Below are 57062 nucleotides of genomic sequence, written 5' to 3'. Positions count from 1 at the left end.
CCGCTGGGCGTGTCGGTGCAATTGTACGTGGTTTCGATCACCAGGCCGGAACCGGTGCGCTCGGCGCCGAAGTCCATCACGGCCCAGCCGCCGCGGCCCAGGCTGAGGAAGTCCCCGCCCTGCTCCTTCACGCCCTCGACATTGTCACGGCCGGTATCGACGTCGCCGTTGTTTTCCCAGGTGACGGCCGTCGGTGCGACGTACGCGGCGTGAGCGGCGCCCGACAGACCGACCATCAGCGCGGTTCCGGCAGCGATGGCGCTCATGCGTTCGAAAAACTTCATGATCATTCTCCCAAGGTGCTGGCCCACGCGGTCGTGCCCCCAACGCGACGGACCCACGGTTTTCGGTTCAAAGGGTGCGTGCATGGCTCTGGAGTGATTTGGCTGAGGCCGCCCTCAGCCTGCGACCGGCACATGACCTGTTGGGTCAGAATGTATGCCGAACTTTATAGGCGTTAAAATCCACCCCATGGTTGGCCCCTCCATACGGTGGAGTTTGCACCGATAAACGAGCAGTTATCGGATAACTCTCGCATTGCGATCCACCAAATGGAGGGGGGAGGCGCTCCAATCGGCGGGGATTGGGGCGTCTGCCGCAAACGGCCGTCTTGCCATCCCCCGCATGGCCGGATAGAAGGCAAGTATGTCCCTGATTCAAACGTCCGAAGACCTGTCGGCTTTTCGCGACCGCCTGCGCGGTGCGCGCTTTGTCGCGGTGGACACCGAGTTCATGCGCGAGAAGACGTACTGGCCGCAGCTTTGTCTTGTGCAAGTCGCCGGCCCGGACGAGGCGTGGTGTATCGATCCGCTGGCGCCCGGCATTGACCTTGAGCCTCTTAAGGACCTGATGCGGGATACCAGCGTGCTGAAGGTGTTCCACGCCGCGCGCCAGGATCTCGAAATTTTCCATCAGATGCTCGGCGACCTGCCGCGCCCCCTGTTCGACACCCAGGTGGCGGCCATGGTGTGTGGCTTCGGCGAGCAGGTCGGCTATGAGACACTCGCGAACAAGCTGGCCAAGGCGCGCATCGACAAGACGATGCGGTTCACCGACTGGTCGCGCCGGCCGCTGTCGCAGAAGCACCTGACCTACGCGCTGTCGGACGTCACGCACCTGCGGGTCGTCTACGAGCAGTTGGCGGCCATGCTGAAGGCCAACGGCCGCGTCGGCTGGCTCGACCAGGAGATGGCCGCGCTGACCAACCCCGCCGCCTATGAGACCGATCCGCAGGAGGCCTGGCGCCGCCTGAAGGTGCGCGGCAAGTCGCAGCGCTATCTGGCGGGCGTCATTGAACTGGCGGCGTGGCGGGAGCACGAGGCTCAGGCCCGCGACCTGCCGCGCCAGCGCGTGCTGCGCGACGAGGCGCTGCTGGACGTCGTGGCCCAGAACCCCGACACGGTGGAGGCGCTGGCGCAGGTCCGCTCCATGTCGCGGGGCATGGCGGAGGGGCGCCACGGCCGCGATATCCTGGACGCGCTCGACCGTGCCCGCGCCCGGCCGCTCGGCACCCTGCCCCGCCCGCCGGCGCGCGAGGATCTGCCGCACGGCCTGGGCCCCATCATCGACCTGTTGAAGGTCCTGCTGAAAATGAAGTGCGAGGCCGCCGGCGTCGCCCAGAAGCTGGTCGCCTCAACCGCCGATCTGGAGCGCATCGCGGCGGACGACCACGCCGGGGTGGCGGCTCTGGACGGCTGGCGGCGGGAGCTGTTCGGTGCCGCCGCGCTGGACCTTAAGCACGGGCGCCTTGCCCTCGCGGTCTCCGAGGACGGCAAGCGGGTCGAGACCCTGACTGTCGAGGTCGGGGACGATGCCGACGCGGCTGCGGAGGTCGAGGCCGGCGAGGGCGCCGCCTGACGCCTCGGTGCCTTCGAGCCCACCGGCCGGAGACCGAAGCGGCCGGCGGCGATCCCGACAGCGACCTGCGGGAAAGGCACGAGCCGGCGACTCATCGCATCGCCCTGGTGATCGACGCGGCGCTGGACCCCCAGATCCGTCCCGCCCCTCAAGGCGAGCGCGCCCAGGTGATGGCGCGTTCGAATGGGGCGCGCTCAAATTACTCGCATTCCGATTAAATAGCGCCTGTGCGGACGCCCGGTTCCTAACGGTTCGGTAACGAGCGTGGCGATACGATAGCGCCGCCCGGTGTCGGCCCTCCGCTCGCCCTTCGCCTCCGCCCGTGCGCGCGGGAAGCCTCCGCGTGTCCGCCGCCGACGGGACTGCCGGGCTTCGGGCCGGGCCCTCATGCCGTCCCGCGACGGGTCGCGCGGTGACGCCGCCCCGAGTTCGGCAGAAGCGAACAGGCTTTCCATGGATGATCGCGGGACCCAATCCCTGTCCGCCGCCGACCTTTCCTCTTCCGCCAGGACGGGCGGTCGGTCCGCGCCCCTCGGCCCCGGGGGCCGGGTCTTTCGCGGGCTGCGGCCGGCCTGGAGCCTGTTTGTCCCGCTTGTTGTGATCGCCCTCCTCAGCGGCGGGATCGTCGGTGTCTTGACGCACGCCAGTGAACGGACCGCGATGGTCACCGCTCAGACCCATCTGGTCGGCGTTGCCGCGCAGAAGCTGAACGTGACGATCGAGGCGGCGATGCACCAGCTGGCGGGTGTGACCCGGGAGATCGACGTGCAGCGCGCCCTCGAGGCGCCGGACACGCACCTCAGCCTTCTCAAACGGTCCTTCGCGACTCTTCTGATGCGCAATCCGACCTATGTTCAGGCGCGGTGGATCGGGCCCGATGGCGTGGAGCGCGCCCGCGTCAACAAAGTGGGACCGTTTGCCGTCGCGGTTCCGGCCTGGGCGAATCAGGATAAAAGCGATACGTCGTATTTCCGGGATACGATGAACCTGGACGCCAAGGCCTTTTATATCTCAGACATCAACCTGAACCGAGAGAATGGAAAAATAGAGCGTCCCCTGACGCCGACCATCCGTGTGGCCCTTCGCTTGAGCGAGACGGGACCGGATGATAATGGACTTTTAATCATCAACATCTCTGTTGAGTCTGTCCTGAAGAGGATACGATCATTATTCGGCGAAACAAACAATATTCGAATCCTGACCCGTACGGGGACGTGGGCCATCCACGACGATCCGGGCCAGGCTTGGGCCTTGGACTTCGGTCGTCCGGTGTTCCTGGGCAACACCGAACCGCGGGTGTGGGAGGGCATTCAGAACGCCGTCGCCGGCACGGTTGACACCGCTTCCGGCCTGTGGGTGTGGACCCGCACCCCGCCGCGCGGGCCCGTCAACCACCCGGTCGAAGAGCGCGGCGGCTGGACCCTGGTCTCCGTGATCCCGAGCGCCACCCTGGCCGCGCTCGCCCGGTCGATCTGGATCACCGTCGGGGGCGCGACCCTGGGGGCCGTCCTGCTTGCCTACGGCCTGAGTGTCCTGTTCCAGCGCCAGTTGTCGGCGCGCGGGGCGCAGGCGGCCGAACTGATCCGCATCAAGGCGCGGACCGAGAACCTGAGCCAACTGACCCAGGCCAAACAGGTCTTCCAGAATGTCGTCGAGGTGTCCCCGAACGGAATCCTGGTTGCCGACGACGCGGGCGACATCGTCATCACCAACCCCAGCCTCGAGCGCATGTTCGGCTATGCGCCGGGGGCCTTGATCGGCGTCAGCGTCGATTGTCTTCTCCCCGACGACCTGCGGGTGAATCACGCGGGGCTGCGGACCGGGTTCATGGCCTCCAACGTGGATCGTTTGACGGTTGCACGTGACCTGCAGGCGCGCCGCCAGGACGGGACATCGTTTCCCGTCAATCTCAGCCTTGGCCGGCTGGTCACGGATGGGCGGCGGATGGTCGTGGCGAGCGTCGTCGATCTCTCCCACCGGCAACGGCTGGAGGACGAGAAGGACATCTATGCGGCCCTGATCCGGCGCAGCAATGACCTGATCGTCGTCTGCGACGGCGCCGGCACCATCGCCCTGTGCAACGAGGCGGCCGCCCGGATCTTCGGCGTCGAGTCGGTCCAGGACCTGATCGGCCGGTCGATCCTCAAACATCTGGCCGACGCGGGCCCTGTCGGGGGCCCGCTCACCCGGTTTCAGGACCTTCTGGACCAGGGGGACGAGCTGCGGCGCCGCCACGTCCGGGTGCGGGCCGACGATCCGGCCCTTGAGACCCGCCTCATCCTGACCGTCTATCCCATCCCCAGCCGCGCCGGCACGGCGCCACGCTATGCGGTCGTGGGCCTGGACGATACGGACCGCTACCGCATGTCGGCGGCGTTGGCGGTGGGCCAGGAGCGCTGGCGCATGCTGGCGGAGTCGATGCCCCATCTGGTCTGGACCTGCGACGGGGACGGCTTGTGCGATTATCTGAGCAAGCAGTGGGTGGAGTATACGGGCGTTCCGGAGGCGGACCAACTCGGCTTCGGCTGGTTGGCGTGCGTGCACGAGGACGACAAAGAGCGTTTGTTCGCGGCCTGGCAGGGCTGCGTCGCCACCCTGACGGAGCTGGACGTGGACTTCCGGATCCGGCGGCACGATGGCCAGTACCGCTGGTTTGCGACCCGCGCCGTGCCGATCCTGGGGGCCGAGGGCCAGATCGTGAAATGGTACGGGTCGAACACGGACATCGAGGACGTGAAGCGCTCCGAGGTCCGCGCTCGCGAGGAATACGAGCGGGTGCAGGCCCTGCTGGCGACCGCGCCCGTGACGCTGCTGGAGGTGGACGCCAAAGCCGCGCTGACCGAGTGGACGCACGGGCGGATCGGGGATCAGGCCATCCGCCGGTCGATCGACACCCTGGACCCTCGGCACAGGGCCCAGCTTCTCGATGCCATGACGATCGCCAGCCAAGGGGGCCCCACGGCCCTGGTGGCGGCCCACATCCCGGATGCCACCACGTTGCGCGACGTGTTTCCCGATCTGGAGAGCCAGGAGGCCGTGCTCCGTCTCGTCCTCGGGCTCACCGAGACGGGGGACGTTCGCGTCGCCACCGGCCAAACGCAGATCACCGCGCCGGACGGGCAGCGGTCCGACATTTTGCTGTCGGCGTCCATGGCCACCGGCGGCATGCTTACGGGGCGCCTGTTCCTGGCGTTCCAGGACGTGTCCGAGCTGCTGCGGGTGCGCCGCGAACTGGAGCAGTACAAGGACCGGCTCGAACGTCTTGTCGAGGAGCGCACGCACCAGCTCGCCAATTCCAACCGTCTTCTGGAAACCATCGCGGACGCGATTCCGTCCACCGTCGCCTATTGGCGGCCGGACGACACCTGTACGTTCGCGAACATCGCCTTCGGGACCTGGGCCGGTGTTCCGAAGGAGGCGTGCATCGGGGCCGCGCTGCGCGACCTCGTGGACCCCCGGCACTTCGAGGAGAACTATCCGCGCTTTTGCGAGGCCATGGCGGGGCAGATGCAGGTCTTCGAACAGGAGCGGGTGTCGCCGGCGGGCGACGACGTGTTCGTCATCGCCAACTACATCCCGGATATCGCCGACGATACCGTCCAGGGCGTCGTGATGATCGTTTCCGATATCTCCGAGTTCAAGCGGGCGCAATTCCGCCTTGAAGCCATGAACGCGGAACTGGAGCACCGGACTGTGCAGGCGGAGGAAGCCAGCCGCGCCAAGAGCGAATTCGTGGCCAATATGAGCCACGAGGTGCGCACGCCGTTGAACGCGATTCTCGGTCTGTCCCAGATGTTGCGCAAAACGAATCTGAACGACCAGCAGATCGATTTTCTCGACAAGATCCTGGGATCATCGCGGGCTCTTATGGGTATTCTCAACGATATTCTCGACTATTCTAAAATGGAGGCGCGCAAGCTCACGTTCGAGGCCGAGCACTTTAATCTCGACGATATCATGAACGATATCTTTGATATGTTCGTCTTTACGGCCTCGCGCAAAGACATTGAGCTGCTGGCCGACCTTCCGCCCGACGTTCCGACCTTTTTGGTGGGCGACGCCCTCAAGCTGACCCAGATCCTGACCAATCTCGTCAGCAACGCCCTCAAGTTCACCGAACGTGGTTCGGTTCGTATCGCCGTTCGTGCGGAGGGCGGGTCTCCCAGGGCGTGCACGTTGCGGTTTTCGGTTACCGACACGGGCATCGGCATGACCGAGGACCAGAAGGCGATCATCTTCTCGCCATTCTCTCAGGCGGACACCTCCACCACCCGGCGCTTCGGCGGTACCGGCCTTGGGCTGGCGATCTGCCGGCATCTGGTCTCCGCCATGGGGGGCGAGATCGGTGTGACCAGCACCCTTGGCGGCGGCAGTTCGTTCTGGTTCCGGTTGCCCTTCGATCGGCAGGACGCACCGACCCTGGATGAGCCCGTGCATGCGGCGAAACGCATGCTGCTGCTGGGCGGGACGCCGGACAGTCAGGACATCGTGGTCCGCTACCTGTGGGAATGGGGGATCGAAAGCGCCTGTGCGGTGGACAGCCGCGCGGCCCTGGCGCTGTGCGAACCCGCGGCCGGGGAGGCCCCGGAGTTCGCGGCTATTCTCGTGGATTGCTCGCAGGACGCGGATCCCATGCGCGATGCGGCTCTTGTGGTGGAGAGGCTCCGCGACCGCACCGCATCGGCGGCGGTTCCTCTGGTGGGCATCGTTGATCCCGGCGCGGAGGGGCGGACGTCTCCCCTGACGCGCGAGGATGTGCCCTGGGCCCTGCTGCCGAAACCGGTAACCGCCTCCAAACTGTTCGATGCGCTGTCCCAGGTTCTGGAACCCGCCGCGCATCCGCCCGTTCCGGCCCCACGGGCCCCGGCGACCGGGTCCGAGGCCTCGGCGGTCACGCGGGTGCATGGGGCGCAGATTCTTCTGGCGGAGGACAATGTGGTCAACCAGGAGGTGGCGTACCATCTTCTGACCAGCATGGGCGCCGCGCTGGATATCGTGGGCAACGGGGAGGAGGCCGTCCACGCCCTGAGGGCGAAGGACTACGACCTGGTGCTGATGGACGTGCATATGCCGACCATGGACGGGCTCCAGGCCACGCAGGCTATCCGGGCGCTGGAGGGACCCGTGGGCGGCATTCCGATCATTGGCATGACCGCCGCCGCGTTCAACGAGGACCGGATCGCGGCTCTGCGGGCCGGCATGAACGCCTATCTGACCAAACCGATCGACAGCGCCCTTCTGGAGCGGACGCTCATCGAATGGCTCCCGGCCGAGGCGCCGCCGAACCCAGAGTCCGCGCCGACGCCGGGCCCTGCGTTCGTGGCCGGCGCCGCTCCGCGCGCGGGGCGGGCGACTCCGCTCGACGCCCTGGCGGGATTCGACCTTCCCGCCGTGCTGGACCGGCTGTCCGGGGATTCGGCCCTGCTGGTGCGGCTGTTCGGCGCCTTCCTGGCGGACAACGAGTCGTGGATCGCGGCCTTTGACGCGGCGCAGGCGCGGGGCGACTCCGCGACGCGGCAGCGGTTGGTCCACACCCTCAAGGGGGCCGCGGCCAACATCGGCGCGATGGAGGTCCACGACGCGGCGCTGGCGCTGGAAATCGACACCCGGGCGGGGCGCCCCAACGACGGCCGCCCGGTCAAGATCGCCCTGGACCGCGCCCTGTCGCAGATCCGAACCGTCGTGCCGGAGCCCGCCGCTCTCGCCCCCGATACCCCCTTGGACCGGGAGGCCGCGATCGGTGCGCTGGAGGAAATCATAGCGCTGCTGAACACACATCGTTTGGCGCCGGACCCGCTTGTTGATACCGTGAGGCGATATCTGGGCGCCCACTATTCGGAGGCGTTCGAGGGGATGCGCCAGAAAATCGAGGCGTTTGATCTGAAGGGCGCAGCACGCGCCGCTTCCCAGTTGAAACAGACGTTGATCGATCATGGCCGGCACTGACGTTCGACCCACTGTGCTGATCGTCGAGGATGACCCGAGCACGCTCCGGCTGTTGTCGTCGATCTTCCGGGACAGCTACGATCTCGTCGTCGCGACCGAGGGGCGGGAGGCCTACGCTGTCGCACGGGCGGAACAGCCCGATCTGATGCTTCTGGACCTGAACCTGCCGGACATCGACGGCCTTCAGGTCTGTCGGACGTTCAAGGCGGAGCCCGACCTGCAGCACATTCCCATCATTTTCCTGACGGGGGACCAAAACCCGGCGACGGAAGAAAAGGGAATCACGTTGGGGGCGATGGATTTCGTCACCAAACCGTTCACCGCCGCGGTGCTGCAGGCGCGGGTCCGGACGCATATCGACCTGCGGCGCAAGACCATGGCGTTGGAAACGCTGGCCGGAACGGACGCCCTGACCGGCGTGCCCAACCGTCGCTCGTTCGACGAGGTCGCGGAGCGGGAATGGCGGCGCATGGCGCGCGAACGGTCCCCATTATCCCTTGTCATGGTTGACATCGACCACTTCAAGGGGCTCAACGACACCTTCGGCCATCCGTTCGGAGACCACGTCCTGCGCCGGGTCGCCGCCGCCGTCCGCGAGCAGCTCAGACGACCAGGCGATTATCTGGCGCGGTTCGGTGGGGAGGAATTCGTCCTCGTGCTGCCCGCGACCGACCGGAACGGCGCCGGCACCGTTGCCGAAAACGTTCGTCTGGCCATCGGTGCCCTTCGGTTCGACGATCACCCCGGGGCCGCGGACCTGCGAGTCACCGCGAGTCTGGGGTGCAGCACCGACGGCGAGCCCAAGAGGGACGTGGACGGCATCGCGGCGCTGTTGAGTGCGGCCGACCAAAACCTATACCGGGCCAAGAGGAGTGGCCGCAATCGGGTGGAGAACAGCCCGGCGGCGGCGGTCTCGGATGAGACATCGGCCCGATAAACCCCGTGCGGCGCGGCGGCCATACGCGCGACCGCCGTCGAACGGAGCGGCTCAGGGCTCCTGCGGAGACGTTGAGATGCGTGACCCGACCTCGAAACGGACCCTTGGCCATCCGCTTATCCTGGTGGTGGACGATGATCCCGTCAGCCTTCGCACCCTGCTGGAGGCCTTGCGCCAAGACTACGACATCACAGTCGCGACCAACGCGGAGGACGCCTGGGGTGTGTTGAACACGCAGGACATCCCGGATCTGATCCTGCTGGATATCCTGATGCCGGGCACGGATGGCTTCAGTTTCTGCGAGAAAATAAAGCGGACCGAACGCACACAGGATATTCCCGTCGTCTTCATGACCGCCTTGACGGACGAGGCGTCGGAGGCGCGTGGCTTCAGCGCGGGTGCCGTGGACTATATTCACAAGCCGTTCAAGATCCCGCTGGTCCGGGCGCGGGTGCGCACGCACATGACCACCCGCGGGCTGATGGACGCCCTGCTGGCCGATAATCAAATCCTCTGCGAGCAGATCGACGATCTTGAAAAGATCTCCGGCCCGTTTTCGCCGGAACAGGGTCCATCCCATGCGCCCCACAAGCACCATACGCTGATTGAGGAGCTTCTGGACAAGACCAGCGAGGGCGTCATCGTGTGCGACCCCTCCGGCCGGATCGTTCGGATCAATCCCGCGTTCACCCGCATTTCCGGGTATCGGATGGCTGAGGCGGTCGGGCGCAACGTCGTCGACCTGAAATTCACCGCGGGCTATGCCGGCTCGGGTGCGGATGTCTGGGTCCGGCTGACGGAAACGGGATCGTGGCACGGCGAGCTTCGCAGTCGGCGCAAGAACGGTGAGTCCTACCCCGAATATTTGAGCGCAACCGCGATTCGGAACGCGGCCGGGATTACGACGCACTACGTCATCATGTTTGAGGATGCCTCGGCGGCCCTCCGGACCCAGGAAAAAATCGACAAGCTGACCTGGTACGACGCCTTGACCGGGTTGCCCAACCGGCTTCTCTATTTCGATCGTCTTGAGTTGACGCTGCGCTACTGCCAGACGGCGGGTTATTATTCGGCGGTGATCGCCCTGGACGTCGATGCGTTCCGCGCGATCAACGAATCCCAGGGGCTGGCTGTCGGGGATCTCGTCCTGAAGGAGATCGCCAAGCGAGTCGCCACGGAACTCGGGGACGACGGCACCGTGGCCCGTCTGGCCGGCGACGAATACGCCATCGTCCTCACCCCCACCGCCCGGAGCCGGCCGGAAGCCGCCGAGCAGGCGCTGGTGATGACCGAGCGTCTCCAGACCGCCCTGGCGGTGACGTTCGCCGTGAACGCCTTCAATGTCTCGCTGTCGTGCAGTTATGGCATCAGCATCTTTCCCAAGAACGGCCGAGACGCGGCGGACACCATTTTGCAGCGCGCCCATACGGCGCGACACCGGGCGACCGGGCACAGCGGCAATTCGGTCGTGTTCTTCGACGAGTCCATGGGCCGGCAGGCGCAGGAGAAGTTCGCGCTGATCCATGACATGAAGGGCGCGATGGAGGCCGGGCAGTTCGCGCTGGTGCTGCAAACCCAGGTCAGCCAGACCGACACCATTGTGGGCGCCGAGGCCCTGCTGCGCTGGAATCATCCGAAGTTCGGCATGGTGCCGCCGGACACCTTCGTGCCGATCGCCGAGGAAACGGGTCTGATCGTCAACATGGACCGCTGGGTGCTGGACCAGGCCATCGCGATCATTCGGCGCGCCGAGGCGCAAAACAAACGGCTGCGGATTTCCGTCAACATCAGTCCGTTCCACTTCGCGGTGCCGTCGTTCGTCACTCATATACGCCAGGCCGTCGCGGCCGCCGGGATCCGGCCGGAGCACCTGGTTCTGGAAGTCACGGAAGGCCTGATCCTGCACGATGTGCACAGTGTCATCGAAACCATGCGCCGGCTCGGGGACTTCGGCATCCGGTTCTCCCTGGATGACTTCGGATCCGGGTATTCCAGCCTGTCCCACCTCAAGCGGCTTCCCATCCACGAGGTGAAGATCGACAAGGGGCTGGTCCTGGACGCGCCCAGGGATGAGAACGACGCCCGGATCATCGACGTAATTCTGGGGATCGGGGCCATCCTGGGCATCGAGGTCGTGGCCGAAGGCGTGGAGACCGAGGAACACGTCCGCCTGCTGCGGAAACACCGCAACGTCATCCTGCAAGGGTATCATTTCGGCCGGCCGGAGCCGGTCGAGCAATGGCTGGAGGCCAATCTCGATCGGCTGCAAGAGCGGCCCCGGTCCGGGGGGGCATCATCGCCTTGCACCGCGTCCCCGCCGGGATTAGGTAGGATGTGAGACGCGCCCGCTGGCGCACCCGTTCTGTTCCTCCGACCGCCCCGCCCCGAAAGACACCCTTCGTGAAAAAGCACCCGACCACGTTGCCGCCCGAAACGCCGCAGGGCATTCGGGGCGACTGGCGCGTGCTGCGGCGTCTGATTCCCCATCTGTGGCCGCGCGACAACCCGCGCCTGCGCGCGCGCATGGTCTTGGCGCTGGGCCTGCTGGTGCTGGCCAAGATCGCCACCGTCTACGTGCCGCTGTACTACAAGGACGCGGTCGACGCCTTGACGGTGCCGGACGTGGTGGTGGCGGTGCCGCTGCTGGCGATCCTGTCCTACGGGCTCGCGCGGGTCGGCGTGGTGCTGTTCAACGAGCTGCGCGATCTGGTGTTCGCCCGCGTGGTTGAGCGCGCCATGCACGTCGTCGGGCTGGATACGTTCCGCCACCTGCACGCCATGAGCCTGCGTTTCCACATGGACCGCCAGACCGGCGGTCTGTCGCGGGTGATCGAGCGTGGCACGCGCGGGATCGAGATCGTGCTGCGCCTGTTCGCCTTCCGCGCCGGGCCGGCGCTGATCGAACTGGCGATGGTCAGCATCATCCTGTGGCGGCTGTACGACTGGACGTTCGCGGCGGCGGTGCTGGCGACCATCGCCGTCTACATCGCCTGGACGCTGGCGATCACGGATTGGCGACTGAACTTCCGCCGCACCATGAACGAGCACGACGCCGAGGCGAACACCAAGGCCATCGATAGCCTGCTGAACTACGAGACGGTGAAGTACTTCGGCAACGAGGCGCACGAGGCCCGCCGTTTCGATCAGGCCCTGACGGCGTACGAAAACGCGGCGGTGAAGTCGCACACATCGCTGTCGCTGCTGAACATCGGGCAGGGGGCCATCATCAGCGCCGGGCTGGTCGGAATCATGACCATGGCTGGGCGCGGCATCGTGGCCGGGACCATGACGGCGGGCGACTTCGTGCTGGTCAACACCTACCTGATGCAGCTTTACACGCCGCTGAACTTCCTCGGCATGGTCTACCGCGAGATCAAGCAGGCCCTGGTCGACATGGAGGTCATGTTCGCGCTGAAGGACCAACCGCCGGAGGTCGCGGACGCGCCGGACGCGCCCGATTTGCGGCGCAACGGCGGCGCGGTCCGGTTCGAGGGCGTGCGCTTCGCCTACGGCCCGGACCGCGACGTGCTGCGCGGCATCGACCTGGAGGTGCCGGCGGGGCGCACGGTCGCCATCGTGGGACCGTCGGGCGCGGGCAAGAGCACCATCGGCCGCCTGCTGTACCGCTTCTATGACGTCACCGATGGCCGCGTGACCATCGACGGTCAGGACGTGCGCGCCGTGACCCAGGCCTCGTTGCGCGGGGCCATCGGGGTGGTGCCGCAGGACACCGTGCTGTTCAACGACACCATCGGTTACAACATCGCCTACGGCAATCCGGAGGCCCCCTGGGCGGATGTGGAGCGCGCGGCGCGGCTGGCCTCGCTGCACGACTTCATCATGGGCCTGCCGTTGGGCTACGAGACCCGGGTGGGGGAGCGCGGGCTGAAGCTGTCGGGCGGCGAGAAGCAGCGGGTGGCCATCGCCCGCGCCATCCTGAAGGACCCCGCCATCCTGCTGTTCGACGAGGCGACCAGTCAGCTCGACAGCCATACGGAAAAGGAGATCCAGGCGGCGTTGCGCCAGGTCTCCGCCGGCCGCACCACGCTGGTGATCGCGCACCGGCTGTCTACGGTCATCGACGCCGACCGTATCGTGGTGCTGGAGGACGGCCGCGCCGCCGAGAGCGGCACGCACGTCGAGCTTCTGGCGCGCGGTGGCGCGTACGCGGCCCTCTGGGCCAAGCAGCAGCAAGCCCTGGACCCGGACGACGCCCCGGATGGCCAGGACGCCCGCCGGGAGGCGGAGAGCACCGCGCTGTCCTCGCTGTCCTAAAGGGCCTTGTTGCGAAGCCCCGGAATGGGCGGGTCCCAGGCGTCCGGCCGAACACCCGGCGCCGGACGCCCCCATGTCTTCTGGTGCGGGTCCGGCGCGCCGGTGACGAACCGGACGATCAGGCGGTGCAGCATGTTCATGTTGGGCAGGATACCGTGGAAGCCGCCCCCGAACCGGGTCAGCGCCTTGTCCTCCAACTCCCAATAGCCGTAGTCGTCGGGCGTCACGCACACCAGATTGGCCCGGTCCAGGAACGACGGTTCCGCCCCCAGGAACGGAACCGTGCCATCGCCCGTGTCCGTGCCGTTCGGCCATGTGTTGCGGCGGTCGTCGCTGGTCAGCACGAAGGACGGGCCATCCTCAAGCGCGGCGATGGTCAGGCGCGTGCGCGTGTCCGCGCCGCACCCGACCACGGCCAGCCAGTCCCGGGGGCCGAGACCCGCCTGATCGAGCCGAAAGGCGTCCAGGCGCTCGCGGTGGGTCCGCGCCTGATCGAGCAGCCCGGCGAACAGGGCCTCCGTGCGTTTGCGGACGGTCCGGGTGATGGGCGAGGTCCGGGCCACGAACGTCTCGATGCTGCGCAGGATCGACGGCTGCCAGACCTGCGGGTCGAACAGCGTTCGGGGCAGCGGGGCCGGCACCTCCAGGCCCTCGTCGAAGCTGGGCAGCAGGTGATAGAGCGCCGGGGTCAGGCGGGCGGCCTCGCGTTCTCGCGAACTGGACGCGCCCAGGCCCAGATCCGCCGTGCCCGTCGTCATCTTCACCACCGCCTCGAACGAGCCCCGGAACGGGGACGCCAGCGAGATGACCTTGGACACGCGATGATCGGGGCAGGTTCGGCGGCGCCGCGTGCGCAGGCCCCCGGTCGCCTGCAGGAACCCGGCGATGATGAGCCCGCCCATGGAATGGCCGATCAGCGTGACCGTGCGGCGGCAATCATAGCCATCCTTGTAGTAATGGCGGGTCAGCACCGTGCGCTCGATCACCTCGTCGATAAAGGCATCCAGGTCGGCTTCGATCATGTCCAGGGGTTTGCGCCAGTCGTAGGCGAAGGGATAGACGGGCACCTCTGCCTCCGGGGAGGGCGACAGGTCGTAGCGCAACTCGTCGATCAGCTCCTTGTACGCCACCTCATAGAGCGGACCGGGGCGAATGAGGGCCGGTTCCCGGGCCTCGTAGCGCAGATCGTCCGGATGCAGGCAGGCGCTGCCGAAGTGCTTCTGGAACGGCAGCACCCGCCAGATGACCTCCGGCGGTAACGGGTAGTCGTCGCGCAAATATGTGGCGGTGATGCCGGGCACCACGATAGCGGGATCCGGGAGTGTCATGGGGGGCGGCCTCCTTCGCGAAAAGAGCGAGCCGATCATGATGCCATGGACTGAATATTTGACAATTCATCCTGAAAAGTTGAATGCGCCGGCGCCTCCAAGCCTGACGTCGGCCCCGTATTGCGCCTTGCGCGGCGGCACGGGATCGCCTACCCATGTCATCCGCTCGCCGGACCCGGAGTCCGGCCCCCCGTCCGGTCCGAGATCAGGAGCCCGCGCCCACCATGCGCGTTCTGCGCCACTATGACGAATTTCCGGCCGACCTGCGCGGCGGGGCGGTGGCGCTAGGCAACTTCGACGGCGTCCACCTGGGGCATCGGGCGGTTATCGCGGCGGCAACCGAAGCGCGGCGCGCGGTCGGTCCGGCGGCGCCCCTGGGCGTGATGACGTTCGAGCCGCACCCCCGCCGCCTGTTCCAACCCGAGGCGCCGCCGTTCGCGCTGTCGTCCCTGCGCACCAAGGCGCGGCGGATCGAGGACCTGGGCGCCGATTTCCTCTATGTGCAGCACTTCGACCGCGATTTTGCCAGCCATGCGCCCGAATGGTTCGTCGAGGTGGTGCTGGCCCAGGGGCTGGGCGTGCGGCATGTGGTGATCGGCGAGGATTATCACTTCGGCAAGGGCCGGACGGGCGACGCGGATCTGCTGCGCGCCATGGCGGGCGGTCTGGGGTTCGACGTCACCACCGTGCCGCCGGAATTGAGCCCTGAGGGCCGCACCTACTCCTCGACCTGGGCGCGCGAGGCCATCCAGGCCGGGCGCGTGGACGAGGCCGCCACGGTTCTGGGGCACAACTGGGAGGTCGAGGGCCGGGTCGAGCACGGCGACGCGCGCGGCCGCACCATCGGCTTTCCCACCGCGAACCTGCGGCTGGGCGATTACGTGGCCCCGGCGGTCGGGGTTTACGCCGTGCGGGCCGGGATCGATCGCGGGCTAGAGACGCTGTGGTACGCGGGCGTCGCCAACTACGGCCGGCGCCCCACCTTCGACGACACCACCCCGCTGCTGGAAGTGCACCTGTTCGACTTCGACGGGGATCTGTACGGCCACCACCTGCGGGTTCAAATGGTCGCGCACTTGCGGCCGGAACGGAAATTCGATGGCCTTGAGTCCCTCAAGGCCCAGATTGCGGCGGACGCGGATCAAGCGCGCCGCCTGCTGAACGCCAAGGGCTGAGCCATGAGCGTGGATTACAAAACCACCGTCTTCCTCCCCAAGACCGACTTCCCGATGAAGGCCGGGCTGGCCAAGAAGGAACCGGAGATTCTGGCGCGCTGGCAGCGCATGGATCTGTACCGGCGCCTGCGAGACGAGTCGAAGGGCCGGGAGAAGTTCATTCTTCACGACGGGCCGCCCTACGCCAACGGCCACCTGCACATGGGCCACGCCCTGAACAAGATTCTGAAGGACGTGATCGTGCGCGGCCATCAGATGCTGGGCAAGGATGCCAACTACGTTCCAGGCTGGGACTGTCACGGCCTGCCGATCGAATGGAAGATCGAGGAGGGCTACCGCAAGCGCGGCCAGGACAAGGACAGCGTCGACCCGATCGAGTTCCGCAAGGAATGCCGCGACTTCGCGCAGAAGTGGGTCGATATCCAGAGCGAGGAGTTCCAGCGCCTGGGCGTCGTCGGGGACTGGAAGACGCCCTACACCACCATGGCCTTCGCCGCCGAGGCCCAGATCGCCCGGGAACTGGGCAAGTTCCTGATGAACGGCGGCCTGTACCGGGGCGCCAAGCCGGTGATGTGGTCGGTGGTGGAAAAGACCGCCCTGGCCGACGCCGAGGTCGAGTACCACGACCACACCTCGACCACCATCTGGGTCCGCTTCCCGGTGCACCGCGCGCCCATCGCCGAGCTGGAAAACACCAGCGTGGTGATCTGGACCACGACCCCCTGGACCATGCCCGGGAACCGCGCCATCGCCTATGGCGCCGACATGGATTATGTCGTGCTGCGCGTGGTCGCGGCGGCCGACGACAGCCTCGCCGTCCCCGGTGAGCGGCTGGCGGTGGCGGCCGATCTGGTCGCCCAGGTCTGCACGGACGCCGGCATCACCGAGCATGAGATCGCCCACCGCTTCAAGGGCCGGGAGCTGGCGGAGACGATCTGTCACCACCCCTGGCACGGCCAGGGCTATGACTTCCCGGTGCCGCTGCTGCCGGGCGACTTCGTGACCACCGACCAGGGCACCGGCTTCGTCCACATCGCGCCGGGCCATGGTGAGGACGACTACTGGCTCGGCATGGCCAACGGCATCACGGTGCCCGACACCGTGGGCGGCGATGGTCTGTACTTCGACCATGTGCCGATGTTCGCCGGCCAGCATGTGTACAAGGTGGCCCCGGCCGTGCTGGACGCCATGAAGGACGTCGGCGCGCTGCTGGCCCATGGCTCGCTGGTGCACAGCTATCCGCACTCCTGGCGGTCCAAGGCGCCGCTGATCTTCCGCAACACGCCGCAGTGGTTCATCTCGATGGAGACGAACGATCTGCGCGCCAAGGCCCTCGCGGCCATCGACGCCACCCGCTGGGTGCCGCGCACCGGCTACAACCGCATCCGCTCCATGATCGAGACGCGGCCGGACTGGTGCGTGTCGCGCCAACGGGCCTGGGGCGTGCCGCTGCCGCTGTTCCTGCACAAGGCCAGCGGCGAGCCGCTGCGCGATCAGGCCGTCGTGGATCGCATCGCCGCTGCGTTCGAGGCCGAGGGCTCGGACGTGTGGTTCCACGACGACGCCAAGGAACGCTTCCTGGGCAGCGCCTACAGCCCCGACGACTACGAGAAGGTGACGGACATCGTCGAGGTCTGGTTCGACAGCGGTTCGACCCACGCCTTCGTGCTGGAGGCGCGCGACGACCTGCAATGGCCGGCCTCGCTGTACCTGGAGGGCTCGGACCAGCATCGCGGCTGGTTCCATTCCTCGCTGCTGGAAAGCTGCGGCACGCGCGGTCGGGCGCCCTACGAGGCCGTGCTGACCCACGGCTTCCTCCTGGACGAGAAGGGCGAGGACAAGATGTCCAAGTCCAAGGGCAACGTGATCGCGCCCAAGGACGTCTGGGACGACATGGGCGCCGACATTCTGCGCCTGTGGGTGGTGTCGGCCGACTACTCCAACGATCTGCGCTTCGGCAAGTCGATCCTGAAGCAGGTGGGCGAGAGCTACCGCCGCCTGCGCAACACCCTGCGCTACATGCTGGGCAATCTGGCCGGCTTCACCGAGGCGGAGCGCCTGCCGGTCGAGGACATGCCGGAGCTGGAACGCTGGGTGCTGCACCGCCTGACGGAGATGGACGCCATCGCCCGCCAGTGCATTCAGGACTTCGACTTCCACACCCTGTTCCAGGAGCTGTTCCAGTTCTGCGGCTCGGACCTGTCGGCGTTCTATTTCGACATCCGCAAGGACGCGATTTACTGCGACGCGCCCGATGATCTGCGCCGCCGGGCCGCCCGCACCGTGCTGGACATCCTGTTCGATCACCTCGTGCGCTGGCTGGCGCCGTTCATCTCGTTCACCGCCGACGAGGCCTGGCTGATCCGCCATCCCGGTGAGGACGAGACGGTGCACACCCAGGTCTTCCGCGACGTGCCCCGGACGTGGCGCAACGACGCCCTGGCCGAGAAGTGGGCCAAGGTGCGCCGGCTGCGGCGCGTGGTCACGGGTGCGCTGGAAAAGGCGCGCGCGGCCAAGAAGATCGGCGCCAGCCTGCAGGCGCATCCGGTGGTGTACGCCCCGGCGGACGTGGTCGCGGCCTGCGAGGGCCTGGACCTCGCGGATCTCTGCATCACCTCCGGCATCACGCTGACGGCGGACGGCACGCCGCCGGCCGAGGCGTTCCGCCTGGAGGGCGACGAGGGCGTCGCCGTCGTGGTCGCGCGGGCCGAGGGCGAGAAGTGCCAGCGGTGCTGGAAGGTCCTGCCGGACGTCGGCACCCATGCGCACGAGGGCGTCTGTGGGCGCTGCGACGACGTCGTCGGACGGCTGGATACGGCCCCGGCGTAAGCCTCGACGGCATCGGACGATGACCGCCTGAGTCCGGGGCCGTCTCGCCCGTCCACTCGACGAGCCGCGCGTCGGTTGAACGCGGCCGGATCTTTGCAACCGACCCCGGAACGATCCGGGCTTGACGGGGGACGCGAGCCTGCCATTCTCCTCGGCCTCTGGTCCAAGGAGAATGGTTCATGCTTCGATTTTCCGTCCGATCCCTCGTCGCGGGCGCCTTACTCGTCGGCGCACCCGTGGCGGTCGCCGCCGCGTCCGCCTCTGAGCCCGCTATGCCCAGGGCCGCCGCGTCGGCGTCGGAGGCGTCCGTCATCACCGTCTACAAGGCCCCGACCTGCGGCTGCTGCGGCGCCTGGGGCGAGCACCTGCGCGCGCACGGCTTCACGGTGATCGAGAAGGACACGGAGGCGCTGTACAAGGTGAAGGCGCTGGCCGGCGTGCCGGACGATCTGGTCTCGTGCCACACCGCAACCGTGGACGGCTATGTGATCGAGGGGCATGTGCCCGCCACCGACATCCAGCGCCTGCTGGCGGAGGCCCCGGCGGCCACCGGCCTCGCGGTGCCCGGCATGCCGCCGGCCGCTCCGGGCATGGACGTTCCGGGGCATGACTCCCCCTATGCCGTCCTGCTGTTCGACGGCCCGGACCAGCCCACGGTCTACGCCACGCACTGAGACCAACGGCCTTTGACACGGACCGTTGACGCCCGTTGCGGGCCCGATCTGTGTCCATCCGCTGCGGGTTTGAGGGAACCCGCAGCGGGTGCCGCCGTCAAGCCTCAGGCCGCGAGCCGGCCCAGCGCGGCCTCCTGATTGGCCCGCGCGCGCTCCAGGAACGCGGCCCGGGCCGCCTCGGTCTTGGCGTTGTCGCCGGCCCAGGTGCGCAGGGCCGCCTGCTGCAACGCCCGGCCATAGGAAAAGCTCAGCCGCCAGGGCGCGCCGTCCCGCTGGGCCCGCGTGTTGATGGCGTCCAGGTTGATCGTCGCCTGCTCGTCGCCCTGCCCGCCGGACAGGAACACCACGCCCGGCACGGCGGCCGGCACCGTGCGGCGCAGGCAGGCCAGGGTCCGCTCCGCGACCGTGTCCGGGTCGGCCTGCGCCGCCGCGTTCGCGCCGGAGATCACCATGTTCGGCTTGAGCAGCAGGCCCTCCGGCCGCACACCCTGCGCGACCAGCTCCGTGAACACGGCGTGCTGGACCCGTTCGGTCGCCGCGAAACAGGCGTCGATGTCGTGGGCGCCGTCCATCAGCACCTCGGGCTCGACGATCGGGACGATGCCCGCCTCCTGCGCCAGCGCGGCATAGCGCGCCAGGGCGTGGGCGTTGACGTGCACGCTGCGCGCGCTGGGCTTGCCGTGGCCGATGGCGTAGACGGCCCGCCATTTGGCGAAGCGGGCGCCGAGGGCGGCGTACTCCTGGAACCGGTCGCGCAGCCCGTCCAGGCCCTCGGTGACGGTCTCGCCGCTCTCCGGGTCGGGGGCGAGCGGCTTGGCGCCGGTATCGACCTTGATGCCGGGGATCATGCCGGCTTGTTCGATCAGCCGGACCAACGGGGTGCCGTCGGGCGCCGTCTGGCGCAGGGTTTCGTCGAACAGGATGACGCCGCTGATGTGCGCGCCGATCCCCGGCGTCCCGACCAGCATGTGGCGGTAGTCGCGGCGGCTCTCCTCCGTGGAGGTCACCCCCACGGCGTCGAAACGCTTGCGGATGGAGCCCGTGCTTTCGTCGGCGGCCAGAATGCCCTTGCCGTCGGCGACCAGGGCGCGTGCGGTTTCGGTCAGCTGTGTCATATGCATGGGATTGCCTCGGGATCTCGGTCAGTCGGTCCTTACATCTGTTCCTTGACGCCGGTTTTCACCAGCCACCGGTTCACCGGATAGGCGGTGGCGAAGCCGCACCACATGGCCAACTGCATCATGAACCAGAATTCGGGGGTCGGAACCTCAAGGGGCACGCCCAGGAGGGCGCGGAACAGTGCGAACTGCGCGATTGCCATGAAGCCATACATGCCCACCTGCCATGCCGTCAGCGACAGCACGTCGGCCTTGAGCGCCTGCACCAGCCCCTGCCCCACCGAGAGGTTCCGCATGGGCTTGATGGTGAAGTACTGGAACGCGATGCCGAACAGCAGGGCGAAGACGTAATCCAGCACCCAGACGGCGAACATCTTCTCGGCGAACAGCGTCGTCCAGCCGAACCAGACCGCCACGGAGGGCACCAGGACCGCCAGCCATTCGGCGAGGATGTCGCCCAGGGTGCAGCCCGCGCCGCAATGGGCCGTGCCCTTGCCAACCATCACCGGGAATGGGGTCTGGGTCTTGCTGGGCATCGGCTGATCATGCTGCATCGCATGATGCATGGCGCGGTGGGTCGCGAGCTTGCCGTAGCGGAAATAGGCCCAGACCGCGACGAACGGCGCGAACAGGGCCACCACCGGCCACACCACGTTCATGATCCACATGTGCTGGGGATCGCGGCGTTCGTCGAGGGCGATCACGATGGCGCCAAGGGCGCCGAGGACCAGGCAGACGATCGACAGGGTGTGCAGCCAGAGGGGAATCATGGGTCCGGGTCCGCGCGGTGTTCAGGGCAAGCGTCGGCTGCGGGCGTTTCAGCCCGCACCTCGGCAACGCACACCGGGCCCGCTCGGTTCCGTGGCCGTGATTCCGGGGGCGCCTACCGGCTGTCGTCCGCGCTGTGCCAGTGGACCGTGGCGGTCATGCAGACGAAGCCGTCGCCGTTGACCGTCATCAGGTCGAGGCCGCCGTCGGCCCGCGCATAGCCCTGCACCGCCGCCGTCTCGGTATCGAACAGGGGCCGGACCCCCCGGTAGGCAAAGGTGTGGGGCCGGCCCGAGGGCACCTGCCGGCGGGCGCTTTCCATCATGGCCATGGCCTGCAACGGTCCGTGGACGACGAGGCCCGGGAAGCCCTCGACCTCGGTCGCGTAGGTGCGGTCGTAGTGGATGCGGTGGCCGTTGAAGGTCAGCGCCGAGAAGCGGAACAGCCGCACCGGATCGACCGGCAGGGGCTCCCGCCACAGCGGGTCGGGCGGCGCCGCCCGGGGCTTCGGCGGAACGAACGCCGGCGGGCGCGCGACATAGACGATGTCATGGTCCTCCTCCACCGCCAGTCCACGCGCCGTGGAGATGGCGTGGCGCACCGTCACGAACACCATGGCGCCGGCCGCGCCGGTTTTTTCCTGCACATCGAGGATTTCGGATTCCCGCGTGATGGTGCCGCCGATCCCCAGCGGGACATCGTGGAAGGTTAGGCGGCCCCCGGCCCACATGCGCCGTTCCTGCGGTACGGCCGGCAGGAAGCCGCCCAGCCGCGCGTGACCGTCCGGTCCCACGTCGGTCATGGTCGCGGCGGGCAGCGTGTACAGCCAGTGCCACAGGGGCGGGAGCGGGTCGCCCGGCGCGGGGTCCTCGACGGCGTCGTTGATGGTCGCCTGCATCCGGATCACCGGCCCGGGGGTGATGGTGTCGGTGGCGCAGTCCGTCCGGCCGATGGCGGCGCGCGGGGACGCCGCGTCCGGCGAGGGCGGCGTGGGCGTGGGCGTGGGCTCCATGGATGGGGGCTCCATCGGTGTCGGCTCCGTTGGTGTGAGGCAGGACGGCTCCGGCGCACCCTAGGCGAGGCGGTCCCATCGCCGCAACCGCGCCCGTGCGCGGGGCCGTCCTGTCCTCGCACGACTTGACCCGGGCGTCCCGGACGCCTAACCAAGGCGCTCGTCGCCGTCCGTCCCCGCCCACACCTTTTCCGCCATGGCTTGTCTTCGTCTTCAGCGTGATCTGCCGCTGCCCCGCCCGGCGGTGTACGAGGTGATCGCCGACATCGGCGACTATCCGGCGTTCATGCCGGGCTTCGCCGGCGTGCGTCTGGACGGCTGGGAGGACGGCCCGGACGGTCCGGTTCTGCGCGTCTATCAGACCGTCGGCGCCGGCGGCCTGACGATGACGTTCCTCAGCCGCGCCCGCTTCACGCCCGGGGAACGGATCGACATCGTCTCACACGACCGGCCGTTCCGAACGCTGCGTCAGACCTGGCGGTTCGCGGATCGCCCCGGCGGGCGCGTCCGCGTCCATCTGGAGGCCGACTACGAAATGGCCGACCGGCTGGCCGGGCTGGTGTTCGACCGCGTCTTTCCCGGGCTGCTGCGCAGCGGGCTGGCCGCCGTGGCCCATCGCGCCGCACGCCGCCGCGCCGCGCTCCGGGGCGCCGACCGGCCGCACGACCCGGTGGACGCCCATCCGGGCGCGCCCGCCACGAGAGGACAGCAGACATGACCGATTCGACCGCCGCTTCGACCGCCGCGCCGGTTTCGGAGGGGCCTCCGGATGGGCCGCCGGACGGGAGCGCCCACCCGCAGGACCCGGCCCGCATCCGGGCCATGTTCAACGCCATCGCGCCCCGCTATGACCTGATGAACGACATGATGAGCGGCGGCGTCCATCGCGGCTGGAAGGCCCTTCTGCGCGCTCGGGCGGGCCGGCCGACGGGACAGGGCCTTGCGCTCGATCTGGCCGGCGGAACCGGCGATGTGGCGGACCGTCTGGCCCGCAACGGCTGGTCCGTGGTGGTGTGTGACCCGTCGGAGGGCATGATGGCGCGCGGCCGGGCCCGCACGACGGGCGGGCACGCGGCGGGGCCGCCCCTACGCTGGGTGGCCGGCATGGGCGAGGCGCTGCCCTTCGCGGATCGCACGTTCGATCTGGTCACCGTCAGCTTCGGGCTGCGCAACATGCGCGACCGGCAAGGCGCGCTGGCCGAGGTCGCGCGCGTGCTGGTGCCCGGCGGTCGCTTCCTGTGCCTGGAGTTTTCGCAACCCTGGCGGCCGATCCGGGGCCTCTACGGCGCCTATTCCCGGCTCACCATCCCGCGCGTCGGCGCGGCCGTGGCCGGCCGGCCGGAGGCCTATCAATACCTTGTGGATTCGATCCGGGCGTTCCCGGACCGGGCGACCGTCACCGGCTGGCTGGAGCAGGCTGGTCTGACGAACGTGACGGTGCGGCCCGTGTCGCTGGGCATCGCCGCGATCCACGACGGCCGGCGGGCCGCCCCATGACGGTGTCCATGAACAACGCTCGCTCGCCCGAGCCCCGCCCCTCGTGGCCGGTCATCGCGTGGCATGCGATCCGACCCCGCACCCTGCCCTTGTCGCTGTCGCCGGTGATTGCCGGCGCCGCCCTCGGCTGGGCGGAAAGCGGCGCCGCGCGCCCCGGGGTTACGGCGGCGGCCGCGCTGTCGGCCTTGGCCATCCAGGTCGGGACCAACCTGCACAATGACGCGGCCGATACCCTGAACCACACCGACGGCGAGGACCGCGTCGGGCCGCCCCGGGTGACCGCGCGCGGCTGGATGAGTCCGACGCAGGTGCTGATGGCGGCGCACGCGGCGTTCGCCCTGGCCGTGCTGCTGGGCGTCTGGCTGGTCTGGCAGGGTGGCTGGCCCATTCTGACGATCGGGGTCCTGTCGGTTTTGGCCGGTTATGCCTATTCCGCCGGGCCGTGGCCGATCTCGCGCGGACCCTGGGGGGAGTTGGCCGTGATCGCGTTCTTCGGCGTCGCGGCGGTCGGCGGGGTCACCTATCTGCACACCGGCACGGTGGGGCCGCCGGCCGTGGGCCTGGGGCTGATCGTCGGTCTGCTGGCGGCGGCCGTCCTGCTGGTCAACAACACCCGCGATATCGGCCCCGACACACGCGCCGGCCGGCGCACCCTGGCGATCCGGCTGGGGCCGTCGCGCGCGGTGTGGGTGTACGGCGTGTTGATGATGGGGGCGTTGGCCGGTCTGCTCACCCTGGCGCTGGTGGATCCCACGTTGCGCGGGGCGGCCCTTGGCCTGGTGACGGCGCCGCTGGCGTGGCGGGCCTGGCGGGCCTTCGCCACGGCGGGGGCTCCGGGCGATTTCAACGCGGTGCTGGCGCGCACCGGCGGGGTGCAGGCTGCGATGGCCCTGACGACGGCCATTGGTCTGGTGCTGCTGTAGCTCTCTGTGAATGTGCGGTGAGGGGCTTGCCGCGGCACCCCTCATCCGGGGTCGGGTTTTGGGGGCGTCCCGGGCGGGACGAGGTGACCCGCGCGGGCGGGCCGATCCCCTTTACGGTCAACGACGGCGTGTACGACGCCGCGGGCTACGATGCCACCCTGGACGGCCTGAAGGCCGAGGGCCGCGCCCCGGACCGATTATCTGTCCGGCGCGGGCATCTGCGGGCGGCTCATTACGCGGATGGTGGCGTGATCGCGTTGGTCTGAACGCGAAAAAAAGCCGCCGGTCCCCGGAGGCAAACCCAGGACCGGCGGCTCAGTCTGTCCCGCAAGGGTCTCGCTCGACCCCCCACCGGGCGGGACCAACCCGGAGTGCCGCGCGGCTGCCCTCTCAGGCCGCCTGCTGCGGCGGCAACAGAACCTCGCGCTTGCCGACCGCGTTGGCGCGGCTGACCATGCCTTCCTTCTCCATGCGCTCGATGATGCGGGCGGCGCGGTTGTAGCCGATCTGAAGGTGGCGCTGGACAAAGCTGGTCGAGGCCTTGCGCTCGCGCGCCACCAGATCGACGGCGCGGTCGAACAGCGGCTCGCTCGCGGCGACGCTGGAGCCGGCGGTGTCCTCGGCGTCCTCGTCCTCGTCCACGGTGACCGATTCGACATAGGTGGGCGCCGCAAGGCCGCGCAGGTGATCGCAGACGCGCTCCACCTCCTCGTCGGAGACGAACGGCCCGTGCACGCGGGTGATGCGCCCACCGGCCGCCATGTAGAGCATATCGCCCTGCCCCAGAAGCTGTTCCGCCCCCTGTTCGCCCAGCACGGTGCGGCTGTCGATCTTGCTGGTGACCTGGAAGCTGACGCGGGTCGGGAAGTTGGCCTTGATGGTGCCGGTGATGACGTCCACGGACGGCCGCTGGGTGGCCATGATGAGGTGGATGCCGGCCGCGCGCGCCATCTGGGCGAGGCGCTGGATGGCGGCCTCGACCTCCTTGCCGGCGACCAGCATCAGGTCGGCCATCTCGTCCACGACGATCACGATGTGCGGCAGCGGGCTGAGGTCCATCTCCTGCTGTTCGTACACCGGCTCCCCGGTGTCCGGGTCGAACCCGGTCTGCACGGTGCGGGAGACGGGGCCGCCGTCGGCCAGCGCCTTCTCGACCTTTTGATTGAAGCCGCGAATGTTGCGCACGCCGAGCTGGCTCATGGCGCGGTAGCGGTTCTCCATCTCCTTGACCGCCCACTTCAGCGCCACCACCGCCTTGCCCGGGTCGGTCACCACCGGGGTCAGCAGGTGCGGGATGTCGTCGTAGGCCGACAGCTCCAGCATCTTGGGGTCGATCAGGATCAGGCGGCAGCGGTCGGGCGGCAGGCGGTAGAGCAGCGACAGGATCATGGCGTTGACCGCCACCGACTTGCCGGACCCGGTCGTGCCGGCGATCAGCAGGTGCGGCATGCGCGACAAGTCCACGTGCACCGGCCCGCCGCCGATGTCGCGGCCCAGCGCGAGGGTCAAGGTCAGGTCGCCGCCGGCGAACTCTTCGCTGGCCAGCATCTCGCGCAGGTTCACGCCCTGGCGGCGGGCGTTCGGCAGTTCGATGCCGATGACGCTCTTGCCCGGGATGACGGCGATTCGGACCGAGACGGCGCTCATCGCCCGCGCGATATCGTCGGCCAGCCCGATGATGCGGGCGGTCTTGATGCCGCGCGCCGGTTCCAGCTCGTACAGGGTCACGACCGGCCCGGGGCGCACACGCACGATCTCGCCCTTGATGCCGAAGTCGCCGAGCACGCCCTCCAGCAGGCGGGCGTTGTTGGCCAGGGCTTCCTCGTTGATGCGGCGCTGCTGGTCGGTGGTGCGCGGCGGGTTGAGCAGGTCGAGCGGCGGCAGCACGGCCGGGCCGTCCTCGCCCGACTCCTCGCCGCCCACGAACAGGGTGCCCTGCCGGGCGCGCAGGGTTTCGCGCGCGGCGCGGGCGGCCGGCGGTTTGGCCGGGGCCTCCACCACCGCGCGTCGGGTCGCACGGGGCGTGGGCGCCTTGGCCTCCGGCGCGGGGACGGCGTCGCTGTCGTTATGCGGGTCCTCGGGTGCGGCGCCGCCCAAAACCGGCTCCCGCCGTTCCCCCGTCGGCACCGCGGCGCGGAGGTGGGCGAGCCAGCCGGCGCCCGATCGCCCGATGGTCTGGATTCGGGTTGCCGCTCCGGACACGCCGGTGCGTACCGTCGCCACATGCCGCCAGCGCAGGCCCAGGGCGATGACACACAGCCAGCCCGCCAGCCCGGCGGCCACCGCGCCCGGCACGAGGTCCCAGGCGCCGCGTGGCGCGACCATGGCCAGAAGATGGAGCGTCCAGGTGTGCAGAACGGTGCCGGTGACCCCCCCGGCGCCAGCGTAGCTGGGCCACGCGCTGCCGGGCGCCAGGGTCGCCAGGGCGAGGGCCAAAAGCGGCAGGGCCGCCAGCAGGGCCAGCGGCGGCCGGGAGCGGGGGCGCAAGGGCTCCCCGCTCATCAGGCGCAGGCTCAGGACCCCAAGCCCCAGGACGGGCAGGACGGTCACCAGGCCCAGCCATTGCACGACGGCGTCCGCCAGCAGCGCGCCGGGCACACCCATCATGTTGCGGGGCGTCGCGGCGCTGGCGACGTTCCAGGAGGGATCGGCGGCCTCGTAGGTCAGCAGGGCCGCCAGGATCACCGAGGTTAGCGCCAGGACGGCCAACCCCGCGGCGCGTCGCGTCAGACGCGCCAGTCCCACGGCGGCGGCGGGTGGCAGAAAGGGCATCCGCTGGACGCCGGCAGCGCTTCGGCTCATCACCGCATTCCTCTTGGGCAGGGGAATCCCGGCCTTACGAACAGGACGAAAAAAAGTTTTATTGTTCAGGATGTTATGGGATGGCGTTCCATCTATCTCTGAAGGATACCCGGGTTGTCCGTTCCGGGCAAGGGGGGATTTCCCGGCCAAACCACCCCGCTTCCGTTTGACCCGGCGGTCAGCCTCGTTATGGTGCTGATAAGCAGAGCCCGCGCCATTCGGGCCACACCGGACCCAGGGGGAGGACCGCATGAACACAGCCGGGCTCAGCCGGATGGAGGTTGTCGAGGGCGATATCACGGCCGAGACCACCGACGCCATCGTGAATGCCGCGAATGAAACCCTGCTGGGGGGTGGTGGTGTCGACGGCGCCATTCACCGCGCCGCCGGGCCGGGCCTGCTGGAGGCCTGCCGGGAGCTGGACGGGTGTCTGCCGGGGCAGGCCAAGGTGACCGGCGGCTTCGAGTTGGCGGCGCGCTGGGTCGTGCACACGGTCGGGCCGATCTATGACGCCCTGTCGCCGGAGGACGCCGACCGCCTGCTCGGCGCCGCCTATGTCAACGCTCTGCTCGCCGCCGCCGAGGCTGGCGCGCGGTCGGTCTCCTTTCCGGCGATCTCCACCGGGGCGTATGGCTTCCCGCAGGACCGGGCCGCGCGCGTCGCCGTCCTGTCCGTGGCGCGCGCCCTGGAGATGGACGACCGGATCGAGCTGGTGCGCTTCGTCTGCTTCTCGCCGGAACAGGCCCAGCTCCATCAGGCCGCCATGGACGCCCTGCGCAAGCTCTGACGTCCCATCGTTGACGCCCAACGTGCTGATCCCGCCGTTCCGTCCTCCCTCCGTTTTCCGCGTGTGACCCGCTTCCCCCATGATCGCCATCCTGCTGCCGCTCGGCCTTGCGTTCATCATGCTGTCCATTGGGCTGGGTCTGCGGGTGGCGGACTTCACCCGCGTGTTCCGCCAGCCGCTGGCGCTGGGGGCGGGGCTGGTCAATCAGCTTGTCCTTCTGCCGCTGGTGGGGGCGGCGCTGGTGATGGTCTACGACGGCCCGGCCGTGTTCGCGCTGGGCCTGATGGCGCTGGCGGCCTGTCCGGGCGGCATCACGTCGAACCTGCTGACCGTGCTGGCGGGAGGCAACGCGGCGCTGTCGGTCTCCATGACCGCGATCAGCAGCCTCGTCGGCATCGTCAGCGTGCCGCTGATCCTGGGCCTGAGCCAGGGCCTGCTGATGGGCGAGGCGGAGGCGATCCGCCTGCCGCTGGGCCAGATCCTGGGCGGCGTGTTCGGCGTGACCGGCGTGCCGATTGCCCTGGGCATGCTGCTCAACCATGTCGCCCCGCGCCTGACAGAGCGCATCCGCCCGGCCGCGCGCGGTCTCGCCACGGGTGTGTTCGCGCTGATCGTAGTCGGCGCCTTCGTCGGCCAGCGCGAGACCATGATGGCGCATGCCGCCGATCTCGGCCCGGTCGTGCTGGCGCTGAATCTGGGCACCATGGCGTTGGGTCTGCTGACGGCGCGGCTGCTGCGGCTGTCGTTCGCGGATACGGTCGCCATTGCCATGGAGACGGGCCTGCAAAACGCGGCGCTGGCGATCTTCATCGCCACCAGCCTGCTCGGCCGCCCGGATATGGTGGTGCCGGCCATCCTGTACGCCCTGACCATGAACCTGTCGGCGGCGGCCCTGATCGCCGGGGCGCGGGCCTACGCCCGCCGCGCCCAGACTCGCTCGGCTGCGTAGAGCGCGCGCGCCGGGTCTTCCCCGGGCATCCGGCGCCCCCCATATCCCGCTGAAGCGCATCCCATGGAAGGCCGCCTTGGAGAGGAAAGGACCCGCCATGCCGGACCGGATCCCGACACCCCGACACGCGCCCCGCCGCCGCACGGCTCTTGCCTGTGCCCTCCTGACCCTTGGTTTGGCCGCCGGGCCGAGTGGGGCCGAGACCCGCACGGTTGACTCCGAGCAGCAGACGTTCACGGTCGAGGTGCTGGCCGACGGCCTCGCCCACCCCTGGGCCTTGGCGTTCCTGCCCGATGGCGCGGCGCTCATCACGGAGCGCGAGGGGCGTCTGCGCCTATGGGCCGACGGAACGCTGGATCCGCGCCCGATTGATGGCGTGCCGCCGGTCCGCGCGGTGGGGCAGGGCGGTCTGTTGGACGTTCTGGTGCCGCCGGACTTCGCCGAGACCGGCCACATTTATCTCTCGCTGTCGCACCCGGCGGACGGCGACGGCGCCAACACCCGCGTGGTGCGGGCGGTGTTCGACCGCGAGGCCCACGCCCTGCGGGATGTGACCGTGATCGTGGACGCGACCCCGGTTGGGCACACGTCCCGACATTACGGATCCCGGCTGGCGATCGGCGGCGACGGCAAGCTCTACGTCACCACCGGGGAGCGCGGCGAGCGCCCCCGCGCCCAGGACCTCACCGATCTGGCCGGCAAGGTGTTGCGGCTGAACCCGGACGGCTCGATCCCGGAGGACAACCCGTTCGTGGGCCATGCCGACGTCCGGCCCGAAATCTACGCGCTCGGCACCCGCAACGCCCAGGGCATGGATGTGCATCCGGATACCGGCGTGGTCTGGTTCCACGAGCACGGCCCCCGGGGCGGCGACGAACTGAACATCGCCCGGGGCGGGGCGAACTACGGCTGGCCGATCATCACCTACGGCCTGAACTACAACGGCACGCCGATGGGCGAGGGCACCGCGAAGCCCGGCCTGCAACAGCCCGTGTACTACTGGGATCCGTCGATCGCGCCGTCGGGCATGACCATCTACGACGGCGCGGCGTTCCCCGAATGGCGCGGCGACATCTTCGTGGGCGCGCTGAAGTTCCGCCTGCTGGCCCGCCTGGAGATGGACGGCGACCGCGTGGTGGCGGAGGAACGGCTGCTCACGGATGAACTCGGTCGCATCCGGGCCGTGGTGACCGGCCCGGACGGGGCGCTGTATCTGCTGACGGACGCCGGCAACGGCCGGCTTGTGCGGCTGGGGCCGACGTCGTGACTCACGATCCGCTGGCGTCCGGGGCGCGGCGGCGGCGTAGGACGTAGGTGTCCATGATCCAGCCCTTGCGCGCGCGCTGGGCCTTGATGGTTTCGGAAATGCGGTCGGCGGTTTCGTCGAGCGGGCCGGCGATCAGCACCTCGTCCGGGCTGCCCACGTCGCCGCCCCAAAAGATGTCCATGTCCGGCCGGTCGCGCAGCCGCATGTAGGCGTCGCGCGAATCCAGCATCACGATGCTGTTGGTGACCGTGGCCGGGTCGCCGGTCTCGATCTGGCGGCCGGTGGTGATGACGATTTCCTCGCCCACGCGGTTGAGCGGAATGCGGTGCTTCGCCGTCAGGGCCTGCACGCAGGTGATGCCGGGGATGACCTCGAACGTGATGTCGTCGCGGCCCTCGGCGATCAGGTCGTGCAGGTTCTGCATGGTGCCGTCGTACAGGGCCGGGTCGCCCCACAGCAGAAAGGCCCCGGTCTCGCCGTCCGCCATGTTGCCGTCGATCAGGTCGGCGATCACCTGGGTGCGGCGGCGGCGCCAGTCCTCGACCGCGCCCTGATAGTCGGCGGAGGCGCGGTCCCGCTTCGGGCTGGCCCCGGCGGCGACGCGATAGGCGCGGTCGGCCGCGTGCTCCGCCAGGATCTCCCGGCGGAACCGGATCAGCGAGTCCTTCCCGTCGCCCTCCTTCTCCAGGAAGAAGAACACGTCGGTGCGGCGGATGCCCTTGATGGCGGCCAGGGTGAGGGCGTCCGGATCGCCGGGGCCGATGCCGATGAGAAGAATGTGTTTCATGTCGCAGACTCCGGGCCGGAGCCAAGGCCCGGCTTGGTGACACAGTAGAGCGTGACCGGCATGGCCGTGCGCCAGCCGTGGAAGCCGCCGAGCGGCTTGGCCTGGGCGACCGACAGCCGGGTCAGATCGCCGCCCAGGCGGGCGTGCAGGGCGGCCAGGGCGGTCTCGCTTTCCAGGGTGACGGCGTTGGCGACCAGCCGGCCGCCGGGCTTGAGGGCGGACCAGACGGCGTCGAACACGCCGGCCACGGTGAGGCCGCCGCCGATGAACACGGCGTCGGGCGCCTCCAGCCCGGCCAGGGCCTCGGGCGCCGCGCCGGCCACGATGGTCAGGCCCGGGACCCCGAGGGCATCGCGGTTGCGGGCGATGTGCGCCCGGCGGTCGTCGCGGGTCTCGATGGCGAGGGCGCGGGCGGTGGGATGGGTGCGCATCCACTCGATCCCGATGGAGCCGCACCCGGCTCCCACGTCCCACAGAAGTTCACCTGGCCGGGGCGCCAGCCGCGCCAGGGTCACGGCGCGCTGGTCGCGCTTGGTGATCTGGCCGTCGTGGTCGAAGGCATCGTCCGGCAGCCCCGCCAGCCGCGTCAGGCCGCCGTCGTGGTCGGGATCGGCGACGCAGGTGACCGCGATCACCGCCAGATCGGCGCCGGGCGGATGCGGCCAACCAGCGGCGGTGCCGTCCAAACGGTGCTCGCGCGGGCCGCCCAGGTGCTCCAGCACGGTGACGGTGCTGGCGCCGAAGCCGCGTGCCGTCAACAGGGCCGCCACCTCGGCCGGCGTCTCCCGGTTCTCGCCCAGCAGCAGCAGCCGGGCGCCCTCGTGCAGCAGGGGATGGAGTGTGGCCAGCGGGCGGCCGTGCAGGGGCAGGGTGGCGACCTCGTGCAGCCCCCAGCCGAGCCGGGCCGCGGCCAGGGACACGCTCGACGGCGCCGGGAACACCTGCATCTCGGCGGCGGGCACGCGCCGGGCCAGGGTTGCGCCCAGGCCGTAGAACATGGGATCGCCGCTCGCCAGCACACACAGCGGCGTGCCGCGCCGGGCCAGAACCCTCTCGTAACCGTCCGCGAACGGCGTCGGCCAGGGCTCCCGTTCCTGGCCGGGGATGGCGGGCAGCAGCTCTAGATGCCGCGCGCCGCCCATCACCACGGGGGCTGTTTCCACCGCCTGCCGGGCCGCCCGTCCCAACCCGTCCAGGCCGTCCTCGCCGAGACCGACCACCGTAAGCCAGGGCGTCGGCCGGGGTATGCTGTCGTCGTGCACCGTTGTCCCTCCGGATCCGGTCGGGGTGATACGAGACCCGCCCGACCGTGGCAACCCTCGCGGCGGGTTTGGGGGCGTGCGCGGGTGCGCGCGGGTGCGCTTTCGGGTTCCTCCAACGGGCGTCCCGGTGTAGACACACGCCGCGAACACGGGACCCGGGATCGGCGCACGCGCCGTCCCCCGGGACGCCCCCCGGGACGATCACTGCGAGGACCCTGTCATGCACGCCTACAGCCGCGATGCGCACGCCATCTACCGGCAATCCTTCGCCATCATCCGGTCCGAGGCGGACCTGAGCCGCATCCCCGCCGACCTGGAGGATATCGCCGTCCGCGTCGCCCACGCCTGCGGCATGCCGGACATCATCGATGCGCTGGTGTTCTCGGAGGGCGCCGGGGCCACCGGCCGCGCCGCGCTGGAGGGGGGCGCGCCGATCCTGTGCGACTGCCGCATGGTGGCGGAGGGCATCACCCGCGCCCGCCTGCCGGCCGACAACGCGGTGATCTGCACCCTGAACGACGAGCCGGTGCGTGCCATGGCGCGCGAGATGGACACCACCCGCTCGGCGGCGGCGGTGGAACTGTGGCGGCCCCATCTGGCGGGGTCCATTGTAGCGGTGGGCAACGCGCCGACCGCGCTGTTCCACCTGCTGGCCATGCTGGACGATCCGGAAACGCCGCGCCCGGCGCTGATCCTGGGCTTCCCGGTCGGCTATGTCGGCGCGGTCGAGTCGAAGGATGAACTGGCGGCCAACAGCCGGGGCGTGCCGTTCGTCGCCGTCTCCGGCCGGCGCGGCGGCAGCGCCATGGTGGCGGCCGCCGTGAACGCCCTCGGGCGGGAGGCACACGGCTGATATGAGCGAGCACAAGGGACGCCTGTTCGGTCTGGGCGTCGGTCCGGGGGATCCCGAACTCATCACGGTCAAGGCGCTCAACCGGCTGCGGGCGGCGGACGTCGTCGCGTTTCCCAGCGCGGAGGGCCGCAAGGGCCACGCCCTGACCATCACCGAGGGCTATCTGCGCGACGAGCAGGTGCGCCTGCCGATGGTCTTCCCCGTCACCATCGAGGCGCCGCCGCCCCCGTTCGATTACGAGGCGGCGCTGGCCGGCTTCTACGACGGCTGCGCGGAGCAGATCGCCGGCCACCTGGACGCCGGGCGCGACGTGGCGGTGCTGTGCGAGGGTGATCCGTTCTTCTACGGCTCCTACATGTACCTGCACGACCGGCTGGCGGACCGCTACGAGACCGAGGTGGTGCCGGGCGTGTGCTCCATCCTGGCCGGGGCGTCGGTGCTGGGCACGCCGCTGGTCTACCGCGACCAGTATCTGTCCGTGCTGTCCGGCGTCATGACGGAGGACGATCTGCGCCGCCGTCTGACGGAGGCCGACGCCGCCGCGATCATGAAGCTCGGCAAGACCTTCACCAAGGTGCGCCGGGTGATCGAGGAGGTCGGCCTGCTGGACCGCGCGCTGTATGTGGAGCGCGCGACCATGACCACCCAGCGCACGCTGCCGCTGGCGGACGTGGACCCGGCGACGGTGCCCTACTTCTCGGTGATCCTGATTCCGGGCCGGACCTGGGTGGGCTCGCCGGTATGACGGACGGGACGGACACGCCGGCCGCCATCGTCATCCTGGGCCAGCGCAGCCTGGACACCGCGCGGCGCATCCAGGCCCTCTTGCCCGAGGGCACGCGGATTCACGGGTTGGCCGGGCGGGTCGAGGGCGCCGACGTGGCCTATGAGGGCTTCGGCGAGACCCTGCGCGGCCTGCATCGGGACGGTGTGCCCCTGATCGCGTTGTGCGCCAGCGGCATCGTGATCCGCGCCCTGGCCCCGCTGCTCCAGAACAAGCGGCTGGAGCCGCCGGTGCTGGCGGTGGCGGAGGACGGCAGCGCCGTCGTGCCGCTGCTGGGTGGCTTGCATGGGGTCAACGCCCTGGCGCGGCGCATCGGCGCGGCGCTGGACGTGGTGCCCGCGATCACGACCACTGGGGACGTGCGGTTCAGCGTGACGTTGGAGGCGCCGCCCGCCGGCTACGTCGCGCGCGATCCCGGCGCGTCGAAGGCGTTCATGTCCGACCTGCTGGGCGGTGCGTCGGTGCGGCTGGAGGGGGAGGCGCCCTGGCTGGCCGAGAGCCGCCTGCCGTTCACCCCGGACGGGGACCGCTGCATTCGGGTCAGCCCGGATGATCGGGACGCGGCGCCGGGCGATCTGGTGTTCCACCCGAAGACCGTTGTGGTCGCTGTCGCGGGCCAGGGGGACGACCTCGCAGAGTCCGTCCCGGCCGCCCTGGCGGCGGCGGTACTGGCGCCCAAGGCCGTGGCGGCCGTACTGGCGCCCCGCGCGGCGATGGCGCGGCCGGACCTGCACCGTCTGGCGGTGTCGCTGGACGCCCCGGTGCGCTTCGTGGCCGAGGCGAGCGATCCGACCGCCCTGGTCGCCGGCGCCGTGCCCGAGGGCGACCGCGACCGGCCGCTGTGGGCGGACGGGCCGGTGGCGCTCGCGGTGGCGCGGACGCCGGAGGCCGTGCGCCCGGTGGGCCATCCGCGCGGGCATCTGGCCGTGGTGGGTCTCGGGCCGGGCAGCCCGGATCTGCTGGCCCCGGCGGCGCGGGAGGTGCTGCGCCGCGCCGACCACTGGATCGGCTATGAGACCTATATCCGCATGGCCGAACGGCTGGTCGGGACCGCGCGTCCGGATCAGGCCGTGCATGCCTCCGACAACCGGGTGGAGATGGACCGCGCCCGCCACGCCCTCGCCCTGGCGGCGGACGGGGCGCGGGTGGCGGTGATCTCCTCGGGCGATCCGGGCATCTTCGCCATGGCGACGGCGGTGATGGAGGCGCTGCATGCCGGCGACGATCCGGCGTGGCAGGGCGTGGCGCTGGAGATGGTGCCCGGCATCACGGCCGCGCAGGCCGCCGCCGCCCGGATCGGTGCGCCGCTGGGCCACGACTTCTGCATCCTGTCGCTGTCGGACAACCTGAAGCCGCTCGACGTCATCCTGGAGCGGCTGGAGTATGCCGCGCGGGCCGACCTGGCGATGGCGCTGTACAACCCGGTGTCGAAGGCGCGGCCCTGGCAGTTGGGGCAGGCGCTGGACCGGCTGCGGACGGTGCGCGGGCCGGAGACGCCCGTTGTGCTGGCCCGTGACGTGGCGCGCCCGGACGAAGCCGTGCGCGTCACCACCCTGGGCGCCGTGCGGCCGGAGGATGCGGACATGCGCACCGTGATCCTGATCGGGTCCTCGGCCACCCAGACCGTGCCGCGCGCGCTGGCGGAACGCCTCTGGGTCTACTCCCCGCGTTGGTATGCGCGCGAGTCGGATCCGGCCTCCGTCCAGCGGTCGCCCGCGGTCATGAACCCCATGACCCGGTCCCGGTAGACGCGCGATCCCGTCAGGCCCGCCGCCTCCGCCGCGCCCTGGCACACAGGCAGCGGCATCAGGTAACCCGCGCGGCGGGCACAGGCGGGGGCTCGGGGGCGGTCGGTCGCCGTTTTCGGTCCGCCCTGCAACGTGTGCGCGATGCGTCTAAAACGGGCGCCACGACGCGCCGGAGGCCATTGAACGGGCATAGCCGTTCAATGGCCGACCGGACTTACGCCGCCGCCTGCTCCAGGGCCTGGCCGTTGACGATCAGGCCGCCCTCGCCGGCGGAGACGGTGGCGGTGTCGCCATCGCCAATGCGCCCTTCCAGCACCAGCACGGCCAGCGGGTTCTCAAGCTGGCGCTGGATCACCCGCTTGAGCGGCCGGGCGCCGTACACCGGATCGTAGCCACGCTCCGCCAGCCACGCCTTGGCGGCCATGTCCATGTCCAGCGTGATGCCCCGATCGTCCAGGCGCTTGGCCAGCCGCGCGATCTGGATGTCGACGATGCCGGCCATGTGCTCCTTGAACAGGCGGTGGAACAGCAGGATCTCGTCCAGGCGGTTGAGGAACTCCGGCCGGAACGCGGCGCGCACCTCCTCCATGACCACGCCGCGCACGGCGGCGCTGTCCTCGCCCTCGCCCTGGGCCGCCAGGATGTCGGCGCCGAGGTTCGAGGTCATGACGATCAGGGTGTTCTTGAAATCGATCACCCGGCCCTGGCCGTCGGTCAGGCGGCCCTCGTCCAGCACCTGGAGCAGCACGTTGAACACGTCCGGGTGCGCCTTCTCGACCTCGTCGAACAGCACGACCTGATAGGGCCGACGCCGCACCGCCTCGGTCAACGCGCCGCCCTCGTCATAGCCGACGTAGCCCGGAGGGGCGCCGATTAGGCGGGCCACGGCGTGCTTTTCCATGTACTCCGACATATCGACGCGGATCAGCGCGGTTTCGTCGTCGAACAGGAACGCCGCCAAAGCCTTCGTCAGCTCGGTCTTGCCGACACCCGTGGGGCCGAGGAACAGGAAGGAGCCGATGGGCCGGTTGGGATCGCCCAGCCCGGCACGCGCCCGGCGCACGGCGTTGGAGACGGCGGACACCGCCTCCGCCTGCCCGACCACGCGGGCGGCGAGGACCGCCTCCATCTTCAGCAGCTTGTCGCGCTCCCCGGTCAGCATCTTGTCCACCGGAATGCCGGTCCAGCGCGACACGATGGAGGCCACGGTTTCCTCCGTCACCACCTCGTTCAGCATGGCGTCGCCCTGGCCGGTCTCCGCGTCCTCAAGCTGCTTTTGCAGGCCCGGGATGACGCCGTATTCCAGTTCGCCCGCGCGCGCCCAATTGGCCTGACGACGCGCGATGTCGAGGTCACCGCGGGCGTGATCGAGCTGTTCCTTCAGCTTGGTGGTGTCGGCCAGGGCGCCCTTCTGCCGCTCCCAGTCGGCGGCCATCACGGCGGCCTTGGCCTCCAGGTCGCCCAGTTCGTCCTCCAGCTTGAGCAAGCGATCGCGGGAGGCCGGATCGGGCTCCTTCTTCAGCGCCTCGCGCTCGATCTTGAACTGGATGATGCGGCGGTCGAGTTCGTCGAGTTCCTCCGGCTTGCTGTCCACCTGCATGCGCAGGCGCGCGGCGGCCTCGTCCACCAGGTCGATGGCCTTATCGGGCAGGAACCGGTCGGTGATGTAGCGGTTGGACAGCGTCGCGGCCGCCACCAGCGCGGCGTCGGCGATGCGCACACCGTGGTGCAGCTCGTATTTCTCCTTGATGCCGCGCAGGATGGAGATGGAATCCTCCACCGTCGGCTGGGAGACGAACACCGGCTGGAACCGGCGCGCCAGGGCGGCGTCCTTCTCGACGTGCTTGCGGTATTCATCCAGCGTGGTGGCGCCGATGCAGTGCAGTTCGCCCCGCGCCAGGGCCGGTTTCAGCAGGTTGGAGGCGTCCATCGCCCCCTCCGCCTTGCCGGCGCCCACCAGGGTGTGCATTTCGTCGATGAACAGCACGTATTCGCCGTCGCTGGACGAAATCTCCGACAGCACGGCCTTCAGCCGCTCCTCGAACTCGCCGCGATACTTCGCGCCGGCCACCAGGGCGCCCAGGTCGAGCACCATCAGACGCTTGTCGCGCAAGCTTTCGGGCACGTCGCCGTTGACGATGCGCAGGGCGAGGCCCTCGACGATGGCGGTCTTGCCCACGCCCGGCTCGCCGATCAGCACCGGGTTGTTCTTGGTGCGGCGGGACAGCACCTGGACGGTGCGGCGGATTTCCTCGTCGCGGCCGATGACCGGGTCGAGCTTGCCCTCGCGCGCCGCCTCGGTCAGGTCGCGGGCGTATTTCTTGAGCGCGTCATACTGCTGCTCCGCCCCCGCGCTGTCGGCGGTGCGGCCCTTGCGCAGGCGCTCCACCGCGCCGTTGAGGCCCTGCGGCGTCACGCCGGCCTCCGCCAGCACCTTGGCGGCGGGCGTGCCCTTGGCCAGGGCGAGAGCCAGCAACAGGCGTTCGACGGTCACATAGCTGTCGCCGGCCTTCTTGGCCATCTGCTGGGCCTGGTCGAGCAGCCGCGTGGTCTGCTGCGACCAGTACATGTTGGTCGCGCCCTCGACCCGGGGCAGCTTGCCCACCTCCATGTCGATGCCGGAGCGGGCCTTTTCCACGTCGCCGTCGGTCGCGGCGATCAGGCTGGCGGCCATGCCCTCCGGGTCGTCCAGAAGGGCCTTCAACAGGTGCTCGGGTGTCACCTGCTGGTGGTGCTCCCGCAGGGCGATGGTCTGCGCCGCTTGCAGGAAGCCCTTGGCGCGGTCGGTGAAGGTTTCCAGATCCATGTTGATCGTCCTTGTCGTCTGTGGCGAGGACACCGGCCCCCAATGCGGGCAGCCGCGCGTCCCCCCGGACGGCGCTCCTCCTAAGAGCAAGCGCCAGATGGTCGCGGTTTCGCTGGATCCGATATGGGGAGGATCCGCGGGCCGCCGCAACGGACAAGTGGCCCGGACCGGCCCTCGTTCTCGGGTGTTTCATGGATGCGGCCGTTCTAGCCGTCGCAAAACACTCGTCAAATGAAGTGTGTGACTTTGCGAACACCGTGCTCGTGGCCGGGCGGCCATCGGACGGAAGATAGGGTGGTCGTATCGACGTGATCGTGTATAACGAGTTTTATGCTTGCGAGCGGGCTGGGGGGCGGCCACTTGCGTGCCGGTTGCTCGTGTAGCGCGGGAGAGGCACGCCGGGTCTTTCCGGCGCGCGGCGCGGGCAATGGATGCGCACCGGTGCCTCAGGGGACGAAATCATGTCAATCGCTCGAATGCTCTGGCGATCCTGTCTTTTTGCCGCCATGGGCGCCACGCTGGCGGCCTGTTCTTCCTATCCGGACGCCCCGGTCGACCCAGGAGCGGATCCCAGCATCTATACCATCGGTGCGCTGGATCGCCTGGAAATCTTCGTGTGGGGGGACACGGAGCTGTCGCGGCAGGTGACCGTGCGCCCTGATGGGCGGATCTCGACCCCGCTTCTCTCCGACATGGTGGCGGCCGGCAAAACGCCGGCGGAGTTGTCCAGCGACATCACCGAAGCCCTGCGTCCTTACATCCAGGAGCCCCTGGTGACGGTGATCGTCAACGACTTCACCGGCCCGCTGGACAAGCAGATCCGGGTGGTGGGCGAGGCCGCCAGCCCCACGGCGGTCCCGTACCGCCAGAACATGACGTTGATCGACGTCATGCTGGCCGTGGGTGGTTTGACACCCTTTGCGGACGGCAACGGCGCCCTGCTGGTGCGCGGCAAGGGCGAGGCGCGCGAAACCTACCGGGTCCGTCTGGAGGATCTGCTGAAGGACAGCGACATCGACGCGAACGTCGCCCTTCTGCCCGGCGACATCATCCTGATCCCCGAGGCCCTGCTGTAGGATCGGCGGCCCGCCGCCGACACGAGAGACCGTTTGCGCCATGAAACGATCGCTGACCGCAGCCGGAGTGGGACTACTGGGAGCCGCTGTGGTCGCCGTCTCTCCCGCATGGTCGGTCGATCTGACCCTGGACCAAGCCGTTGAAACCCAGGTCATCGCGACCGACAACGTCGACCTCGAACCCGACGAGGACAAGGACGGCGCGATCATCAACCGCGTGGATTACAACACCGCGTTCAGCGCGGTCTGGCGCCGGATGAACGTCACTCTCGATGCCGGCCTTGGGGTCGAGACCGAAAATGGCCGCGATCCGACCATCGATCAGGACATCCGCGCCGCCGGTGCCTTGGATTTCATTCCCACGTTGCTTGGCGTGGAGGCGAACGCATCCTCGCGCCGTGTGCTCATCGACGACACCGCGCCCCAGACCGAGGGGCGGGCAAATTCGGACGATAACACCGAAACCGTCAACACCGTCGAGATCAGCCCCTACGCCCGCTATGTGTTCGTCGACGACATTGAGGCCCTCGCGCGGTTCCGGCACCGTGAGACCCTGAAAACGGACACCTCGGACTCCGATGGCGACGACGGCTCGCGCGGGTCCGGCGGCTCCGACCGGGAACGCGAGATGCAGCAGACCTTGACGGTGGACACGCGCAGCCAGCTGCGCTGGGTCGGCTTCCAGGGGGAGTTCGACCACCGCAAGAACACGCAGTTTGGCGGTGACTCGCGGAATGATGGGGCCGGCGATTTCGAGGAGACCACGGCCGGCCTGACGACCCGCGTTCCGGTCACACGCTGGTTCACCGCCATCGGTCAGGTCGGCTACGGCTGGGTCGAGGCCAAGAGCGAAGAGGATCTGACCGGTATCTTCTGGAACGCCGGCGGCGTGTTCGAGGGCGCACACGGTACGCTGTCGATGACCTACGGTCGTCGCTACGGCGATCAGTGGATCGAGGGCGACATGACGTACGCCATCACGCCCCGCCTGCGGGTGCAGGCGGCCATCAGTCGGGCGCTGGAAACCTCCATGGGCCGGGCGTCGCGACTTGAGGGCGAGGAGCGGACGCGGGGTGAGGATTCGGTGCTGCCGCAAACCTCCCGAACCAGCGGCGACAACGACGATGGGGTGTCTTTGGCGTACACGGGGCAGTTCGGCGTGGTCGGCAATTATCGGCGCAACACCTACAGCCTGACCGGCGCCTATACCAATCGGGAGTACGTCAGCGGCACTGATGAAGGCGAGGACGAAACCTCCGTCAGCCTCACGGGCGGCTGGAATCGGACCCTCAACCGGGAGTGGACCTCGTCCCTGACGCTGCGATCGCAACACGCCTCGGGAAGCGATACGGACGAATCGCTGACCCTCTCGGCGCGGGGCCGTCTGACCTATCTGCTGACGGACTCCGCGTCTCTGTTCGGCGGCGCCTCGCATGCGCACCGGTTCAGCGACGATCCCGAGGATGAGTATACGGAAAACACGGTGTTTATTGGGGGGCGTCTGGCGTTCTGAGGCCGGCGTCCGGGTCTCGTGACCGCGCGCGGGGTCCCCACACGGAGCCTGCCCCCGGGGGCAGTATCCGGGGGCCCTATCCGGGGGGCGTGTCCCGGACCGGAGTCCGAAGGGGCCGGTGCCCTTCGAGTGTGGAATGGATGCGGAGAGAGCGATGGTCGGTCAGGACGTGAACAGCCGCAGCGACGCCGACGGGCGCGGTGCCGGCGCCTTCGTGAAATTGGGGGCGGCAGCCCTTTGCATCGTGTGCTTCGGGGTTCTGTTCTGGGACGGCCTGATCTACGCCGCCAGTGCGTGGGAGCGCGACGAGTTCAGCTACGGCTACATCGTGCCGCCGCTGGCTCTGCTCATGATCTGGCACGCGCTGCGCGGCATGACCCCCCCGGCGGTTTCGCGCGGCGGGGGGATCGGGGCCGCCATCGTCGTGTTCGCGGCCGTGCTCGCGGTTCTCGCCAAGGTCGGCGGCATGCCGACCTTCGGCTATTACGGCTTCATTCTGTCGCTGCTCGGTCTCGTCCTGATTCTGTACGGCGCCTATGGGCTGCGGTGGCTGTTGTTTCCGATCGCCTATCTGTTCTTCGCGCTGCCCCTGCCCAACACGCTGTACATCCAGGTCTCGACGACGATGCAGCACATCTCGTCGGTTCTGGGCACAGACATCCTGCGCGCGATGGGCTATTCGGTGTTCCTGAACGGGAACATCATCGACCTGGGTCTGTACCAGCTTCAGGTTGCCGAGGCCTGCAACGGCCTGCGCTATCTGTTCCCGCTCGCCAGCTTCGCCTACCTGGTCGGCTATATCTATGCCGGGCCCATCTGGCACCGCGTGGTGCTGTTCCTGTTCACCGTACCGATCACGATCGCCATCAACAGCGCCCGCATCGCCCTGACCGGCATCCTGGTCAATTATCAGGGCGTCGAGGCCGCCGAAGGGTTCATGCACGCCTTTGAGGGCTGGGTGATTTTCGTGTTCGGCCTGGTCCTGCTGTTCGTGGTGCTCCAGATCCTGATGCTGATCTCCGGTGATCGGCGGCTGTTCGTCGCCCGCCTGAACCTCGACATCATCATCCCCGCACCCGGTCGCGTGCCGGCGCCGATGGCCCGGGCCACGCCCGCCTTGATCGTCGCCCTGGTGGCGGTGGTGGCGGGCGTCGTCGCCTTCAGCGCGCTGCCGGAAGGGGCGCGGACCGTGCCGCCGCGCAAGCCCCTGGCCACGTTCCCGCTGTCGATCGACGGGTGGTCCGGGACGGAGCGGGCGATCCTGCCGACCCAGCTCGAAACGCTGCAGGTCGACGACTATATCGTCGCCGATTACGAAAACCCGCAGGTCGATACGCCGGTGAACCTGTATGTCGCCTGGTACGACGCCCAGGACCGCCGGGCGACGATTCACTCGCCCGCGGTCTGCATTCCGGCGGGCGGTTGGGAAATCACCGACCTGTCGGACACGACCCTCACCCCGGACGGCATGGACACCCCGCTGACCGTCAACCGCAGCGTGATCGTCAACGGCACCCAGCGCCAGCTCGTGTACTTCTGGTTCGAACTGCGCCACCGCCGGCTGACCGACGAGTTGCGGATCAAGCTGGCCAACGTGTGGGACGCGCTCACCCTCGGCCGCACCGACGGCGCCCTGGTCCGGGTCATCACGCCGATCCGTCAATCCGAGGACCCCGAAGACGCCGACGCCCGGTTGCGGGCGTTCCTGGGGGATGCCCTGCCTCTGCTGGACGCCTACGTGCCCAACTGACCGCCGGGGGGCCCGGCGGGTCCCCTGGTCCCCTCGGTGCCCGTACATCATCCTGAGGTGAAGGCGACGCGCCGCAGGATGGCAAGGCCGACCGGTCGGCGCGCTCCCGGGCGCGAAAAAAAGCGGCGATGAGTCAGGCTCATCGCCGCCGCGTCGCCGATCGTCCTCGTTCTCGTCCCTTTGGTTTTTATGCGCCCGCGCGCATGGCGGCGAGCCACCCCAGCGTGGCGTCCGTATCCCCGCCCGGCTTGTATTCCGCGCCCAGCGGCGCGGCCCAGCCGAGGGCGTCGATGGTCGCGAACACGTTGGGATAGTGCACCTCGCCCCGGTCCGGCTGGCCGCGCTCCGGCACACCGGCGAACTGGATGTGGCCGATCACGGGCAGCAGGTCCGTCAGCCGGTGCGTCAGGTCCCCGCCCATGAGCTGCGCGTGGTAGCAATCGAACATCAGCTTGACGTTCGGCCGGCCCACGGCCGCGATCACGTCCCGCGCCTGCTCCGGTGTGGTCAGGAAGTACCCCGGGGCGTCGTAGCGGTTCAGCGGCTCGATCAGGATGGTGATCCCGTCCGCCTCCGCCTGCGCCGCCGCGTAGTCCAGGGTGGCGAGAAAGGCCGCATGGGCCGCGTCGCCGCGCGCCACGCCGGCCATCACATGAACGTTGGCGGCACCGATGGCGCGGGCGTAGGCCAGAGCCTCGTCGACCGCCGCGCGCGCGTCCGCCGCCCGGCCGGGCAGGGCCGCCAGCCCATTCTCCCCCGCCGCGACATCGCCGCGCCGGGTGTTGAGCCCCAGCATGGGCAGCCCCGTGTCGGCCAGCGCCTGCGCCACATCCTCGGACGGGACGTCATAGGGCCAATGGCATTCGACGGCGTCAAAGCCGGCGGCGGCGGCGGCGCGGATCGCGTCGGGCAGCGGCCGGTCCGTCCAGAGAAAGCCGAGATTGGCGGAAAACCGGGTCATGCGTCCCACTCCACATCAAATTTCGTCACCAGCGCGCGCACCTGCTCCGGCGTCAACTGACGCGGTGCGCGTCCGTGCATCAGCATGGCCAGCCGCGCGGTGTCTTCCAGCTCTTCCATGGCGTTACAGGCCGCCTCGACATCCTTGCCGGCGACGACCGGGCCGTGGTTGGCCAGCATGACCGCGCTGCGCTTGCCCGCCAGCCCGCGCACCGCCTCGCCCATCGCCGGATCGCCGGGCAGGAAGAACGGCAGCAGCTTGACCCGCCCCAGCTTCATGATGGCGTAGGGCGTCAGCGGGGGCAGGAAGTCGTCCTCGTCCACGTCGGGCATCAGCGACCACGCCACCGAGTGGCAGGAGTGCAGATGCACCACGGCCCCGGCCTTGGACCGGGTCTCGTAAAAGGCCGTGTGCAGCGGCATTTCCTTGGTCGGGGGATCGCCGTCGATCAGGCGGCCCTGGGCATCGAACCGGCTCAGCCGTCCGGGATCGAGGCGGCCGAAGCTGGAGCCGGTGGGGGAGACCAGCAGGCCCCCGTCCGCCGTGCGGGCCGAGATATTGCCGGTGCTGCCGCCGGTCAGGCCGCGGTCGAACATCGACTGGGCCAGGCGGCACATCTGCTCGCGAAGCTGCGCCTCCGTCATGCGTCACCCGCCAGGACGGTCGCCGCCTTTTCAAAGAAGTCCTCGGCGCCGAAGTTGCCGGATTTCAGCGCCACGGTCAGGGCCGGGCCGGCCCGCAGCGCGGGCACGCCGGGGTCGATCTCCGGGCCGATCTCCAGCGTCGTCAGGGCGAGGCCCTCCACGATGGCGCCGGAGGTCTCGCCGCCGGCGGTCACCAGCCGGGTCACACCGCCCTCGACCAGCCGGGCGGCCAGGGTGGCGAAGAACCCTTCCAGCGCGGCCGCGACCGCCTCCCGCCCAAACTCCGCCTGGGCGGCGGCGACGGTCTGCGGGTCGGCGGAGCTGTAGGCCAGCGGCAGGCCCTCGGCGGCCAGCAGCGTCTCGGCCAGGCCCTCGGGCGTCACGCGGCCGGCCATCACGTCGCCGGCCACGACCTCAAAGGTCGGGTAGCGCGCGGCATGGCGGGCGACCTGCCCCCGGGTCGCGTTGGAGCACGACCCCGACAGCGCGACACAGGGGCCGGGCTGGCCGGTCCAGGCGCGCCCGCCATGGCCCAACAGGCCGCGTCGGGCGAAGTTCGTGGGCAGGCCGAGCGCGATGCCCGATCCGCCGGTGATGAGGGGCAGGCCGGCGGCGGCTTCGCCGATGGCGCGCAGGTCGGCGTCGCGCAGGGCGTCCACCACGATCAGGCGGCGGCCGGCCTGATGCTCGGCTTCCAGCGCGGCGGCGATCGGGGACGGCCCGGCCAGCACCGTGGGTGCCGCGATATGCCCGACCTCCAGCCGGGTCTGACGGGCCAGCCAACGGCGGATATCCGGGTCGGTCATCGGGTTCAGGGGATGGGATTCCATGCCGCTCTCGCTGAGCAGCCGGTCCCGCACGAACAGATGCCCCTGGTAGACCGACCGCCCGGTGCCGGGAAACGCCGGGCAGACGATGACCTTATCGGCCTCCAACGCATCGGCCAGGGCCTCGGCGACGGGGCCGATGTTGCCTTCGGGCGTGCTGTCGAAGGTGGAGCAGTACTTGAAGACGATCTGTTCGCAGCCCTGGTCCCGCAGCCATGCCAACGCCGCGAGGGACTGGCGCACCGCCTCCGCCGGCGGGATCGAGCGGGTCTTGAGGGCGATCACGCCGGCCTCGACATCGTCGTCGGCCGGTCCGTCGGGCACGCCGGTGTACTGAACCACCCGCATGCCTTCCCGCGCCAGGGTGTTCCCCAGATCGCTGGATCCCGTGAAATCGTCGCCTATACAGCCAAGCAGCATCCCTGTCTCCCACTGCCGCATCCGGTTTCGGCTCATTTGAGCAGGGGAGTGTACGCGTCCGGTCCCGCCACGCCCAGGGGGGGACGGGAACCATTCCGGAGGCGAGCCCATCAATGCGGGCCGAGGCACGCCATCGCGTGTCCGGCGTGCTGCGGGGGCGCGACGGCCGGTCTCCGTTGTCCGCCTCCTTTGCGTTGGCGGCACCGCAGGCGGGTCTCAGTGCTTGCGGGGCGGCAGGGTTTCGGCGAAGGACAGGATGCCGGCGGCGGTCTCGATTCCCATGGCCCGCAGCGGCGGCATGGCCTCGCCCGGGTGCCCGTTGAACACGCTGTGCAGCGCCCGTTGCGGCTCTCCGGCGACCGCCCGCCCGACCGGCGGCATGGTTCGGATCGCCTGACCGTCGGGGCCGTGGCAGGTGGCGCAGATGGTCTGGTAGTGCCCCTCGAACGCCGCGCCGTCCGCCAGGAAATGCCCGGTGTCGGGGTGGATCCAGGGTGCCATGTCGACCTGCCCGACCGACACGAACGTCGCCAGATCCATGATGTCGCGCCGGCTGAGCAGACGGCCATAGCCGTGCGCGTCGTCGGTCAGCAGGGCGGCAAGGGCGGCGGGATCGGCCCCGGCCTTGCCGTCGATGCCCACGAACGGCGGCGGGGTGCCGCCCATCGCCATGCCGTCGCGGCCCCGGTAGTCCCATCCATGACAACTGACGCAGCGCCAGCTTCGCGCCTGGGCGCGCGCCAGTGCCGCGCCCCCGGCCGCCTCCGCCTCGGTGCGGCGATCCTCGGGCCACAGCGGGTGCCAGCCTTCCGGCACCGAGCGGCCAGCCTCGACCGACCACGTGTCGTACAGGCGCCCGCCGCGCACCACCGCCGCGATGACCGGGCGGCTGGGGAGCGCCTGCATGTAGGCCAGGGCGTCGGCAAGGTGGCTCGCATCCAGAACCCGCAGCGGCGGCATGCTGCCGTTGGGGTGCCCGTTCATCATGATGTGCATAGCGTGCCAGGGCTCGTCGCGGCTGAACGGCCCCAGCGGGGGCATCTCCTCGACCGCCATGCCGTCCGCGCCGTGGCAGCCGGCGCAGATGGACTGGAAGTACACAGATCCAGCCTCCGCCTCGCCCTTGGCGCGGCCGGACGAGATGCTGATCCAGCGCGTCATGTCGATCTGGCCCCGGGTGACGAACAGGGCGAGGTCGCGCAGGTCGGTCTCGTCCATATAGGTGCCGTAACCGTGGGTCGCGTCGGTCAGGATGGCGACGACGTCGGCCGGATCGGTGCCGGCGCGGTCGGCGATCGAGCCGCCCTCGGCCCACGGAACCCCGTGGTAGTCCCAGCCGTGGCAGGCGACGCACAGGCCCTCGCCCTCGGCGGCGGCCCCGGTGATGTCCGGCGCGGGCAGGTGGGAGATGCGGCGGGTGTGCAGGTCCAACTCGGTCCGCCAGTCGTCGTACAGGCGCCCGCCCCGGGCGATGGCCGAGACGATCTCGTCCGCCACCGCGGCGGGTGGCGGCAGCAGGGCCGCGAGGATCGCCAGCGCGATCCCGGCGGCGGCGACACGTGTCGCCCGTCGAACCCGCATCATCCGTCGTACCCCTCGGGCAGTTCGTGGACGATGCCCTTGTGGCATTCGATGCAGTGGCGCCCCTCCGTCATGGCGTCGGGGTGCTTGATCTCGGCGCGCCGGCCCTGTTCGCGCAGGTCCATGGCGTCGAAGGCGTGGCAGCTTTTGCACTCGCGCGAGTCGGTCGCCTCCATCCGCGCCCAGACCCGTTCGGCCATCTCCAGGCGGCGTGCCTCGAACTTCTCGGGCGTGTCGATGGTGCCCAGCAGGTGATGATAGACGTCCTTGGACGCGATCACCTTGGCCATGACCTTCGGGAAAAACGGCTTCGGCACATGGCAGTCGGCGCAGTCCACCCGGATGCCGGTCCGGTTGGCGTAGTGGATCGAGGTCTTGTACTCGGCGTAGGGGCCGACCTCCATCTCGTGGCAGGAGATGCAGAATTCGGTGGTGTTGGTCGCGGCGGCGAACACGGTGAAGCCGCCGTAGGCGCCGCCGACCAGCACCAGGACGCCCAGGATGAACAAAGCGGTGCCGGTGGCGGTGGCGAACGGGTTGCGCCACAGCCGACGGAGCAGGCCCCGCTTCTGCGGGGAGGACGGATCGGAGTCAGTCATCGGGCCTCCAGGGACGACGGGCGGCAGGGCGGGCGCGGCACCGCGGGCGGGCACGCCGAAACGACCCGCCCGCGGTCACCGATCCGTCCGGGATCAGCTCCAGATGTCGGCCTTGATGTTCTCGAACCAGCTGTGGGCGTAGAACGCCTCGCGGCGGCGGTACTCCGCGTCGGCGTCGATCGGCGAGATGCCGCCCGCGCCCTGCACCGGCTTCAGCGCGTTCTCGAAATCGTCATAGGCGTAGACCGCCGCGACCGAGAACCCGTGGTCGGGCCCGCCGATGGAGTAGCAGGTGTTGGCGAGGTGCGGCACCGGCGGGTCCTCGCCCCGGGCCAGCGCCAGCACGCCGGCGGCGACGGCCTTGCCCTGCGCGTTCGCGCTGGATGCGGACTTCGGCATGGACGCCGCAGCCGAAGCATCGCCCAGCACGTGGATGCCGTCGACCACCAGCGATTCGAAGGTGCTCTTGTTCACCGGCACCCAGCCGTCCTCGACCACACCGGCGGCGACCGCGATGGCCCCGGCCTGCTGCGGCGGGATGATGTTGACCACATCGCCCTTGAAGGTGCCGGTGACGGCGGTGACCTCCATTGAGTCCGGGTTGACCCCGGTCACCGTGCCGCCGTCGGCCTTGGGGATCCACTCGATCAGACTGGTGTCGGTGCCGTAGCCGTAGAACATCTCCCAGGTTTGCGTGAACAGCGGCATCTTGGAGAACGTGTCCTTGGCGTCCAGGACCAGGATCTTGGACTTCGGCTTGTGCTGCTTCAGATAGTGGGCGATCAGGCTGATGCGCTCGTACGGCCCGGGCGGGCAGCGGAAGGGGTTGGCGGGGACGGACAGGATGACCGTGCCGCCGTCCTCCATCGCCTCAAGCTGGCGGCGCAGCAGGGTGGTTTGCGGGCCGGCCTTCCAGGCGTGGGGCATGACCTCGGCTGCCGCAGCCGAATAGCCCTCGATGGCGTCGTAACGGAAGTCCACACCGGGCGAGAGGATGCAGCGGTCGAAGGCGAAGGTGTCGCCGCCTTCGGTGGTGACGGTCTTGGCGTCGGCGTCGATGCCCGTGGCCATGGACTCCACCACGTCGACGCCGTGGCGGCGCAGGCCGTCCAGGCTGACCTCGAGGGTGGACAGCGCGCGGTCGCCGCCGATGACCTCGTTGCTCATGAAGCAGGTGGTGTAGGTCTTGTGCGGTTCGATGACCGTGACGGCGGCGTTCGGCGCATAGCGTTTCAGATATTTCGCGGTGGTCGCGCCGCCCGGTCCGCCGCCGATGACGACGAAGCGCGGTTCGGCGGCGCGCGCGATGTGCGGCAGGCCGACCGTGCCCAGCAGGGTGGCGGCGGCGGCGGAGGTGCGGAGGAACCCGCGACGTGTGGTCTGCATGGTTCCCTCCCTCACGGCACGCTGGCGTAGTAGTTCAGGACGGCCTCGAACCCGTCCGGGCCGCGCTCGTCCATCAGGTCGCGGAACTTCCGCGCCTGCCGGCGCTCCATCTCGCGCGCCTCGCTGAGGAAGTCGTGCACCGAGAACCGCATGTAGTTCAGCTTCTGGCCGGCCAGAATGCCGACGCCCTCGCCGTCGCGCCCCTCGTTTTCGTGGCAGGACTCACAGTATTCGGCGGCCAGATCCTTGCCGTCGGGAACCAGCGCCACGTTGATCCAGGGCTGCGGTGCGCGGTGAAACGGCTTTTCGGCGAAGTAGGTCGCCAGCGCCTCGATCTGCTCGGCGCTGTAGCCGCGCGCGATGCGGTCCATCACGGTGGCGGGGTTGGTGCCGTCCCGATAGGACGTCATCATGTACGTAAAGGTTTCGATCGGTAGCCCGGCAATCGAGGGAATCGAGGCCCCCACGCCGTTGCCGTCCGTGCCGTGGCAAAACGCGCAGGCGCCCGCCATCACCTCGACGGTCGGATCGGCCGTCATGCCGGACTCCGCGCGCGCGGGCCCGGTCAGGGTGGCCGCCCCGGCCAACAGCAGGGCTGCAGCCAGGGCGGGACCCGCCCGCCCCCTTTTCCATGTGTTCATCGCGACGTATCCCCATTCGTTTATGAATTGACCACCTTGGTTGCCTCGATCCGCATGTGCGCGAACGGGTTGGGCAGTTCATTGCTGGCAAAAGACCAGAAGCGCAATAAGGTTTCAAGCTGCCTGCGGATTGTCAAGCTGCTGCTTCAGATAAATCTAATTTGCCCTGCGCCGATCGCGATACGGACGCCTATCGCGGGCCCTGATCGGGTTCCGGATCGGGATTGGGAGCCCCGGCCGGCTCCGGGCAGGCCAGGAGGCGTTGACCGCCGGTCAGCGCCTCGCGGGCCAGGGCCTTGCCGGCCTCGGACACTCCGGCGCAGTACAGGCCGACGCCACCGATCAGCGCGCCGGACAGCACGGCGGCGGGCAGGCAGCCCCCGAGGGCAACGGTCAGCCCGAGCAGGCCGGCGAGCGCCGCGCGGCGGCGGTTTTGTGTGCGAACGGGCATGCGGTCAGTCTCCCAGCAGGGCGAGCGCCAGCGCGATGGCATCATGCAGGGGCAACAGACCCCCGGCCACGGCCGCCGCCAGGGCGATCAGGACGGCGATAGCGACGGCGGCCGCCGGTCCACTCCAGCGGCGGCGCATCCGTCGGCTGCATTCGGGGCGGGTCATCGGGGCGCTCCGGCGGCGCGCGGCGCGGCGCGGCGGGCGGCCCGGGCCTCGGCCAGCCCCAGGGCCTCGATCATGGCGTCGGCGCGCGGGCCGGCGCTGTAGCGGGGCTCCACCGGGTGTAGGCCGCCGCGACGTCGGGAGGCGTGGCGGGTGACGAGAGCGGCGTCCGCCAGATCGCGCAGGATCTCGGGCATCAGCAGCGGGTCCAGGCGGGCCTGGAACGCGAGTTCCGCCGCCGAGCGCGGCGTGTCCTCCAGCACCAGAAGCACCCGCCGGGCCAACGCACTGATCGGCGCCTGCCCGGTCAGCGGCGTCCCGCCGCGGACCGCGCCGACATAGGCCGGCGGCAGCACGCGCCCGCGCCCGGCGGCCAGGAAGGCGGCGATCTGGGCCGATTCGTCCGCCGGACGGTCGGGGTCGTGGGTCACCACGTCGCGGCGCAGCGGGCGGGGCGCCGCCGAAGGGGAGGGGGGCGCCGCCGCTGTCGCACGCATGGGGATCGGATCCGCCTCCGGGGGCCGACGAGCGGCCCCGGCCGCGCGCAACCGGCGCAGGCGATGGCGCACGCTGGACGGCGTCCGCCCCAGCCGCGTGGCCATGGTCGCCAGATCCAGCCCCGCGTCGGCCAGCCGTAGCAGGATCGCGTCCGAGCCGTTGCCCCAGCCGTCGCAGTACTTGGCGCCGGCGCGGGCGTGGCCGCTGGTCCGGGACCAGTCGGTGCGCGCCCCGGTGGCCAGAAGGGTGACCCGGCGGCGCTGCCCGGCCGATTCGAGGGCGATGACCCCGTGTTCCTGCAGGATTGCCAGGTGTTTGCGCACGCCGTCCGGACTGGCGAGGTCGAGCGCATCCATGAGCGCGAAGTTGCTCGGGCAGGGCGCCCCGGTGCCGGCGGCGCGCATCAGCAGATCAAGCAACGTGCGCGCCTGGACCGGCAGGCGGAGCGCCGCCGCCGGATCGGCGGGGGCAGGGTTGGGAGTCGTGGCAGAGGTGTCGGCGGTTGGGGTGTCGGCGGTTGGGGTGTCGGCGGTTAGGGTGTCGGCGATGGGGAGGCGGCCGGACAGTGGCGGAACCGGGACGGAATGAAACATGGGCGGGCGTCCTCGCGGCGGGAAAGGCGGACCAAAGGGCGGGCGAGCGGGACCTGCGGTCCCGAACGCGCCGTGTGTTCATGGTACGTTCGCCTCATAGGGTGCAAAATGAACCGCGCCGGTCAAGTGGAAACACGCAACGGACCGTGGTACGATGCGCGGTATGGACACCACCGCCGCCCGATTGCGCCAGGCGCGCCAACAGGCCGGGTACGCGACCGCCACGGACGCGGCCCTCGCGTTCGGCTGGAATCCAAACACCTACAAAAGCCATGAAAACGGCCTGCGCGGCCTGCGAGGCCACGCTTTGGAGCGCTACGCCGGCGCCTTTGGGGTGCCGCCCGCGTGGTTGCAGTTCGGAGATGGGGCGGGCGTGGGGGACCGGCCGGCGGTACGAAGTGAACCGGGTGCGGCCCCTGGAGGGGCACTCCCCGGATTCGCCGACGAGCCTGGCGAGGCGGCGCACCGCCCCCACTCTCAGCAGGAGCCCCAACACGGCCATCACCTGGGACTCCCGCCGGATCCGGCTGGGGTCCGCTCCGATGTGCCGCTGGACCAGCCGTACACGGACGGTCTGGTGGGGGCGCGCGATTTACCGGTCTACGGGTCCGCTCTCGGTGGGCCCGATGGGGAGATGATCGTGAGTTTCGAGCCGATCGAGTGGGTGCGGCGTCCGGCCCCGCTGGAGGGGGTGAAGGGCGGATTCGGCTTCTACATGATCGGCGAGAGCATGAGCCCGGCGTTCGAACCTGGGGACATGATCCTGTGCCACCCGACACGCCCGCCGTTCTCCGGCCAGGATGTGCTGGTCATTCGCCGGCTGAACGGCGGCCAGCACGCGCTGGTCAAACGCCTGGTGCGCATCGATGGGGAGGGCCTGAGGCTGCGCCAGTTCAACCCGCCGCACGACTTCGACGTGCCGTGCGAGGACGTGGTGAGCTTCCATCTCGTGGTCGGCAAGTACAGCCGGCGGTAAGGACGGCGCGGGGGGCGGGTCGGGCGCCGCTATTCCCACGGCTCCGGACTCGGGCGGGCGTCGTCGCCGATCAGATCGCTGGTGTCCCAGGTCAGGACCAGCAGCAGCGTCCACACGGCCTTGTTGGAAAAGCCGTATGTCGGCCCGGTGGAGGCCACCAGCGCCCCGGTTTCGGCGTCGTAGGCGGTGGCGGCGATCTTGGCCACGCCCTGGGCCAGATCCTTCTTGAACACGGCCAGTTCGGGGGTGGAGACGGTGTCGCTCAACGGGATCGGCAAGGTCAGGCTGGGCATGCCGACCAACGCCTCCTCGCGATCGATGGACAACGCTCCGGCGCGGATCTCCACGATGGTGTCGGCGGCCTCGCGCGTTTGGGTCAATCGGGCGCCGTTGCGCAGCAGGGCGTCGCGGATGGCGCCAATGGCATAGCGCTCGTCGTAGCCGTCGAAGTTGATCGCGTCCACGTACACCGGCCCCGTGACCGGAAGGGTTTCGGCCAGAGACTCGGCGGCGCGGTCGGCGGCGGTGGAGATAAGGAGCTGCTCGCTGGCCGAGCGTTCGGGCGTCGTGACGTTTTGCGATGCGCAACCCGCCAGCCCCGCCAGGACCAGACCCACCACCAGGACGCCCACCGTGCGCCGGACACCCGCGTCGGATCCTTTTCGCCGGGGCTGCGACGGTGTTGGTGTCATCACGGGCTCTCCCTCGCGCGGTGCCGACGCGGCTTGGACTGGAAACGCGGGCCGATTTTCACGATGATGGCGCTCAAGTCCAGCACGAACCCCATTCAGCCCGAACCCGGTCGCGCGCGAACGCCGCGCCGGGCGTCGTTCTGGTCTGGCCTTCTCTTTCCCGCCCCTTGTCCTCGTCCCAGCGTTCCGCGGAGACGTACCGATGACCGCCCTCGAATCCCCTCTCTCCGATGCCGCCGATCCCGTTCTGCTGCGCCATCGCCATCTCGAACGCATTGCCATGACGGCGCTGCGAGCCGGTCGGCTGCTGCTGGAAAGCGGCGTGAAGGCGCTGGTGGTGCACGAGGGCATGACCCGGGTGGCGCGGGGCCTGGGGGCGGATGCGGTGCACATTCGGGTGGGCTATGCCTCGTTGGCCATCACGGTCGGCAGCGGTGCGAACACCATCACCCGTATGACCGGGGTCGGGCCGCACGGCGTCAACCTGCGCCGCAACCACGCCCTGCGGCAGGTGGTGGGCCGGATCGGACGCGGGGCCTCCACGGCCGACGAGGCCCAAGCCGCTCTGGACGCGGTGGAGCGCGACACCGGCCGCTATCCCTGGCCTCTGGTCGCCCTGGCCGCCGGCATCGCCTGCGCGGCGTTCGGGCGGCTGTTGGGCGTGGATTGGCTCGCCGTCGGGCCGGTGCTGGCGGCCGGCGCCATCGGCCAGGGTGTGCGCCATCATCTGGCCGGGCGCGGGGTGAACGCCTATGTGGTGGCCGCCGTTGTGGCGTTCATCGCCGCCCTGCTCGCGGCGGCGGCGTCGCTGGGGCTCGGCAGCGGCATGCCGGAGACCGCCATGATCGCGGCGGTGCTCATGCTGGTGCCGGGCGTGCACGCGCTGAACGCCCAGACCGATATCATGGAGGGGCTGCCGACGCTGGGCAGCGCGCGCGCCGTCAGCGTGGGCATGATGCTCGTGTTTCTGACCGTCGGGGTCTGGGTGGCGCAGGTCACCCTGGGCATGACGGAACCCGGCACCATGCTCGCCGTTGACCGGCCGATGTGGCATCAGGCGCTGTTCGGCGCGGTTGCGGCCGGAGCGTTCGGGGTGCTGTTCAACTTCGGCGTGGCGACGATCCTGTGGGCGGGGGCGGCCGGCGCGCTGGCCCTGAGCGTCCGCACCCTGGGCCTGGACGCCGGATGGAGCCTCGAGGCGGCCTCGTTCGCGGCGGCGGCGGCGGTCGCCGTGTGCGTGCAGGCGCTGGACCTGATCCCGGGCGGGTTCCGGCGCGGCGGCAACACGCTGGCGGTGGCCGGCTGCATCCCGATGATCCCGGGCAGCGCGGCCGCGCACGCCATCATGGGCCTGATGGAGCTGACCCTGCCCGACATCGTCGAGCCGGACCGCGTTCTGCTGGGCACCGTGCCCTATGCGCTGCGGGTGGTGTTCACCATCGGCGCCATCGGGGCCGGCCTGACCATCGTGACCGCCCTGCTGCGGCGGCCGGATTTTCCCAAATGACGGGCGATTCAAGCCGTTAAAAGCCCTTCGTCAGGGCGTGATGGATGGCCTTGCGCATGACGGTGGGCAGGGCGTGCTCCTCCAGCCGGTCCAGCGGCACCCAGACGCCGCGCGCCCGGGGGTTGGCGCCCACCCGTGCCATGACGATCGTCAGTTCCAGGTGAAAGTGGCTGAAGGTGTGCGTCACCAGCCCGGGCAGCGGCCGCCAGGTCTGGAACGGCAGCGGCGCGTCCTGGGTCACCGCCTCGGCCGGGTCGGGCATGGGCACGGCCTCCCACGGCGACGACGGCAGTTCCATCATGCCGCCCAGCAGGCCGGAGGCCGGCCGCTGGCGCAGCAGCAACGCCCCGTCCTTGCGCTGGATCCAGAACATGACGGCGCGGCGCGTGGGGCGCTCCGCCTTCGGGGTCTTCATCGGCAGGTGCTCGGCGAGGCCGGCGCGACGGCCCTGGCAGGCGTCCATCCAGGGGCACAGCCCGCAGGCCGGCGAGCGGGGGGTGCACAGCGTGGCCCCCAGGTCCATGACCGCCTGGGCGTGATCGCCGCAGCGTGCGGTGGGTGTCAGCGCGTCCGCCAGTGTGCGCAGGATGGGCTTGGCGCCGGGCAGCGGGGCCTCCACCGCGAACAGGCGGGCCATAACGCGCTCGACATTGCCGTCGACCACCACGGCGCGGCACCCGAAGCAGATGCAGGCGATGGCCGCCGCCGTGTAGGCGCCCACACCGGGCAGGGCGCGCAGGCCCTCCTCGGTGGAAGGGAACCGCCCGCCCAGATCGCCCGCCACCACGCGGGCGCACTTCAGCAGGTTGCGCGCCCGGGCGTAGTAGCCGAGGCCCGCCCAGGCCGTCATAACCGCGTCGTCCTCCGCCGCCGCTAGCGCCGCCACCGTCGGCCAGCGCTCCAGGAAGCGCGCATAGTACGGCTTCACCGCCGCGACGGTGGTCTGTTGCAGCATGATCTCCGACAGCCACACCGCATAGGGATCGGGGGTCTCCCCGGGCTTCGGCCGCCAGGGCAGGTCACGGCGGTCGCGGTCGTACCACGCCAGCAGGCGCGCCCCCAGGTCGGCGGCGGTCGCGGCGTCGGGAACCGGTACGGCGGCGGTCGAAGCGGTGGCGGAGCGGGCGGCGCGGCGCGCCATGGGCGGGTCTCCCGGGAGAAGCAAACGAGGCAAGACGAGCGGGGCAGGACGGGCGAAGCGGGAACGGCGCCTTGACCGGGCGCGGACGGTGAGGCTTCCTGTGCGGGCATCATGTGGGGGCATCCGCGCGCCCAAGGCAACAGGCGAGACCGTTCATGGCATCGGACAACACCCCGGCTCAACGGCCCGTTTCCCCGGCGTGGCTGCGCCGCCTGGTGACGCAGGAGGGCGAGCGCCTGCCGGTGCGCGACCTGACTCAGCGCAGCCAGCGGTCACGCACCGTCGGTCATGTGCTGGAGCCGGCCACCCGCCGCCTGCTCGGCCGGCGCGGTCTGGCGCTGGGGCCGATCCTGACGCATTGGGAGGCGATCGTGGGCCCAACCCTGGCCCGCCACTGCCTGCCGGTGCGGCTGGTGATGCCGCCGGGCAAGCGATCCGCAAAAGGAGCGGCGGGCAAAGGACCGAAGGCGCCGCCCCCCGGCGGTACGCTCCACGTCAAAGTGGCCGGGGGCGCCTTCGCCACCGAGATCACCTACCGCGCGCCCCTGCTGTGCGAGCGCATCAACACCCACCTCGGCTACGCCGCCGTCACATCCATCCGGGTCACCCAGGGGCCGGTGGCCCGCCCCAGCGGGGTGGGCCCGCGCCATGCCGCGCGTGCCTTGCCGCCGCCGCCGCCCTCTCCGCAAGCCAAGCGGGCGTTGCAGGACAAGCTTGCCCAGGTGACGGACCCGGAGCTGCGCGCGGTGCTGGAACGCCTGGGCACCGCGGTGATGACGGCGCATCCCCCAGGCCGTCCGCCGGGACGCGGCCGGGCGTAGGGCGACCGGTCATCGCGCGCCGTCGCGCTCAGGCCGAAAGCCGGGACGCGGCGCGGGCCACGGCCTCGGCGCGATCCCGTGCGCGTGCGTCCGCGGCGGCCTGCACCGCCGCGACATCCTCGGCCGAGGCGGTGTCGGGGCTTCCGGCGTTGAAGGGCGGCGCGGGCGCGTATTCGAGGGCCAGTTGAATGCGGCGAGCGGTGGCGGCGCCGAACAGCTCCGCCGCCAGCGTCAGCGCGAAATCGATCCCGGCGGTCACCCCGCCGCCCGTGATGACCGATCCGTCGATCACCACCCGGGCTGGATCAGGAATGGCGCCGAACGCGGTCAGATGGTCCCGCGCCATCCAGTAGCAGGCCGCCCGCCGTCCGCGCAGCAGGCCGGCCGCGCCCAGCACCAGAGATCCCGTGCATACCGAGGTCACGTAGCGTGCGCCCT

Annotated in this window: 46 protein-coding genes (2 of these 46 cut by a window edge); 24 read left to right on the top strand and 22 right to left on the bottom strand. The window is 69.7% G+C overall.

Annotation, left to right across the window (positions count from 1 at the left end):
* Nucleotides 1-284, bottom strand: partial view of a VPLPA-CTERM sorting domain-containing protein gene (locus tag GGD82_RS11100; RefSeq protein ID WP_170284208.1) — the beginning only. 379 nt of this gene lie to the left of the window's left edge; only the first 284 of its 663 coding nucleotides appear in the window; it begins with the start codon at nt 282-284; its stop codon lies off the left edge, out of view.
* A gap of 361 nt (nt 285-645) precedes the next feature.
* On the opposite strand from GGD82_RS11100, the gene rnd reads away from it, so the two are divergent.
* The 5 genes from rnd (at nt 646) to GGD82_RS11075 (ending at nt 13015) form a co-directional block, all read left to right on the top strand.
* Nucleotides 646-1857 (top strand): ribonuclease D, encoded by a 1212-nt coding sequence (gene rnd / locus GGD82_RS11095; protein ID WP_150061730.1) that lies wholly within the window; start codon nt 646-648, stop codon nt 1855-1857.
* 633 nt (nt 1858-2490) lie between these two features.
* Complete coding sequence (locus GGD82_RS11090; RefSeq protein ID WP_184013270.1) at nt 2491-7803, top strand: PAS domain S-box protein; 5313 nt, start codon at nt 2491-2493, stop codon at nt 7801-7803.
* Nucleotides 7790-8740 (top strand): diguanylate cyclase, encoded by a 951-nt coding sequence (locus GGD82_RS11085; RefSeq protein WP_150061728.1) that lies wholly within the window; start codon nt 7790-7792, stop codon nt 8738-8740. The genes GGD82_RS11090 and GGD82_RS11085 overlap by 14 nt, the downstream gene beginning before the upstream one ends.
* Before the next feature lie 76 nt (nt 8741-8816).
* Complete coding sequence (locus GGD82_RS11080; protein ID WP_170284206.1) at nt 8817-11078, top strand: two-component system response regulator; 2262 nt, start codon at nt 8817-8819, stop codon at nt 11076-11078.
* A 62-nt stretch (nt 11079-11140) separates the two neighbouring features.
* Nucleotides 11141-13015, top strand: a complete 1875-nt coding sequence (locus GGD82_RS11075) for an ABCB family ABC transporter ATP-binding protein/permease (protein ID WP_150061726.1) — start codon at nt 11141-11143, stop codon at nt 13013-13015.
* Here the strand turns inward: GGD82_RS11075 and GGD82_RS11070 are convergent.
* On the bottom strand, nt 13012-14343 hold the full coding sequence (locus GGD82_RS11070) for an esterase/lipase family protein (RefSeq protein ID WP_170284205.1): 1332 nt from the start codon (nt 14341-14343) through the stop codon (nt 13012-13014). The genes GGD82_RS11075 and GGD82_RS11070 overlap by 4 nt on opposite strands.
* Before the next feature lie 224 nt (nt 14344-14567).
* Between GGD82_RS11070 and GGD82_RS11065 the strand changes: the two genes are divergently transcribed.
* The 3 genes from GGD82_RS11065 to GGD82_RS11055 all read left to right on the top strand — a co-directional run bounded on the left by GGD82_RS11065 (nt 14568) and on the right by GGD82_RS11055 (nt 19021).
* Complete coding sequence (locus tag GGD82_RS11065; protein ID WP_150061724.1) at nt 14568-15518, top strand: bifunctional riboflavin kinase/FAD synthetase; 951 nt, start codon at nt 14568-14570, stop codon at nt 15516-15518.
* A gap of 3 nt (nt 15519-15521) precedes the next feature.
* Complete coding sequence (ileS, locus tag GGD82_RS11060; RefSeq protein ID WP_150061723.1) at nt 15522-18347, top strand: isoleucine--tRNA ligase; 2826 nt, start codon at nt 15522-15524, stop codon at nt 18345-18347.
* A gap of 179 nt (nt 18348-18526) precedes the next feature.
* Nucleotides 18527-19021, top strand: coding sequence for a DUF411 domain-containing protein (locus tag GGD82_RS11055; RefSeq protein ID WP_150061722.1), 495 nt, complete (start codon nt 18527-18529; stop codon nt 19019-19021).
* 104 nt (nt 19022-19125) lie between these two features.
* Here the strand turns inward: GGD82_RS11055 and GGD82_RS11050 are convergent, their stop codons facing one another.
* The 3 genes from GGD82_RS11050 to GGD82_RS11040 form a co-directional block, all read right to left on the bottom strand.
* Nucleotides 19126-20142 (bottom strand): class I fructose-bisphosphate aldolase, encoded by a 1017-nt coding sequence (locus GGD82_RS11050; RefSeq protein ID WP_211364727.1) that lies wholly within the window; start codon nt 20140-20142, stop codon nt 19126-19128.
* 32 nt (nt 20143-20174) lie between these two features.
* On the bottom strand, nt 20175-20909 hold the full coding sequence (locus GGD82_RS11045; RefSeq protein ID WP_150061721.1) for a DUF4396 domain-containing protein: 735 nt from the start codon (nt 20907-20909) through the stop codon (nt 20175-20177).
* A 113-nt stretch (nt 20910-21022) separates the two neighbouring features.
* The gene (locus GGD82_RS11040; RefSeq protein ID WP_150061842.1) at nt 21023-21919 is read right to left on the bottom strand and encodes an HTD2 family dehydratase; all 897 of its coding nucleotides are present in this window, start codon (nt 21917-21919) and stop codon (nt 21023-21025) included.
* A 196-nt stretch (nt 21920-22115) separates the two neighbouring features.
* Here GGD82_RS11040 and GGD82_RS11035 point away from each other — a divergent pair, with 196 nt between their 5' ends.
* From GGD82_RS11035 to GGD82_RS11020, 4 genes are all read left to right on the top strand, one after another.
* Nucleotides 22116-22637, top strand: a complete 522-nt coding sequence (locus GGD82_RS11035) for a type II toxin-antitoxin system RatA family toxin (protein WP_150061720.1) — start codon at nt 22116-22118, stop codon at nt 22635-22637.
* Nucleotides 22634-23416, top strand: a complete 783-nt coding sequence (locus GGD82_RS11030) for a class I SAM-dependent methyltransferase (protein WP_150061719.1) — start codon at nt 22634-22636, stop codon at nt 23414-23416. Before GGD82_RS11035 ends, GGD82_RS11030 begins: the two co-directional genes overlap by 4 nt.
* Before the next feature lie 8 nt (nt 23417-23424).
* Nucleotides 23425-24339, top strand: a complete 915-nt coding sequence (gene menA, locus GGD82_RS11025) for a 1,4-dihydroxy-2-naphthoate octaprenyltransferase (RefSeq protein WP_150061718.1) — start codon at nt 23425-23427, stop codon at nt 24337-24339.
* Between the two features lie 83 nt (nt 24340-24422).
* Nucleotides 24423-24605 carry a hypothetical protein gene (locus GGD82_RS11020; RefSeq protein ID WP_150061717.1) on the top strand — a complete coding sequence of 61 codons (183 nt, stop codon included), beginning with the start codon at nt 24423-24425 and terminating at the stop codon, nt 24603-24605.
* A 124-nt stretch (nt 24606-24729) separates the two neighbouring features.
* On the opposite strand, the gene GGD82_RS11015 is transcribed toward GGD82_RS11020, so the two are convergent.
* Entirely contained in the window at nt 24730-27141 is a 2412-nt protein-coding gene (locus GGD82_RS11015) for an FtsK/SpoIIIE family DNA translocase (RefSeq protein ID WP_150061716.1), read from the bottom strand.
* A gap of 250 nt (nt 27142-27391) precedes the next feature.
* Here GGD82_RS11015 and GGD82_RS11010 point away from each other — a divergent pair, with 250 nt between their 5' ends.
* The 3 genes from GGD82_RS11010 (at nt 27392) to GGD82_RS11000 (ending at nt 30144) form a co-directional block, all read left to right on the top strand.
* The gene (locus tag GGD82_RS11010; protein ID WP_150061715.1) at nt 27392-27928 is read left to right on the top strand and encodes an O-acetyl-ADP-ribose deacetylase; all 537 of its coding nucleotides are present in this window, start codon (nt 27392-27394) and stop codon (nt 27926-27928) included.
* Nucleotides 27929-28007: 79 nt separating this feature from the next.
* A complete protein-coding gene (locus GGD82_RS11005) occupies nt 28008-28877 on the top strand; it encodes a bile acid:sodium symporter family protein (RefSeq protein WP_150061714.1) in 870 nt (289 codons plus the stop codon).
* A gap of 97 nt (nt 28878-28974) precedes the next feature.
* Entirely contained in the window at nt 28975-30144 is a 1170-nt protein-coding gene (locus GGD82_RS11000; protein WP_150061713.1) for a PQQ-dependent sugar dehydrogenase, read from the top strand.
* A 1-nt stretch (nt 30145) separates the two neighbouring features.
* Here the strand turns inward: GGD82_RS11000 and cobF are convergent, their stop codons facing one another.
* Nucleotides 30146-30931 carry a precorrin-6A synthase (deacetylating) gene (cobF, locus tag GGD82_RS10995; RefSeq protein ID WP_150061712.1) on the bottom strand — a complete coding sequence of 262 codons (786 nt, stop codon included), beginning with the start codon at nt 30929-30931 and terminating at the stop codon, nt 30146-30148.
* Entirely contained in the window at nt 30928-32193 is a 1266-nt protein-coding gene (gene cbiE, locus GGD82_RS10990) for a precorrin-6y C5,15-methyltransferase (decarboxylating) subunit CbiE (protein WP_246163767.1), read from the bottom strand. The genes cobF and cbiE overlap by 4 nt, the downstream gene beginning before the upstream one ends.
* Nucleotides 32194-32413: 220 nt before the next feature.
* Here cbiE and GGD82_RS10985 point away from each other — a divergent pair, with 220 nt between their 5' ends.
* The 3 genes from GGD82_RS10985 to cobJ are packed head-to-tail and all read left to right on the top strand — an operon-like array spanning nt 32414 to nt 35578.
* A complete protein-coding gene (locus tag GGD82_RS10985; RefSeq protein WP_150061711.1) occupies nt 32414-33046 on the top strand; it encodes a precorrin-8X methylmutase in 633 nt (210 codons plus the stop codon).
* A 1-nt stretch (nt 33047) separates the two neighbouring features.
* Entirely contained in the window at nt 33048-33791 is a 744-nt protein-coding gene (locus tag GGD82_RS10980; protein ID WP_150061710.1) for a precorrin-2 C(20)-methyltransferase, read from the top strand.
* Complete coding sequence (gene cobJ, locus GGD82_RS21425) at nt 33788-35578, top strand: precorrin-3B C(17)-methyltransferase (RefSeq protein ID WP_150061709.1); 1791 nt, start codon at nt 33788-33790, stop codon at nt 35576-35578. The genes GGD82_RS10980 and cobJ overlap by 4 nt, the downstream gene beginning before the upstream one ends.
* A gap of 214 nt (nt 35579-35792) precedes the next feature.
* Here cobJ and clpB read toward each other — a convergent pair whose 3' ends face one another.
* The gene (gene clpB, locus GGD82_RS10970; protein ID WP_150061708.1) at nt 35793-38384 is read right to left on the bottom strand and encodes an ATP-dependent chaperone ClpB; all 2592 of its coding nucleotides are present in this window, start codon (nt 38382-38384) and stop codon (nt 35793-35795) included.
* Nucleotides 38385-38845: 461 nt separating this feature from the next.
* Between clpB and GGD82_RS10965 the strand changes: the two genes are divergently transcribed.
* The 3 genes from GGD82_RS10965 (at nt 38846) to xrtD (ending at nt 42723) form a co-directional block, all read left to right on the top strand.
* Nucleotides 38846-39460, top strand: a complete 615-nt coding sequence (locus tag GGD82_RS10965) for an XrtA/PEP-CTERM system exopolysaccharide export protein (protein ID WP_150061707.1) — start codon at nt 38846-38848, stop codon at nt 39458-39460.
* A 40-nt stretch (nt 39461-39500) separates the two neighbouring features.
* Nucleotides 39501-40973, top strand: a complete 1473-nt coding sequence (locus GGD82_RS10960; protein ID WP_150061706.1) for a porin family protein — start codon at nt 39501-39503, stop codon at nt 40971-40973.
* Nucleotides 40974-41127: 154 nt separating this feature from the next.
* Nucleotides 41128-42723 carry a VPLPA-CTERM-specific exosortase XrtD gene (xrtD, locus tag GGD82_RS10955; protein WP_170284204.1) on the top strand — a complete coding sequence of 532 codons (1596 nt, stop codon included), beginning with the start codon at nt 41128-41130 and terminating at the stop codon, nt 42721-42723.
* Nucleotides 42724-42910: 187 nt separating this feature from the next.
* Here the strand turns inward: xrtD and GGD82_RS10950 are convergent, their stop codons facing one another.
* The 10 genes from GGD82_RS10950 to GGD82_RS10905 form a co-directional block, all read right to left on the bottom strand.
* Nucleotides 42911-43684 carry a hydroxypyruvate isomerase family protein gene (locus GGD82_RS10950; RefSeq protein WP_150061704.1) on the bottom strand — a complete coding sequence of 258 codons (774 nt, stop codon included), beginning with the start codon at nt 43682-43684 and terminating at the stop codon, nt 42911-42913.
* Nucleotides 43681-44328, bottom strand: coding sequence for a 3-oxo-tetronate 4-phosphate decarboxylase (otnC, locus tag GGD82_RS10945; protein ID WP_150061703.1), 648 nt, complete (start codon nt 44326-44328; stop codon nt 43681-43683). The genes GGD82_RS10950 and otnC overlap by 4 nt, the downstream gene beginning before the upstream one ends.
* Complete coding sequence (otnK, locus tag GGD82_RS10940; protein ID WP_150061702.1) at nt 44325-45575, bottom strand: 3-oxo-tetronate kinase; 1251 nt, start codon at nt 45573-45575, stop codon at nt 44325-44327. Before otnK ends, otnC begins: the two co-directional genes overlap by 4 nt.
* 216 nt (nt 45576-45791) lie before the next feature.
* Complete coding sequence (locus GGD82_RS10935) at nt 45792-47159, bottom strand: c-type cytochrome (protein WP_170284203.1); 1368 nt, start codon at nt 47157-47159, stop codon at nt 45792-45794.
* Nucleotides 47156-47755, bottom strand: coding sequence for a NapC/NirT family cytochrome c (locus tag GGD82_RS10930; protein WP_150061700.1), 600 nt, complete (start codon nt 47753-47755; stop codon nt 47156-47158). Before GGD82_RS10930 ends, GGD82_RS10935 begins: the two co-directional genes overlap by 4 nt.
* Before the next feature lie 93 nt (nt 47756-47848).
* On the bottom strand, nt 47849-49141 hold the full coding sequence (locus GGD82_RS10925; RefSeq protein WP_150061699.1) for an NAD(P)/FAD-dependent oxidoreductase: 1293 nt from the start codon (nt 49139-49141) through the stop codon (nt 47849-47851).
* An 11-nt stretch (nt 49142-49152) separates the two neighbouring features.
* Nucleotides 49153-49782, bottom strand: coding sequence for a c-type cytochrome (locus tag GGD82_RS10920; protein WP_150061698.1), 630 nt, complete (start codon nt 49780-49782; stop codon nt 49153-49155).
* Nucleotides 49783-49972: 190 nt separating this feature from the next.
* The gene (locus GGD82_RS10915) at nt 49973-50233 is read right to left on the bottom strand and encodes a hypothetical protein (protein ID WP_150061697.1); all 261 of its coding nucleotides are present in this window, start codon (nt 50231-50233) and stop codon (nt 49973-49975) included.
* Nucleotides 50234-50237: 4 nt separating this feature from the next.
* Entirely contained in the window at nt 50238-50399 is a 162-nt protein-coding gene (locus GGD82_RS10910) for a hypothetical protein (protein ID WP_170284202.1), read from the bottom strand.
* A complete protein-coding gene (locus GGD82_RS10905) occupies nt 50396-51487 on the bottom strand; it encodes a hypothetical protein (RefSeq protein ID WP_170284201.1) in 1092 nt (363 codons plus the stop codon). The genes GGD82_RS10910 and GGD82_RS10905 overlap by 4 nt, the downstream gene beginning before the upstream one ends.
* Nucleotides 51488-51650: 163 nt before the next feature.
* Between GGD82_RS10905 and GGD82_RS10900 the strand changes: the two genes are divergently transcribed.
* The gene (locus tag GGD82_RS10900; RefSeq protein WP_221240769.1) at nt 51651-52463 is read left to right on the top strand and encodes an XRE family transcriptional regulator; all 813 of its coding nucleotides are present in this window, start codon (nt 51651-51653) and stop codon (nt 52461-52463) included.
* Nucleotides 52464-52492: 29 nt separating this feature from the next.
* Here GGD82_RS10900 and GGD82_RS10895 read toward each other — a convergent pair whose 3' ends face one another.
* Nucleotides 52493-53155, bottom strand: coding sequence for a DUF6655 family protein (locus GGD82_RS10895; protein WP_150061694.1), 663 nt, complete (start codon nt 53153-53155; stop codon nt 52493-52495).
* A gap of 202 nt (nt 53156-53357) precedes the next feature.
* Between GGD82_RS10895 and GGD82_RS21095 the strand changes: the two genes are divergently transcribed.
* The gene (locus GGD82_RS21095; RefSeq protein WP_246163765.1) at nt 53358-54662 is read left to right on the top strand and encodes a threonine/serine exporter family protein; all 1305 of its coding nucleotides are present in this window, start codon (nt 53358-53360) and stop codon (nt 54660-54662) included.
* Nucleotides 54663-54678: 16 nt separating this feature from the next.
* Here the strand turns inward: GGD82_RS21095 and mutY are convergent, their stop codons facing one another.
* Nucleotides 54679-55803, bottom strand: a complete 1125-nt coding sequence (gene mutY / locus GGD82_RS10880; protein ID WP_150061693.1) for an A/G-specific adenine glycosylase — start codon at nt 55801-55803, stop codon at nt 54679-54681.
* Between the two features lie 155 nt (nt 55804-55958).
* Here mutY and GGD82_RS10875 point away from each other — a divergent pair, with 155 nt between their 5' ends.
* Nucleotides 55959-56624 (top strand): DUF721 domain-containing protein, encoded by a 666-nt coding sequence (locus GGD82_RS10875; RefSeq protein ID WP_150061692.1) that lies wholly within the window; start codon nt 55959-55961, stop codon nt 56622-56624.
* A gap of 28 nt (nt 56625-56652) precedes the next feature.
* Here the strand turns inward: GGD82_RS10875 and GGD82_RS10870 are convergent, their stop codons facing one another.
* Nucleotides 56653-57062, bottom strand: the 3' portion of a protein-coding gene (locus tag GGD82_RS10870) for a DJ-1/PfpI family protein (RefSeq protein WP_150061691.1). It continues 298 nt past the right edge of the window; only the last 410 of its 708 coding nucleotides appear in the window; its start codon lies beyond the right edge, outside the window — the gene reads right to left on this strand; its stop codon occupies nt 56653-56655.

It is taken from the genome of Roseospira marina (genome assembly GCF_014197855.1).
Classification (GTDB): Bacteria; Pseudomonadota; Alphaproteobacteria; order Rhodospirillales; family Rhodospirillaceae; genus Rhodospira; species Rhodospira marina.
Note: the sequence above shows the minus strand (reverse complement) of the source record. Positions and strands in the feature narration are given on the sequence as shown.

What these genes read in the sequence shown, in the direction of transcription:
- rnd (WP_150061730.1), top strand. Translation starts at nt 646, where the DNA reads ATGTCCCTGATTCAAACGTCCGAAGACCTGTCGGCTTTTCGCGACCGC.
- GGD82_RS11085 (WP_150061728.1), top strand. Translation starts at nt 7,790, where the DNA reads ATGGCCGGCACTGACGTTCGACCCACTGTGCTGATCGTCGAGGATGAC.
- GGD82_RS11080 (WP_170284206.1), top strand. Translation starts at nt 8,817, where the DNA reads ATGCGTGACCCGACCTCGAAACGGACCCTTGGCCATCCGCTTATCCTG.
- GGD82_RS11070 (WP_170284205.1), bottom strand. Translation starts at nt 14,343, where the DNA reads ATGACACTCCCGGATCCCGCTATCGTGGTGCCCGGCATCACCGCCACA.
- GGD82_RS11065 (WP_150061724.1), top strand. Translation starts at nt 14,568, where the DNA reads ATGCGCGTTCTGCGCCACTATGACGAATTTCCGGCCGACCTGCGCGGC.
- ileS (WP_150061723.1), top strand. Translation starts at nt 15,522, where the DNA reads ATGAGCGTGGATTACAAAACCACCGTCTTCCTCCCCAAGACCGACTTC.
- GGD82_RS11055 (WP_150061722.1), top strand. Translation starts at nt 18,527, where the DNA reads ATGCTTCGATTTTCCGTCCGATCCCTCGTCGCGGGCGCCTTACTCGTC.
- GGD82_RS11050 (WP_211364727.1), bottom strand. Translation starts at nt 20,142, where the DNA reads ATGCATATGACACAGCTGACCGAAACCGCACGCGCCCTGGTCGCCGAC.
- GGD82_RS11045 (WP_150061721.1), bottom strand. Translation starts at nt 20,909, where the DNA reads ATGATTCCCCTCTGGCTGCACACCCTGTCGATCGTCTGCCTGGTCCTC.
- GGD82_RS11040 (WP_150061842.1), bottom strand. Translation starts at nt 21,919, where the DNA reads ATGGAGCCCACGCCCACGCCCACGCCGCCCTCGCCGGACGCGGCGTCC.
- GGD82_RS11035 (WP_150061720.1), top strand. Translation starts at nt 22,116, where the DNA reads ATGGCTTGTCTTCGTCTTCAGCGTGATCTGCCGCTGCCCCGCCCGGCG.
- GGD82_RS11030 (WP_150061719.1), top strand. Translation starts at nt 22,634, where the DNA reads ATGACCGATTCGACCGCCGCTTCGACCGCCGCGCCGGTTTCGGAGGGG.
- menA (WP_150061718.1), top strand. Translation starts at nt 23,425, where the DNA reads ATGAACAACGCTCGCTCGCCCGAGCCCCGCCCCTCGTGGCCGGTCATC.
- GGD82_RS11015 (WP_150061716.1), bottom strand. Translation starts at nt 27,141, where the DNA reads ATGAGCCGAAGCGCTGCCGGCGTCCAGCGGATGCCCTTTCTGCCACCC.
- GGD82_RS11010 (WP_150061715.1), top strand. Translation starts at nt 27,392, where the DNA reads ATGAACACAGCCGGGCTCAGCCGGATGGAGGTTGTCGAGGGCGATATC.
- GGD82_RS11005 (WP_150061714.1), top strand. Translation starts at nt 28,008, where the DNA reads ATGATCGCCATCCTGCTGCCGCTCGGCCTTGCGTTCATCATGCTGTCC.
- GGD82_RS11000 (WP_150061713.1), top strand. Translation starts at nt 28,975, where the DNA reads ATGCCGGACCGGATCCCGACACCCCGACACGCGCCCCGCCGCCGCACG.
- cobF (WP_150061712.1), bottom strand. Translation starts at nt 30,931, where the DNA reads ATGAAACACATTCTTCTCATCGGCATCGGCCCCGGCGATCCGGACGCC.
- GGD82_RS10985 (WP_150061711.1), top strand. Translation starts at nt 32,414, where the DNA reads ATGCACGCCTACAGCCGCGATGCGCACGCCATCTACCGGCAATCCTTC.
- GGD82_RS10980 (WP_150061710.1), top strand. Translation starts at nt 33,048, where the DNA reads ATGAGCGAGCACAAGGGACGCCTGTTCGGTCTGGGCGTCGGTCCGGGG.
- cobJ (WP_150061709.1), top strand. Translation starts at nt 33,788, where the DNA reads ATGACGGACGGGACGGACACGCCGGCCGCCATCGTCATCCTGGGCCAG.
- clpB (WP_150061708.1), bottom strand. Translation starts at nt 38,384, where the DNA reads ATGGATCTGGAAACCTTCACCGACCGCGCCAAGGGCTTCCTGCAAGCG.
- GGD82_RS10965 (WP_150061707.1), top strand. Translation starts at nt 38,846, where the DNA reads ATGTCAATCGCTCGAATGCTCTGGCGATCCTGTCTTTTTGCCGCCATG.
- GGD82_RS10960 (WP_150061706.1), top strand. Translation starts at nt 39,501, where the DNA reads ATGAAACGATCGCTGACCGCAGCCGGAGTGGGACTACTGGGAGCCGCT.
- xrtD (WP_170284204.1), top strand. Translation starts at nt 41,128, where the DNA reads ATGGTCGGTCAGGACGTGAACAGCCGCAGCGACGCCGACGGGCGCGGT.
- GGD82_RS10950 (WP_150061704.1), bottom strand. Translation starts at nt 43,684, where the DNA reads ATGACCCGGTTTTCCGCCAATCTCGGCTTTCTCTGGACGGACCGGCCG.
- otnC (WP_150061703.1), bottom strand. Translation starts at nt 44,328, where the DNA reads ATGACGGAGGCGCAGCTTCGCGAGCAGATGTGCCGCCTGGCCCAGTCG.
- otnK (WP_150061702.1), bottom strand. Translation starts at nt 45,575, where the DNA reads ATGCTGCTTGGCTGTATAGGCGACGATTTCACGGGATCCAGCGATCTG.
- GGD82_RS10935 (WP_170284203.1), bottom strand. Translation starts at nt 47,159, where the DNA reads ATGATGCGGGTTCGACGGGCGACACGTGTCGCCGCCGCCGGGATCGCG.
- GGD82_RS10930 (WP_150061700.1), bottom strand. Translation starts at nt 47,755, where the DNA reads ATGACTGACTCCGATCCGTCCTCCCCGCAGAAGCGGGGCCTGCTCCGT.
- GGD82_RS10925 (WP_150061699.1), bottom strand. Translation starts at nt 49,141, where the DNA reads ATGCAGACCACACGTCGCGGGTTCCTCCGCACCTCCGCCGCCGCCGCC.
- GGD82_RS10920 (WP_150061698.1), bottom strand. Translation starts at nt 49,782, where the DNA reads ATGAACACATGGAAAAGGGGGCGGGCGGGTCCCGCCCTGGCTGCAGCC.
- GGD82_RS10915 (WP_150061697.1), bottom strand. Translation starts at nt 50,233, where the DNA reads ATGCCCGTTCGCACACAAAACCGCCGCCGCGCGGCGCTCGCCGGCCTG.
- GGD82_RS10910 (WP_170284202.1), bottom strand. Translation starts at nt 50,399, where the DNA reads ATGACCCGCCCCGAATGCAGCCGACGGATGCGCCGCCGCTGGAGTGGA.
- GGD82_RS10905 (WP_170284201.1), bottom strand. Translation starts at nt 51,487, where the DNA reads ATGTTTCATTCCGTCCCGGTTCCGCCACTGTCCGGCCGCCTCCCCATC.
- GGD82_RS10900 (WP_221240769.1), top strand. Translation starts at nt 51,651, where the DNA reads ATGGACACCACCGCCGCCCGATTGCGCCAGGCGCGCCAACAGGCCGGG.
- GGD82_RS10895 (WP_150061694.1), bottom strand. Translation starts at nt 53,155, where the DNA reads ATGACACCAACACCGTCGCAGCCCCGGCGAAAAGGATCCGACGCGGGT.
- GGD82_RS21095 (WP_246163765.1), top strand. Translation starts at nt 53,358, where the DNA reads ATGACCGCCCTCGAATCCCCTCTCTCCGATGCCGCCGATCCCGTTCTG.
- mutY (WP_150061693.1), bottom strand. Translation starts at nt 55,803, where the DNA reads ATGGCGCGCCGCGCCGCCCGCTCCGCCACCGCTTCGACCGCCGCCGTA.
- GGD82_RS10875 (WP_150061692.1), top strand. Translation starts at nt 55,959, where the DNA reads ATGGCATCGGACAACACCCCGGCTCAACGGCCCGTTTCCCCGGCGTGG.